Source organism: Alcanivorax xiamenensis (assembly GCF_009846745.1).
Lineage (GTDB): Bacteria > Pseudomonadota > Gammaproteobacteria > Pseudomonadales > Alcanivoracaceae > Alloalcanivorax > Alloalcanivorax xiamenensis.
The window spans coordinates 1-57671 of sequence record NZ_AQPF01000006.1; the positions used below are offsets into that span (position 1 = coordinate 1).

The following is a 57671-nucleotide window of genomic DNA, read 5'->3' on the forward strand; positions in this document are numbered from 1 at the left end:
CCCGTGCCCATGATTGAAGCGCCGTGGCCCGTTAAACCGCGATGAACCTGAAAAAGGCGTTTTAGTGGTTGCCAGGGTGTTGGGTCTGGTTTTGCATTATCGGCGTCCGGCGTCCCTAATATTCCCTGGGCCGGCGGCAGGCGCGGACTCTTAGCGGCCAGCGAACCTTGCGTGTCTTTTCCCCCCACGCCTGCTCCAACTGCGGCAGGAAATCCTGCAACGGGTCCTTGCCGAAGCGGCGTGCTTTCGCCAGAGCCGACCAGGTGTCCAGATAGGCGGCCAGATCACGCCAGTGCCAATGACGTTCGATGCCGAGGTTTTCCGGTACTTTGTGCTCCGGCCAGGGCAGCGTCACATTGCGATAACCACTGACCACGCTCCAGCGTGCCGCCGGCCACCAGGGCGCCAGCACCCGGTCGTGGAAGTCGTCGATCAGATCCGGCAGCCCTTCCACCTGACACAAGCCATAGCTGATGATGGCCAGCAGCGCGTCCTCGCGCAGCACCCGTTCCGCTTCCTTGAAGAACATCGGCAATGGAAACCAGTGCAGTGCCTGGGCCACGGTGATCAGGTCGAAGCTGCCATCGGCGAAGGGCAGGGCGTCGGCACGGGCGGCCAGATAACGGCTGGCACTGGCCGGGGCGCCTTGTAGTTGGGCGAGGCTCAGGTCGGCGCCGATGACGTGTTGGAAATGGCCTTCCAGGGAGCGGCACGCTTGGCCGGTGCCACAGCCCAGGTCCAGCGCCCGCCGGTGCTCGAAACACTGATCGCCGAGCCAGCGAAACAGATTCTCCGGGTAGTCCGGCCGGTGTAGGTGGTACTGCCCGCCCCGTTGAAACAACGAAGGGCGGTCAGACATCGGGATCATCGAACCGGGCCGCCCAGAGGGCGCCGTCGGTTCGCTCCAGGTCGAGGGCAATGCCGGCGGACCAGCGCCGCTCTCCTTCGGCGCACCAGGCAATGGTGCCGAACAGATGCAAGGCTTCGCCCTGGCTGGGAAGCTGCAGCCACAACTCCACGTCGGTATCGGGGCGGATCGAGTAGGGCAGTTCCACGCCAAGGCCGGCGCGGGAGATGTCCCGGCAGATCAGCGTGAGATCGTCATCCCCGGAGGGCGGGTCCTGGCGCAGACGCATGTTGAGGTCGTCCGGAGCCCGGTGGCGCGAATGACGACGTTGTTCCTTCACGTGCTTCATCGGCTTCACCCATAGATGAGGTGGTCCACCACGGCGGCGGCACCAGCGATGCACAGGGTTACGGCGATCAGGAAGAGCAACAAGAATAGGGCGGGACGAACGGTTTTCGGTAGCGGTTCGGTGGGCCGCTGCCGGTAGTGTTCTTCGCGGGTCTTGTCATTCATAAGCCGGACCTGCTTTTTTCATATTGGGGGCCTGATTATCCGCTATCGGCGCGATGAAGCAAGGCCGATAGCGGAAGCGAGTGGTCACATGGCGATCTGGATTTTCTGGAACAACCACTGATGCAGGCTTTCCGACAGCAGCGGCAGGTAACTCACCAGCAGCAGGGCGGTGAACATCGCCGCGATGGGCAGCAGATATTTTTCGTAGCGGCGGAAGAACGAGCCGCCATGAACTCTGGCGCTCTCCACCTCATCGTCGCCCACTACTTGTCGGGTAAGCAGATGGTTCACCGCCACCGGCGGGGTCAGATACCCCAACTCGAAGGCCACCAGGGTGATCATCCAGAAATGCAGCGGATCGATACCGTTGTTGAAGGCGACCTGGGCGACGGTGGCGTTGACCAGCACCACGGCGCCGAAGGGCTCCATGATCATGCCCAGAATCACCATGGTCACCACCAGGATACTGGTGGCGATCCAGATCGAGGAGAAGGACTCCGGCAGCATCTCCACCAGCCCCGAGCGCTCGATCAGTCCGCCGGTACCCACCGACAGCGCCATCAGCATCAGCATGGCGCCGATATGGGTGGTGGTGTCGTTGGTGGCGAAACGGAGCGAGCCTTCCAGTTTTTCAGAGACGCCCTCCTCGGGGGCGTAGTGAGGGTCCATTGCCTCGCTCCTGGTCATGCGTGGCGCGATCAGATAGTGCACCAGCAGAAACCCGGCCAGGAACAGGTTGCGTGAAAACAGTCCCCACAGGTGATTCTCCAGCGTAAGCCGGGTCCAGCCGGTGGGCAGATCGCCGCTTTGAAGGGCCTGGTATCCCTGCCAGAGATCGTTGCAGGAGAGAACGATCATCGGCACCAGAAACAGAGCGAACAGGTGCAGCAGGTGATGGCTCAGTTTCTCGTACAACAATACGACCAGCAGCATCACCGGCAGAATGATAGGGGCTGAGAACTCATCCAGTTGACGGTCCAGCACGTCGCTGAACAGCACCAGTACCGCGCCGACGACAATGGCGTAGGGCAGCAGCGGCACCAGGCGCTTGAGACTGGCCGGCACGGCTTCGGAGAACGGCGCGATGCGGGCCGGAGAGGTGCGCGCGAACTGACTGTAAACGAAGAACAGCAGCAGACTGAGCATGAACACCTTGAGGCCGGAACTGAACAACTCGGTGGTGGTGACGTTCTTATTGAGCGCGGCGATGATCACCACCAGCAGACAGGGGCGCAGCACCACGCCCATGGAACCGGACATGGCGGTGGTGGCGAGAGCCAGTTGCTTGCGCGCGCCGGCCCGGATCATCTCGTTGTACACCGTGGCCCCGGCGGCGATCACGAAGATGCCGGACGCGCCGGTGTAGGCGGTAGGCACGGCGGTCACCGCCAACACCACGAAGGCCATCAGTTCCGGTGACATACGCCAGGGCCGCAGCACGTCGAACACCAGATGGGTCAGCCGGGTCTGCCTCAGCATCATGCCGATCCAGATATACAGCGCCAGATTGAGAAACATGGTGGACATTTCCATCATGATGCCCAGATACACGGCGATGCCGTGGTAGTACCCCTGGCTGATGAACTGAAAGGACGCCGACAGACACATGAAAGTGTAAAGCGGAATGGTGAGCAGGGCCTTGCCCCAGGAACCGCCGGATTCCAGGCCCTTGGGGAATCGGACCAACTGATACAGTGACGCCGCGGTCAACACGGCGAAACCGGCGATCCAGAACTGATGCAAATAGAAGTGGCCGACCCGAACGCCGGTCTCCATCGCCGCCGCCTCTTCAATGCGATAGACCGTGGCGGAGAACAGCAACAGCGCGTTGGCGATCAGCTGAGCGGTGGTGGAGACGAGGTGATCCTTGATCGTGCGTTGCGGGCGCAGGGCAATATGGTGCCGGCCCAGCGTGGTGCGAGTGGCACAGATCATCAGCAGCAGACAAAGTAACAGACGTTTGTAGTCGCCCAGGGAGGACACCACCCAGGCCACGCCACCTTCCACATTGCGGAACATCACCACCGAAGGGGTGACCCTTTCCTGGATGGTCCGGTAGCGGTCCCATTTGCCCCGACAGTTTTCCCGTGATCGCCGCAGTGACTGGCGGATGGCATCTTCGTTGATGCTCGGCGTGCCCAGCACTCCGGCAAGCGGATCATTGGCGGCCTCGACCTGTCGTCGTTGCAGGGTTTCCCGGGTCAGTCGGCTGATGTTCGGATCGGGGTTGCAGGTTGGCTCGGTCATGACGCCGGCGCCGCGCAGCAGGAAGTAACTTTCCCAGGTGTTTTCCCCGATCTTCAGTAGCTGCGAATGGATGATCTCTCCGGATGAGAGGAATAATGCCAGTAGCAGCACGAACAGGGTTGGTAGTGACGAAAACCATTCCGCCGGCGACCGCCGAAGCCAGTGCCCGCTGCTGCCTGTCACGGTTTTCCCCATGGCTCTTTCTTCCATTGCCCCTTCTCCTTTTTTTATGGGTATGGGTTGTTGTTATTGATGTCGCGGTGTGTCCGGTTTGGCGTCGCTGTTCTCCTGTCCGTTCAGCCACTCCGGCGTTGAATACAAAAGGGGCCCGCGAGAGCCCCTTTTTCCGTGATCACGGTGTTGACTTACACCGGGTGCTTACATGGCCACCTGTATCTTATGGAACAGCCACTGGTGTAGCCCTTCGGACATCAGCGGCAGATAGCTCACCGCCAGCAGGGCCGTGAGCATCACCGCTATGGGCAGCAGGAACTTCTCATAGCGGCGGAAGAAGGAGCCGCTGTGAAGTTTGGCGCTCTCCACTTCGTCGTCACCCACCACCTGTCGCGTCAACAAGTGGTTGAGGGCCACCGGCGGTGTCAGGTAACCCAGCTCGAACGCCACCAGTGTGATCATCCAGAAATGAAGCGGATCGATGCCGTTATTGAAAGCCACCTGGGCAATAGTCGCGTTCACCAGGATCACCGCGCCATAGGGGTCCATGATCATGCCGATAACCACCATGGTCACCACCAGAATGGTCATCGCGATCCAGATCGAGGAAAACGCCTCGGGCAGCATTTCCATCAAACCAGAGCGTTCGATGATGCCGCCGGTGCTCACCGACAGCGCCATCAATATCAGTAGAGCACCGATGTGAGTGGTGGTCTCATTGGTGGAGAAGCGCAGCGAGCCTTCCAGTTTTTCCGAGACACCTTCCTCGGGAGCGTAGTGGGGATCCGTGTCGCCATTGCCTTTCATGCGGGGCGCCACGAGGTAGTGAACGACGATAAAGCCGCCAAGAATCACGTTCCGCCAGAACAGGCCCCAAAGATGATTCTGCAGGGTCACGGTGGTCCAGCCGGTGGGGATCTCCCCGCTCTGCAATGCCTGATAGCCATGCCAGGTGTCCATGAAGGACATCGCCAGCATGGGAATCAACGCCAGCGCGAACAGGTGCAAACAGTGGCGACTTAGCTTTTCGTAGAACAGCACGGCCAGCAGCATTACCGGCAGAATGATCGGAGCGGAGAACTCATCCAGGTGGCGGTTCAGAACATCGCTGAAGAACACCAGGACGGTGCCGACCACGATGCCGTAAGGCAGCAGAGGTATCAGTCGTTTCAGACTGTGCGGCAAAGCCTCGGAGAACGGCGCGATGCGAGCTGGTGAGGTACGTGCGAACTGGCTGTAGATGAAGAACAGCACCAGGCTGAGAATAAAAATCTTGATGCCGGAATTGAACAGTTCGGTGGTGGTTACGCTCTTGTTCAACGCGGCGATGATCACCACCAGAAGGCAAGGACGCAGCACCACGCCCATGGAGCCGGACATGGCGGTGGCGGCCAGCGCCAGTTGCTTGCGCGCCCCGGCACGGATCAGTTCGTTATAGATGGTGGCCCCGGCGGCAATCACGAAGATGCCGGACGCGCCGGTGTAAGCGGTGGGGATGGCCGCCACCGCCAGCACCACGAAGGCCATCAGTTCCGGCGACATCTTCCAGGGCCGCAGTACATCGAATACCAGATGAGCCAGCTTGGTCTGTTTCAGCATCATACCGATCCAGATGTACAGCGCCAGGTTCAGGAACAGCGTGGACATCTCCATCATCATGCCCAGATACACGGCGATGCCATGGTAATAACCCTGACTGAGGAACTGTGCCGAAGCGGTCAAAGCCATGAAACTGTAGAGCGGAATAGTGAGCAGAGCCTTGCCCCAGGAACCGCCGGATTCCAGATCCTTGGGACGGCTCATCAACTGGTACAGGGAGGCGGCGGTGAGAATGGCGAAGCCGGCGATCCAGAACTGATGTAAATAGAAATGGCCGACGCGCACGCCGGACTCCATGGCGGCGACTTCCTCCATACGATAAACGAAAGCGGAGGAAAGCAGCAGCGCATTGGCGATCAACTGTGCCGTGGTGGAAACAAGATAATCCTTGACCGTCCTTTGCGGCCGTAGGGCAATATGATGCCGTCCCAGTGTGGCGGTGGCGGCGCAAATCAATACCAGCAGACACAGCAGAAGGCGTTTGTAGTCGCCGAGCGTGGAGACGATTTTCGCCACGCCGCCCTCGACGGTGCGGAAGGCGATAACACCGGGTGTGACCCTTTCCTCTATGGTTTGGTAACGCTCCCAGCGAGTCCGGCAATTTTCTCTGGAGCGTTCCAGGGACTGACGGATCGCACCCTCGTTAACCTCGGAAGTGCCGAGCACGTCCGCCAGGGGATCATCGGCGGCTTCCTGCTGGCGCTTGCGGACGGTTTCCCGGGTGAGCTGATCAATGTTCGGATCCGGATTACAGGTCGGCTCCTGGACCATGCCGGCGCCACGCAGCAGAAAGTAGCTCTCCCAGGTGTTTTCACCGATCTTCAATAACTGGGAGTGAATAATTTCGCCGGAAGAGAGAAAAATTGTCAGCAGGAGGATGATCAGGGTCGGCAGGGAGGATACCCATTCCTTAATGGAACGGTTCGCCACGGTAAAGGTTGGTTTATCCATTTTTCACCCGGTTTTTGTTATGCCAGCAATGAGATCGCCGCGTATGAAAACGACCTTTTCGAGCGAGCATATACTGCACCCCTTCGCGCCGGTATGGCCGAAGCGCCACAAGTGGTGGAGGGAATGGAGAACGGGGCCGGATGCCGGCCCCGCGGTTTCAGATGTTACTCTTGAGGATTGGCGCATTCCGCGCGGGAAGGGTCGTACTTGCAACGCACCTTCAGAAGAAGGTTGGTCAGGTCCTTGCTGTAAATACCGTCCTGGGTCATCTCGATACGAGCCTCACGCAGCATTTCGTCATAGCCACGTTTGTCCTCCTCGGGCAGCTCGATCCACCACTTCTTGTCCACCTCGTTTTCCGCGTTGTTAATGATGGTCATCGCGCGGTCAAACTGACCGAACATGAACTTGCGGGACTGCTTGACGAAATCCTCGGAAAAGCGGTCCTTGCGCAGCACGATCTGATTGGTGAGCTGGCCGAGGGTATAGCGGATGATGCCGCCATCGGGTTGCAGTCCCTTGTACAGCTCGAGCGCGGAATAGGCCACCACCGGAGCGAAGCAGATATCCACGGAATTGTTGTTGAAACGGCCGGCGAAGTTGGTGATGTCCGACAGTACCGGGGACATACCCACCTTGGCGGCCATCTGCGCCTGGGCCGGGTCGTATTCCATCACCGAGATGGATTTGCCGGACAGAGCGTTGACATCGTTGATGCTCTTGTCCTTGACGAACAGATAAGCCGCGCCCATGGGCATCAGGCCGCCAATGGTATAGGGTCCGGAGGTCATCTTTTCGTTGATGGACGGTGTGTCGCTGGACAGCACCTGGATCACGGTACGCAGATGCTCGTAATCGGGAATCGCGCCAATTGCTTCCATGCTGCCGGAGTAGTGGTTGAACTGGCGTACCCGCAAACCGGTCAGTACCGCGCCATCACACTGGCCGGCCTTGAGGGACTCGGCGGCGATTTTCTCGTCGGTGTAGGGCTTGAGGTCGATGTCGGCGCCCCAGCCGGCGGCGGCGGTGCGGTAGTCCTTCATCACGTTGTAGACGTCGCCACTGGCACCGATGATGTCAAAGACACACAAGGTCCGTTTCTCGGCGGCATTGGCACCGGCCGCGGCCAGGCCCAGTACGGTCGCCATCACGGCGGTTAACGCTTTCTTGTAGCGCATGAGGTCGTCTCTCCTGGTTTTTTTGATTATCGGGGGGAGAGCCTTCCGGCGGGGGAAGGCTCTTCGGTCCCGTTACAGCAGATCGTCGATGTCAACTTTGGAGCCGGAAGAGGGCTGGTCATCCCAGAAGGTGCCCAGGCCGCTCACCGGAGTCCGTTTGCCGGTGGCTTCGGTCCACATGCGATCGGACAGGCCCTGTATCAGGACACCGGCGATGGCGTCGATCATGGCGTAGTCCGGGTCCAGGTTTTCGTCGTTGGCGGCGAAGTCGCGGATCGCTGAGCGCAGACGATCATTGTCGCCCTTGCTGTAAGCGCTCAGCGCCAGGAAAGCGCTGCCCAGACGCACGCCTTTTTCGAAGCCCATCTCGGCGGACTGTTCCAGCTTCGGCCAGGGCTGCGCGCCTTCCGGAGCCAGCTGTGGCAGCAGGTTCCAGATCGTGGCACGCAAACCTTCCGGTGCGCCCCACCAGTTCTCGTTGCTCAGGCAGGACGCATTGCGGGCGACCTTACCGACAATATCCCGCGGCACGCCGACCACACCGTCGGCGGCGCCGTCGGCCACCAGTGCCTGGGCGCCGGCAATGTTACCCACCAGCCAGACCAGTTGATCCAGCTTGCGGTTCAGTTTGGGGCATTCGCCTTCGTCCAGTTTGCCGTATTCCACTTCCAGGCGCTGGTAGGCGGTGAGCAGGCGCTCCGCGGCCAGGGCGGACCAGCGTTTTTGCTCGATGCGGGCGTCCTGGGCTTCGGTGACCCGGCCTTCCTTCATGGCACGCAGGTAACGCAGCTCGGATTCCAGGGCGAGTTGTTCGGCGCATACCGCCGAGGTCACGAAGGTCATCACACCCAAGCGTCCCGGATGGGAGCCCACGGTTTCGAAGGACATCAGGAGAGGAGTCTGGGCTTCACCCATGATGCAGCCCATGCGCACATCATCGTAGGCCAGCATATAAGGCATTAATTCCGCTTGGCCGAAGCTGACCAGAATATCCCCGGTGGTCTTATAGATCATGCCACAGCCCTGCAGCGCGAGCAGGGCGCCGCCGGCGATCAGTACACGCGCGGGTCGCAGCATTTTGGTTATTAGAGAACGCATTCCTTTTAGCTCCTTTTTATTGTTCTCGACGTGGAAAATTGACGGTACACAACGCACGCCCGTTGACACAAGCGCCAATTACAAAAATGCATGTAAGCCATTACATATGGACGCCAGCAAGGGGATCATGGATTTGCAAGGGACCAGGGGAAATGACCGTACGTCGGCGCTCTCCTGTCGGAACAGCCAATGAAGTTTACCTAAACGCTGGGCCTTCCGTGATCTTGGTAATAAAATCAGACGGTTATCTTTTAACAATTGGATCTTTGAGTGGACACTCGTGAACCCGGATAAAAAAAGGGGACAGAAAGACCGGCTGGTCATAATTAACCTCGAGGTAAAAACCATCGCGGTTTTTATGGTTACCCTTTTCCGGTAGTTTAGCGGCCCAGGGCGATTCATTTTTAAACAGGGACACAGACGTGATGACACAGCCTTCTTCGGTTACCGGCGCTCGCGCCGATCTGTTGCGTGAGCGCTCCGGCCTGGCGCTGGCAAGGAACACAGCGCGAGGCGCCCTGCGCATCATTGAGACCCTTGGTGTGGTCGGTCGCCAGGGGCTGGGCTGGGCACTTGGTGATCGTGACGCTCTGCCGGAACGGTTGCGTGCTACTTTTGAATCCCTGGGCGCGACGTACATCAAGCTGGGGCAGTTCATCGCCAGCTCGCCATCGCTGTTTCCGGAAGAGTACGTGGAGGCCTTCCAGAAATGTCTGGATCGGACCCCTCCGCTGTCGTTTCACTATATTCGCGGGGTGGTGGAGGAGGAGCTCGGTGGCGGTCTGGAGCAGCACTTCGAATGGGTGGATCCGCGCCCGCTGGCCAGCGCTTCCATCGCCCAGGTGCACGCAGCGCGGCTGCACAATGGGGCCGAAGTGGTGATCAAGGTGCAGCGTCCCGGGGTGCGCAACGTACTGCTCACCGATTTCAATTTTCTCTACTTTTCCGCCCGGGTCATCGAATCCCTGGCACCGGGCCTGAGCCGCTCGGCGCTGTCCGGGGTGATCGAGGAACTGCAGGCGGGAATGATGGAGGAATGCGATTTTCTTCAGGAAGCCCGTAATCTGGAGCAATTCAACGATTTCCTGGCGCGGACCGGTAACCGGGCCGTGGTGGCGCCGCGCCCGATCCGGTCCCATACCACCACCAGGGTGTTGACCATGGAGCGGTTGCACGGCATGCCGATCACGGATCTCGGTGCTCTGCGTGAGTATACCGACGACCCCGCCGGGGTGTTGATCACTGCCTTGAACACCTGGTTTTCCAGCCTGATGTTGTGTGATTTCTTCCACGCCGATCTGCACGCCGGCAACCTGATGGTGCTGGAGGACGGCCGTGTCGGCTTCATCGACTTTGGCATGGTCGGGCGTATTCGCCGGGAGGCCTGGGAGGGCATGTCCAGTTTTCTTGAGGCGATTGGCAATGGCGACGTCCAGACCATGGCCCGGTCCATGGTGATGGTGGGCATGACCCGGGAAGAAGTGGATGTGGATGCGCTGGCGCGGGATATCACCGCTTTGCAGGAGCGCCTCACCCGGGTCGATCCGTCATCGTTGGTGCAGGCCGACCGCAATGATCGTGAGGTCAATCGTTTGCTGATGGATCTGGTGCGCATCGGCGAGGACCACGGTATCCGGTTCCCGCGGGAGTTCGCTCTGCTGCTCAAGCAGTTTCTCTATTTCGACCGCTACGTGCAGGCATTGGCGCCGGAACTGGATCTGTTCAATGATCAGCGCGTGGATATGTTTGGCGCTCTGGAGCAGATACCCACGGAAGATTCCTAGAACCGGTTTACTCCACCGGATTGGCGCACTCGGCGCGGCGTGCGTCCAGCTTGCAACGGATCCGTTGTTGCAGGTTGAGCATGTCGCCGTCGTAGTAGCCCTGCCCGCGCAACTGCAGGCGGGCATCGCGCATCATCACCTCATAGTCCTGTTTGTCCCGGTCCGGAATCGGCACCCACCAATGGTCCTGTACCTGGCGGGATTCCAGATGCACGCGATCCATCATCTTCCGGTACCCCTCGAAGAACAGCTCCCGCGAGATCTGCGCCATATCCGCCGGGAAGCGGTCCTTGTGGCCCACCAGCTGCAGGCTGATCTGCGCCAGCGGATAGTCGATGATACCGCCGTCCGGCGTCATACCCTTGTACAGCTCCATGATCTGATAGGCGGCTAACGGCGCCGCCAGCACATCCACCACGCCGTTGTTGAACTTGTTGGGCGCGCTGACCAGATCCGATGGCACGGGTGACGCGCCCACCTGGGCGACCATCTCCGCCTGCGTCGGGTCGTAATCGAGAACCGCCACTTTCTTGCCGGCGGCCTTGGCCAGGGTATTGATGCGTTTGTCGTTGACGAAAATATAGGCGGCGCCGGCGGGAGCGATGCCGAGGATCACGTAGTCACCTTCCACCATGCGCGGTGCCGATTTCGGATTGGCCAATACCTCCAGCAGGATGCGCATGTGCTCTTCACTGGGCACGCCGCCGATGGAATCGATGGTGCCGGTGTACTTGTTGAAAAGCCGCGCGCGCATGCCGGTCATCAGTGCGGCGTCGCACTGGCGCGCCTTGAGCGCCTCCACCATCACCCGTTCATTGGTGTAGGGCTCAAGATCAATGTCCAATCCGTACTCCAGGAAACGGGCCTTCTGGTCCTGGGCCACGGAGAAAATCGGTCCGTTACGGCCGACCAGATCCCAGATGCAGACGGTCAGATGGCGGCGCTCCTGGAACGCCTTGGTAACCGCGCCGGGGGCGGGTTCGGCCATGGCCGGGACGGCGGGGCCAAACAGCACCAGCAAGAACGCAGTGGCATATCTCCAGCCATGGATCATGGTCAGTGTCTCTCCATCCGTTGCCGGGGGGGCTTTGGAAAACGTCATGCCGGACTCGATCCGGCATCTCTCCTTACCAAATGGTGTACTCTCCAGAAGGAGAACCCGGGTCACGCCCAGGATGACGGAGCGCTTTTCAGAGATGCCCTAGGAACTGGAGCATTCGCCGCGTGACGGCGTGTATTTGCAGCGAATCCGCTTTTGCAGGTCGAGCATGCGGCCGTCATAGTAACCTTGCTTGCGCAACACATTGCGGGCGTCTTGCATCATGCTTTCATAAACGCGGCGTTCCTTATCCGGGATATGGATCCACCAGCGGTCCGGCACCCGATCCTCCTCGATCTTCACCCGCGCGCGGATGCGGTCGTAGGCCTCGAACGACGCTTCGCGCACCAGTTGGGCGATCTCGTTGGGAAATTTGTCCAGCCGGCCCACCAGCTGCATGCTGATCTGCGCCAGCGGAAAATCGACGATACCGCCGTCCGGCGTCATCCCCTTGTACAGCTCCAGAAGCTCGTAGGCGATCAGCGGGGCGGCCAGAATATCCACCACGCCGTTGTTGAATTTGTTCGGGGCGCTGACGATATCCGAGGGCACTGGCGTGGCGCCGATACCGGCGACCATCTCCGCCTGGGTCTTGTCATAGTCCAGCACCACCACTTTCTTGCCGGCGGCCTTGGCCAGGGAGCTGATCTGCTTGTCATTGACGAAGATATGGGCGCCGCCGCCGGGGTACACGCCCATGATCACGTAGTCGCCATGCACCATTTTGTCCGCCTGGCTGGGGTGGGCGAGTACTTCCAGCAGGGTGCGCATGTGGTCATTGTCTGGCACCCCGCCGATGGAATCGATGGTGCCGGTGTAGACATTGAAATCACGGGCACGAAAGCCGGTCATCAGGGCGGCGTCGCAGCGGCCGGCTTTCAATTCATCCACCATGATCGACTCATTGGTGAACGGGATCATCTCCAGATTGATGCCGTATTCCAGTGCCAGGGCCCGCTGTTCCATGGCGGCGTGAAAGATCGGTCCATTGCGACCGGCGATATCCCAGATGCAGATCTTGCGCTTGAGCGCGGTGCCCGGCGGCATCTGGTCGATGCCCACCAACTTGCTGATCGCCTTGAGCCGTACCCGCACCGGCATGTCTCGTGAGTAAAAGACGCTGGCCAGTTCCGATACCAGCGAATCGCTGATGGTGACCCCGGGCAGCAGTTTTTCCATTTTCGCTTTTTGTTCCGGCGACAACCTCAGATCCTCGGCGCTGACGTTAACGGCGCCAGAGAGCAGGACAAGGAGTGTGACGGCCCTCATCAATAAGGCGTTCATAAAGGTCCCTTTTTGTTGTTGGTGTGGGCGCTATGACACGAGGACCGCTTTCTCGGGCCCGTGCAAAAAGTAATAGCACAGTTGTTCCGGTTGCCGGGCACCATGACGACGTTTGGCTTTGTCGCTAAGGCCAAGGGGAAATTGCATAGGGGCGCCGGACGCCGGACGCCGGACGCCAGACGCTAAAGTCAAAACCCGGGGCTGTGGGCGTTGCGGAAGTAAATAAGTATTTTAGTTCTTGCCAGGGTGTTGGGGCTGGTTTTGCATTATCAGCGTCCAGCGTCCAGCGTCCAGCGTCCAGCGTCCAGCGTCCAGCGTCCAGCGTCCAGCGTCCAGCGTCCAGCGTCCAGCGTCCAGCGTCCAGCGTCCAGCGTCCAGCGTCCAGCGTCCAGCGTCCAGCGTCCAGCGTCCAGCGTCCAGCGTCCAGCGTCCAGCGTCCAGCGTCCAGCGTCCAGCGTCCAGCGTCCAGCGTCCAGCGTCCAGCGTCCAGCGTCCAGCGTCCAGCGTCCAGCGTCCAGCGTCCAGCGTCCAGCGTCCAGCGTCCAGCGTCCAGCGTCCAGCGTCCAGCGTCCAGCGTCCAGCGTCCAGCGTCCAGCGTCCAGCGTCCAGCGTCCAGCGTTATTTCGGCTGTGCGTCCAGAGAAACGCCATTTACGTTGCTGCTATCCGGGCCCAGCAGATACAGATAGACCGGCAACAGCTGTTCCGGGGTTTTCAACGTCATCGGGTCTTCGCCGGGGTAGGCATTGGCGCGCATGGCGGTGCGGGTGGCGCCTGGATTCACCGTGTTGACACGGATCCTGGAGGTGTTTTCCAGTTCCTCGGCGAGTACCTGGGCCAGATTTTCGGTGGCTGCCTTGGACACCGAATAGGCTCCCCAGTAGGCGCGGCCGCGCCGGCCGACACTGGATGAAGTGAACAGGATGCGGGCGTCGTCGCTGTCGCGAAGTAACGGCAACAGCGCCTGGGTCAGGTAGAAGGCGGCGTTGACGTTCACCTGCATGACCGAGTCCCAGGTGTCGGCGCTGTAGCCGTCCATGGGAGTGATGTCGCCAAGCAGCGAGGCGTTGTGGAGCACGCCGTCCAGACGACCGAACTCTTTTTCGAACAGGCTGGCCAGCTCCAGATAATCACTGGGACGGGCGACCGTCATGTTGACCGGCGCCAGGGCCGGTTCGGGGCCGCCGGCGGCTTTGATTTCGTCGTACACCGCTTCCAGCTTCGACTGGGTACGGCCCAGCAGGATCACGGTGGCGCCGTGCCGGGCCAGTCCCAGGGACACGGCCCGGCCGATGCCGTCGCCAGCGCCGGTCACCAGGATGATGCGATCCTTGAAGGCTTTATCCGGACATTGATACGTCACCGCCTGGCTATTCAGGGACTGCAGATCGGTCATGTCAGGCTCCCGCTTGTCAGGGTTTTCAGTAAGGGTAACAGGTCTTCGCCCCGCTCCAGCAGGTGGTCCGCCTGCCAGCCGTGGGGGTCGTCGTCGGCGTCGATGTAACCGAACGCGGCCACCGCGGTGGCCATGCCGGCGTTCTTGCCAGCCTGAATGTCGCGCAGGTGATCACCGACGTAAAGACAGGTATCGGGATTCACGCCGTCCCGCTGGGCCGCCATCAGCAGACCCTCCGGGTGCGGTTTACGTTGCCGCACGTGGTCCGGGCAGATCACCGCGCCAACCCGGGTTGCCAGCCCCAGCCCTTCGAGCACCGGCACCGTGAAGCGTTCCGGTTTGTTGGTGACGATACCCCAGGGCAGGCGGTGCCGGTCGAGCCAGTCCAGGGAGTCGGCCATCCCTTCGAACAGCCGGGTGTCCACCGCCAGATGACCGGCGTAGGCGTCGAGCAACTGATTCAGGTAATTGTCGAACGCGTCGTCTTCCGGGCCCAGGCCAAAGCCCAACTCGGTCAGCGCCCGGGCGCCGTTGGATACATTGGCGCGCACCGCCGCATAGCTCACCGCCGGGCGGTCGTGCTCCGCCAACAGGTTATTGAGCACGCTATAAAAGTCCGGCGCGGTGTCGATCAGGGTGCCGTCCAGATCGAAGTAGACGGCCTGCAGAGATGTCATGGAGCCTCGCTAGTGTCAGACCGCTTTAACCGCGTGCATCAGGTAATTGACCGAGACGTCCCGGTTCAATTTGTACACCTGGGTGATCGGGTTGTAGGTCATGCCAGTGGTGTCGCGCACATCCAGGCCGGCATCCCGGGACCAGCCCGCCAGTTCAGACGGGCGGATCAGTTTGGCGTATTCATGGGTGCCGCGCGGCAGCAGGCGCAGCACGTACTCGGCGCCGACAATGGCGAACAGGAATGACTTCGGATTGCGGTTGATGGTGCTGAAGAACACTTGGCCGCCGGGCTTGACCAGCGTGGCGCAGGCGCGGATCACGGAGGACGGGTCCGGGACGTGTTCCAGCATTTCCAGGCAGGTGACCACGTCATACTGGCCGGCCCGCTCGGCGGCGATGTCTTCCGCCGGGGTTTGCAGGTATTCCACTTCCACGCCACTCTGTTCGGCATGGAGCCGTGCCACGGCCAGCGGCGCTTCGCCCATGTCGATGCCGGTGACGGTGGCGCCCCGGCGGGCCATGCCTTCGGAGAGCAGGCCGCCGCCGCAGCCGATGTCGATGACGGTTTTGCCGGGCAAATCCACTCGCTCATCGATGTAGTTCAGGCGCAGCGGGTTGATGTCGTGCAACGGCCGGAATTCGGAGTTCGGGTCCCACCAGCGCTCCGCCAGCGCGTTGAATTTGGCGACTTCGCTGTTGTCCACGTTGCGGCGGGTTACTTCGTTCATTGGCTTTCTCCGGCGATTTTCCGTTGCCATTGTTGAGCATTGTGCACCAGTTGGGCCTCGTTGAGGGTGAGCAGGTTCCGCTCTTTTAACAGGGCGCGGCCGGCGACCCAGACATCGGTGACCTGGTCGCGGCTGGCGGCATAGACCAACTGTGCCACCGGGTCGTAAACCGGCTGGGTCTCCAGGCGGGCCAGATTCACCGCCACCAGATCGGCCTGTTTGCCCGCTTGCAGGGAACCGATGCGGTCATCCAGTCCCAGGGCGCGGGCGCCGCCCAGGGTGGCCATTTCCAGAATCTCGGCGGCGGGCAGGGCGTCCGCGCGCAGGCTGACCCCCTTGGCCAGGAGCGCGGCGGCGCGCATTTCTCCGATCATGTCCAGATCGTTGTTGCTGGCGGCGCCGTCGGTGCCCAGGGCGACGTTGACGCCGGCCTGGCGCAGTTTGTAGAGCGGCGAGAAGCCGCTGGCCAGTTTCAGGTTGGACTCCGGGCAATGCACCACATGAGTGCCGGTCTCGGCCAACCACTGGATTTCCTCGTCCAGTAACTGGGTCATGTGCACGGCCAACAGGCGCGGTGTCAGCAGGCCCAGCCGGCGCAGCCGCGCCAGTGGCCGGTCACCGTTGTGCTCCACCGCCTGCTGAATTTCACCGGCGGTTTCGTGCACGTGCATCATGATTTGCAGGTCCAGTTCCTCGGCCAGGGTCAGGGCCTTTTCCAGCGGACCGTCGGACACCGTGTAGGGCGCGTGCGGGCCGAATCCCAACGACAGCCGCGGCTCGTGGCGCCATTGGTCGACGGCGTCGGTGGCCAGTCGCAAATAGTCCTCCGGGCCGGACCCCATGGGCGTGGGGAAGTCCATCAGCGGGCAGAAAATGGCCGCCCGCAGACCGCTTTCCAGGGTGGCTTTGGCTACCGCGTCGGGAAAGAAATACATGTCGGCGAAGCAGGTGGTGCCGGCGCGGATCATCTCCCCCGCCGCCAGCCGGGTGCCCTCGTACACGAACGGGTCACTGACCCAGCGCCCCTCGGCCGGCCAGATGTGCTTTTCCAGCCAGGTCATCAGGGGCAGGTCGTCGGCCAGGCCGCGAAACAGGTTCATGGCGGCGTGGGTGTGAGCGTTGACCAGCCCCGGAATCAGCAGGTGCTGGTCCAGCCGACGCACCTCCGTGGCCCGCCATTGCTGGTCCGCCAGTGCGCTCGGCAGCAGGTCGACGATGGTGTCGCCGCGCACCACCACGGCGTGCTGTTCCAGTAGCGTGGCGTCCGGCGCCACTGGCGCCACCCAGCGGGCGTGCAGGACCAGGTCGGCCTGATTGTCGCTCATTCAAGGCTCCTTGCTTTACCGGGGCCGCCGGACGGTGGCGGCCAAACTGGCGGCGAGTATAGCCTGTCCGGGGAAACCGCTGCACGCTGACACGCAACACGCTTGCTCGCTGCTGTGCCAGGGACTCGCTTCTGTTGTGACTCCCCAGATAAGCAAGCCTTTCCGGCTGACCTCGGGGCCGGCAAGCATGGCGTGCAAGCGTGTTGCGTGTCAGCGTGCAAGCGCACCAACCCCCCAGCCGGAATACTTATTCAGAGCTTCCCAAGCTGTGCTATCATCGTTGACTTTTCCAGGAGCGTCACCCACGCCACCGAGGATACAAAAGGAACGCCATGACGGACCTCGCAAAAGAAGTCACACCCGTCAATATCGAGGACGAACTGAGACAGTCGTACCTGGATTACGCCATGAGCGTGATCGTCGGACGTGCTTTGCCCGACGTGCGCGACGGCCTGAAACCGGTGCACCGGCGTGTGCTGTTCGCCATGCACGAGCTCAACAACCACTGGAACCGACCGTATCTGAAGTCCGCCCGGGTGGTGGGCGACGTCATCGGTAAGTATCACCCCCACGGTGACTCCGCCGTTTACGACACCATCGTACGGATGGCTCAGCCGTTCTCGCTGCGCTACATGCTGGTGGACGGGCAGGGCAACTTCGGTTCCATCGACGGCGACTCCGCCGCGGCCATGCGTTACACCGAGGTGCGCATGGCCAAGATCGCCCACGAGCTGCAGGCCGATCTGGACAAGGAAACGGTGGATTTCGTCGATAACTACGACGGCTCCGAGAAGATTCCGGAAGTGATGCCGACGCGGGTGCCGAACCTGCTGGTCAATGGCTCCTCCGGTATCGCCGTGGGCATGGCCACCAATATTCCGCCGCACAATCTGGGTGAAGTGATCGACGGTTGCCTGGCGCTGATCGATGACGACAGCCTGACTCCGGACGACCTGATGCAGTACATCCAGGGCCCGGATTTCCCCACCGCCGGCATCATCAATGGCCGCGCCGGCATCGTGCAGGCGTATCGCACCGGCCGCGGCCGCATCTACGTGCGCGCCCGCGCCACCGTGGAGGCGGCGGACAAGAGCGGCAAGGAAGCGATCATCGTCACGGAGTTGCCGTACCAGGTGAACAAGGCGCGGCTGATCGAGAAGATCGCCGAGCTGGTCAAAGAGAAGAAAATCGAAGGTATCACCGAGCTGCGCGACGAATCCGACAAGGACGGCATGCGCATCTACATCGAACTGCGCCGTGGCGAGAACGGTGACGTGGTGCTCAACAACCTCTATCAGCAAACGCAGATGGAGTCGGTGTTCGGCATCAACATGGTGGCGCTGGATGACGGTCAACCCAAGACCCTCAATCTGCGCCAGTTGCTGGAGGCGTTCCTGCGTCACCGCCGTGAAGTGGTCACCCGCCGCACCGTCTATGAATTGCGCAAGGCACGTGAAAAGGCCCATTTGCTGGAAGGTCTGGCGGTGGCTCTGGCCAACATCGATCCAGTGATTGAACTGATCAAGGCGTCGCCAAGCGGCGCGGAAGCCCGTGAAAAACTGCTGGCCAAGGGCTGGGAGCCCGGCGATGTGCTGACCATGCTGGAGCGCGCCGGTGGCGAGGACATTGCCCGCCCGGACGGCCTGGACGAGCAGTTCGGTCTGCGCGACGGGCTTTACTACCTGTCTCCGGAACAGGCCCAGGCGATTCTTGATCTGCGCCTGCAAAAGCTGACCGGTCTGGAACGGGAAAAGCTGGTTACCGACTATCAGGAATTGCTGGAGCAGATTCGCGAACTGAGCCTGATCCTGGCCGACCCGGATCGTCTGCTTGAGGTGATTCGCGAGGAGTTGCAGGCGATTCGCGACGAATACGCCGATGATCGCCGTTCCGAGATTCAGACTTCCCGCTCCGATCTGAGCATGGAAGATCTGATCGCCGAGGAAACCGTGGTGGTCACGCTCAGCCATGGCGGTTACGCCAAGATTCAGCCCATCGATACCTATACCGCGCAACGTCGCGGCGGCCGTGGCAAGGCGGCGACGGCGGTGAAGGACGAGGATTACGTCGAGCAGCTGCTGGTGGCGGGCACCCATGACACCCTGCTGTGTTTCACCAGCATCGGCAAGGTGTACTGGCTGCGAGTATTTGAACTGCCGCAGGGCGGCCGCAATTCCCGTGGCAAGCCGATCATCAACCTGATTCCGGCACTGCAGGCGGAGGAACGGATCACCGCCATTCTGCGTCTGGACGCGGAAGTGGTGCGGCAGCAGGGCAACAGCGACGACGAGGATGAGAGTGAGACCGACGGCGCCGACATCATCGAAGACGCCGAGGGTTCGGAAGAGGTGGACACCACCCCCGGTCCGTTCATCTTCATGGCCATTTCCAACGGTGTTGTGAAGCGGACCGAGCTGGCCAAGTTCGCCCGCCCGCGCAGCAATGGTCTGATCGCGGTGAAACTGCAGGAAGGCGAGCATCTGGTGAACGTGGCCATTACCCAGGGCGCGGAGGATGTGGTGCTGGTGGCCGGCAACGGTAAAGTCGTGCGTTTCCAGGAATCCAAGGTCCGGGTCATGGGACGTACCGCGCGGGGCGTTCGCGGCATGAAAGTCGCCGATGGCGAGGAAGTGATCGCGCTGATCGTGCCGCAGGAGGGCGGGCAACTGCTGACCGCCTCCGAACATGGTTACGGCAAGCGCACCGATCTGAGCGAGTTCCCGACCAAAGGGCGGGGCACCCAGGGTGTGATCGGCATGGTGGTCAATGAGCGTAACGGTTCTCTGGTCGGCGCCGCCCAGGTGTTCGGTGAAGAGGACATCATGCTGATTTCCAACCAGGGCACGCTGGTGCGCACCCGGGTCGACGAGGTCAGCCACCTGAGCCGCAATACCCAGGGCGTGCGTCTGATCCGTCTTGGTGAGGGCGAGGCGCTGTCCGGCCTGGCCACCATTCCCGAGCTGGAAGGCGCGGAGGAGGCCATCGACGGCCCGGAAGATGATGCGGAAGAAGAAGGAACCGGAGAAGACTGAGGTTCCGTTTCCCGCTCCCGACATGACCATCCCGGCCCGGTTTGACCGGGCCGTTTTATCGATACGGAGAGACTGAATGTCCCGCGCGTTCAATTTTTGCGCTGGTCCGGCGGCGTTGCCGGAAGCAGTGTTGCGTCAAGCCCAGGAAGAGTTGCTGGATTTTCGCGGCACCGGCATGTCGGTGATGGAAATGAGTCACCGTGATCAGGTGGTGGTGGAACTGGCCCGGCGCGCGGAGCAGGATCTGCGGGATTTGCTGGGCATCTCCGATGACTACGCCGTGTTGTTCCTGCATGGCGGCGCCAGCACCCAGTTCGCCATGGTGCCGCTGAACCTGCTGGGGGACAACGGCAAAGCGGACTACGTGAACACTGGTCAGTGGTCCAGCAAGGCGATCAAGGAAGCGCGCCGGTACGGCGACATCAACGTGGCGGCCAGCAGCGAGGATCGCAACTTCAGCTATGTGCCGCCGCAGGCGGACTGGACGTTGTCCGCCGATGCCGACTACGTGCATTACTGCCCCAACGAAACCATTGGCGGCCTGGAGTTCGATTTCATTCCCGAGGTGGACAAGCCGCTGGTGGCGGACATGAGTTCCACCATCCTGTCCCGCCCTCTGGACGTGAACCGGTTCGGTCTGATCTACGCCGGCGCGCAGAAGAATATCGGCCCCGCCGGCATCACCCTGGTGATCGTACGCCGTGACTTGCTGGGCCGGGCGGGTGACAGCGTGCCGGCGATGCTGAACTACCAGATTCATGCCGATAATGACTCCATGTACAACACGCCACCTACCTTTGCCTGGTACCTGGCTGGCCTGGTATTCCAGTGGCTCAAGGAGCAGGGTGGGCTGACCGCCATGGCGGCGATCAATGAGCGCAAGGCGAAACGGCTGTATGACTTCATCGATGCCAGCGACTTCTACGGCAACCCGGTGGCAAAAGCCAACCGCAGTTGGATGAACGTGCCGTTCGTGCTGGCCGACAGCAGTCTGGATAAGGACTTCCTGGCCGAGGCCGGCGCCGCCGGTCTGCACAATCTGAAGGGACATCGCAGTGTGGGCGGCATGCGTGCCAGCATCTATAACGCAGTGCCGGAAGCCGCGGTGGAGGCGCTGGTGGCGTTCATGGCGGATTTCGAAAAGAGACACGGATAAGCGCCGGTGCGCGAAACGCTGACACGCTTGCACGCAACACGCCTGCACGCCATGTTGGATGGCGTTGGTAAAAGCGGTGAGCGTGGTGGTGCCCGGCAAGACGACAGGAAACAATAGTGGCACAGTCCCAGCCGTACGCTCCCACGCAGCGTGCCAGCGTGATGCGTGCCTGCGTGTAAGCGAGACAGACAATGACCGATTCGTTGGACAGCCTGCGGGATCAAATCGACGCTCTGGACCAGCAGCTCCAGACGTTGCTCAATCGCCGGGCCGAACTGGCTCACGCGGTGGCGGATGTGAAGCGCCGCGAAGACAGCAACCCGGTGTTTTATCGTCCCGAGCGCGAGGCCCAGGTGCTGCAGCGTATCAAGGAGCGCAACCAGGGGCCCATCGACGGAGAAGCGATGGCCCGGCTGTTCCGTGAGGTGATGAGCATTTGCCTGGCGTTGGAACAACCCATGCGGGTGGCGTTCCTGGGGCCGGAGGGCACCTTCACCCAGCAGGCGGCGATCAAGCACTTCGGCCACGCGGTGGAAAGCGTGCCATTGGGCGCCATCGACGAAGTGTTCCGGGAAGTGGAAGCCGGGGCCGCCCATTACGGCGTGGTGCCGGTGGAGAATTCCACCGAGGGCATGGTCAGCCATACCCTGGACACTTTCATGTCCTCCAGCCTGAAAATCTGCGGTGAGGTGGAGCTGCGCATCCACCATCATTTGCTGGCCGGTCCCCATACCCGCCGTGACAAGGTGACCCGCGTCTATTCGCACCAACAGACGCTGGCTCAGTGTCGTCAGTGGCTGGATGCCCACCTGCCCACGGTGGAGCGTATCCCGGTGAGTTCCAATGCCGAGGCCGCGCGGCGGTTGCGCGACGAATGGAACGCCCTGGCCATCGCCGGCGATATGGCGGCCGAGCTGTACAGCCTGGAGCGGGTGCAGAGCAATATCGAGGACCGCCCGGACAACACCACCCGGTTTCTGGTGATCGGCCGCCAGGACACGCCTCCGTCCGGTCGCGACAAAACCAGCATGCTGGTCACCGGCAAGAACCGTCCGGGGCTGCTCTCGGACATGCTGCTGCCGTTCCGGGAACAGGGCGTCAACCTCACCCGTCTGGAAAGCCGCCCGTCACGCACCGCCAACTGGAGCTATGTGTTTTTCATCGACTGTGAAGGGCACAAGGAAGATCCATTGTTGAAAGACGTGCTGGCAAAGCTGGAAGGGGATGGCAACACCATTCGTATTCTGGGCTCGTACCCCAAAGCGGTACTATGAAACCGGCCGGTACGCCGGCATGCACCGCGCCCGGATGCCACGACGGGGCGGGGTTGGCGTGCCGGCGTGCCGGCGTCAAACGTGAGAGCGTTCTGTTATGACCTGCGATTATATCAAACTGGCCAACGGCGGCGTGCAGCGGCTGCAACCCTATTCCCCCGGTAAACCGATCGAGGAACTGGAGCGAGAGCTGGGCATTCGCGACATCATCAAGCTGGCCAGTAACGAGAATCCCCTGGGGCCCAGCCATCGGGCTCTGGAGGCGGCGAAACGGGCATTGGAGCAGGTTCACCTCTATCCGGATGGCGCCGGGTTCAGCCTGAAGATGGCGCTGGCGGAGAAGCTCGGCGTCAACAGTAATCAGATCACCCTTGGCAATGGCTCCAACGATATTCTGGAACTGGTGGCCAGGGCCTATCTGCAGCCCGGCGAAGAGACCGTCTACGCTGAATATGCGTTCGCCATCTATCCGCTGGTGACCGTGGCCTGTTCCGCCAAACCGGTGATGGTGCCGGCGCACCTCTATGGCCATGACCTGGCCGCCATGGCGGACGCCATCAACCAGAACACCCGCATCGTGTTCCTGGCCAACCCGAATAACCCCACCGGCACCTGGTTCAATGACGTGGCGCTGGATCGTTTCCTCGAGCGGGTGCCTGAAGATGTGCTGGTGGTGTTGGACGAAGCCTATTTCGAGTATGTGGAAGAGGCCCATTACCCCAATGGTCTGGATCGTCTGGCGCGATATCCGAACCTGATCGTCACCCGCACCTTTTCCAAGATCCACGGGCTTGCCGGGCTGCGGGTGGGCTATGCGGTGTCGCATCCGGATATCGCCGACATCCTCAACCGGGTACGCCAGCCGTTCAACGTCAATATTCCCGCCCTGGCCGCCGCCGAGGCGGCGCTGGACGATACCGACCACCTGGAGAACTCCCGTTGCGAGAACACCGCCGGGCTTGGCCAGTTGGTGGAAGGGCTGAATCTGCTCGGGCTGGAGCATATTCCCTCGGTGGCCAACTTCATCACCGTGGATTGCGCCGGTGACGCCGTGCCGGTGTACGAAGCGTTGCTGCGTGAAGGCGTCATCGTGCGCCCGCTGGGCGGCTATGGCCTGCCTAATCACCTGCGCGTCACGGTGGGCACGGCGCGGGAAAACGAACGCTTTCTGCGGGCCCTGGACAAGGTCATGAAAGCGGGGGGGCGCTGATGAGCCGTGATGCCCCGTTGTTTCGACGGGTGGCGATCATCGGGCTTGGCCTGATCGGCGGCTCTTTCGCCGCCGCTTTGCGGGAGCGGGGACTGGCGGGCACGCTGGTGGCCCGGACCCTGGAACAGGGGCTGGCCATGGGGCTGATCGACGAAGGCAGCCAGGACCTGGCACTGGCGGTGCGCGGCGCCGATCTGGTGTTGTTGGCGACGCCGGTGGCGGCGATGGAATCTTCCCTGGCGGCGCTGGCGCCAGGACTTTCCGAGCGTGCCATCGTCACTGACGGTGGCAGCGTCAAGGGCAGCGTCATTGCCGCCGCCCGGCGGGCCCTGGGCGATCATTTCCCCCGTTTCGTACCCGGCCACCCCATCGCGGGCAAGGAAGCCAGCGGCGTGGCCGCCGCTGATGCCGGTCTCTACCAGGATCACCGGGTGATTCTCACGCCGCTGGCGCGGACTGATCCGGCGGCCACCCGGGCGGTGCGCGAGCTGTGGACCGCGTTGGGCAGCGAAGTGCTGGAGATGACACCGGAGCACCATGACCGGGTCCTGGCGGAAACCAGCCATTTGCCCCATCTGCTGGCGTTTTCCCTGGTCGATACCCTGGCGCGCCAGGGCGACTCCACGGAGATCTTCCGTTACGCCGCCGGGGGGTTTCGCGATTTCACCCGCATCGCCAGTTCCGATCCGGTGATGTGGCACGATATCTTTCAGGAGAACCGGCAGGCGGTGCTGGATGCCCTGGCGCTGTTTCGCGAGGGTATCGATGGTTTCCGCGACGCCATCGAGGCCGGCGACTCCGACGCCCTGATGGGTATCATGACCCGTGCCAATACGGCACGGGCCCATTTTCTGGCGCTCAATGCGAGGACCTCCTATACGCAGGCGCGCCATTCGGATAACGAGAGCAGCATGAGCGATCAGCACGATCCCACCTTCGCGGTGCGGCCTGGCGGCAGCCTGCGGGGCCGCGCCCGGGTGCCCGGCGACAAATCCATTTCCCACCGCTCCATCATGCTTGGAGCTCTGGCCGACGGCGTCACCGAGGTGGAGGGCTTTCTCGAAGGGGAAGACGCGCTGGCCACCTTGCAGGCGTTCCGTGACATGGGGGTGGTGATCGAAGGCCCCCATAACGGCAAGGTCACCATCCACGGGGTTGGATTGCATGGTCTGCGGGATCCGGGCAAGCCGCTTTATATGGGCAACTCCGGCACCTCCATGCGTCTGCTCACCGGCCTGCTGGCGGGCCAGGCGTTTGACGTTACCCTCACCGGTGACGCCTCGCTGTCCAAGCGGCCGATGGAGCGGGTGGCCAGGCCACTGCGCGAAATGGGCGCTGGCATCCAGACCGGCGATGGCGGCCGTCCGCCAGTACGGATCCGTGGCGGGCAGACACTCAAAGGCTTCCACTATGACCTGCCGATGGCGTCCGCTCAGGTCAAATCCGCGCTGTTGCTGGCGGGGCTTTACGCCCGGGGCGAGACGTCGGTGACCGAACCGGCGCCGACCCGCGATCACACCGAACGCATGCTCACCGGTTTCGGCTATCCGGTGCGCAGCGAAGGGCCGCTGCGCGCGGTCACTGGTGGCGGTGCTCTGCGTGCCTGTCATCTGGAAATCCCGGCGGACATATCTTCCGCTGCTTTCCTGCTGGTGGGCGCTTCGATCTCGGAGGGCAGTGACGTGTTGCTACCCCATGTTGGCATCAATCCGACCCGTACCGGCGTGATTGATATTCTGCGTCTGATGGGCGCCGACATCACCCTGGAGAATCAGCGTGACAGCGGCGGCGAGCCGGTGGCGGATCTGCGTGTCAGGAGCGCGCCGCTCAAGGGTATCGAGATTCCCGCCGAACTGGTGCCGTTGGCGATTGATGAATTTCCGGCCATTTTTGTTGCCGCGGCCTGTGCCGACGGGGACACCGTGCTGCGCGGCGCCGAGGAACTGAGGGTGAAGGAATCCGACCGTATCCAGGTGATGGCTGATGGGCTGAGTGCCCTGGGCGTGGATCTGGAGGTGTTCGAGGATGGCATCCGCATCACCGGCGGTGTGCTGGGCGGGGCCGAAGTGGAATCCCATGATGATCATCGGATCGCCATGAGCTTCGCCATTGCCGGGCTGCGCGCCACGGCACCGATCACTATTCGACATTGCGCCACTGTGGCCACCAGCTTCCCCGGGTTCGCCGACCTGATGCGGTCGCTGGGGCTGGGCCTGGAGGTTCGATGATTCCAATTATCGCCATTGACGGACCGGTTTCCTCCGGCAAGGGCACCGTGGCGAGGCGGGTGGCGTCCGCGCTCGGCTGGCATCTGCTTGACTCCGGGGCCCTGTATCGGGTCCTGGGGCTTTACGCGCAACGTCTGGGCGTCGCCCTGGACAACAAACTGGCATTGGTGGATCTGGCGGAGAATCTGCCGGTCCGGTTCGTGGAGCAGGGCGGGGACACTCGCGTGGTGCTCGAGGAAACCGACGTCAGCGAAGCAATCCGCCAGGAAAGCGTGGGCGAATTGGCCAGCCAGGTGGCGGTCCTGCAGCCGGTCCGCGATGCCTTGTTCGCGCGTCAGCGGGCGTTCGCCCAGCCCCCCGGGCTGGTGGCGGACGGTCGCGACATGGGCACGGTGGTGTTTCGCGACGCCCCTCTGAAGATCTATTTGACCGCCAGCGCCGAGGAGCGTGCCCGGCGGCGCTATAATCAGTTGAAGGAAAAGGGGTTTGATGCTACCCTCGCGGCCCTTGTGGAGGATATTCGTACTCGTGATGAACGGGATATGAATCGCTCCGTGGCACCGCTGAAACCGGCGGAGGATGCCCTGGAGCTGGACTCCACGGACCTGACTGTGGATCAGGTGGTCGCGCGTATCCTCGATGAGGCGGCGGCCCGCTCACTGATCTGAGGATCAGGCACAATTGGATTCCGGAGCGGCCCCCACCGCGCCCCGAAGAACGGTGGCGCGCTGGGGGCCGTTGCCGCATGAAGATCCCCCCTCGGCCGGCCGCCGTGGCGGCCATCCTGAGAGTAACGAACACCCACCCCTTACAGTAAACCAGCTTGGGGCGGTGGTCGCTTTATTAATAACCCGCGTCTGCTGGCTGGCGCGTGTATTGTGAGACGTTTTTTCATGACTGAATCTTTTGCCGAACTTTTTGAAGAAAGCCTCAAGGACCTGGACGTTGCCCGTGGTTCCATCATCCGCGGCACCGTGGTCGCCATCGACAGCGACTGGGTGGTGGTCAACGCCGGCCTGAAATCCGAAGGCATCATCTCCCGCGACGAGTTCATCAGCGAGAGCGGTGAACTGGAAATCGCCGAAGGCGATGAGGTGGAAGTCGCCGTTGACGCCATCGATGATGGCATGGGCTTCACCCGCCTGTCCCGTGAGAAAGCCAAGCGCGCCGAAGTCTGGGGCGAATTGGAAGTGGCTTTCGACAAAGACGAGATCGTGAAAGGCCAGATCTCCGGCAAGGTGAAAGGTGGTTTCACCGTGGATATCGGTCCGATCCGCGCGTTCCTGCCAGGTTCCCTGGTGGATATCCGCCCGGTTCGCGATGTCACCCACCTGGAAGGCAAGGATCTGGACTTCAAAGTCATCAAACTGGATCCGAAGCGCAACAACGTGGTGGTCTCCCGCCGCGCGGTCATGGAAGCGGAGCACTCCGCCGAGCGCGAAGCCCTGCTGGAATCCCTGCAGGAAGGCATGGTGGTCAAGGGTATCGTGAAGAACCTGACCGACTACGGTGCGTTCGTGGACCTGGGCGGCATCGACGGCCTGCTGCACATCACCGATATGGCCTGGAAGCGCATCAAGCATCCGAGCGAAATCGTCGAAGTGGGCCAGGAAATCGAAGTCAAGGTACTCAAGTTCGACCGCGAGAAAATGCGTGTTTCCCTGGGCCTCAAGCAGCTGGGCGAGGATCCGTGGCACGACATCGTGCAGAAGTACCCGGAAGGTGCCCGTGTCAAGGCGCGCGTTACCAACCTGACCGATTACGGCTGCTTCGCCGAGATCGAGGAAGGTGTGGAAGGTCTGGTTCACGTTTCCGAAATGGACTGGACCAACAAGAATATCCATCCGTCCAAGGTTGTAGAGATCGGCGACGAAGTGGAAGTGATGATCCTGGACATCGACGAAGATCGTCGTCGTATCTCCCTGGGCATCAAGCAGTGCCTGTCCAACCCGTGGGAAGCTTTCGCCACCAACTACCAGAAAGGCGACCGCATCTCCGGCAAGATCAAGTCCATCACTGACTTCGGCATCTTCATCGGCCTGGAAGGCGGTATCGACGGTCTGGTGCACCTTTCCGACATCTCCTGGGAAGAGGCCGGCGAAGACGCGGTACGCAACTTCAACAAGGGCGACGAGCTGGAAACCGTGGTTCTGTCCATCGATGCCGAGCGCGAAAGAATTTCCCTTGGAATCAAGCAGTTGACAGACGATCCGTTTGCTCAGTATGTTGCTGCAAACGAGAAGGGCAGCATCGTTAAGGGTACGGTCAAGGACGTGGACGCCAAAGGCGCCACCGTTGAGCTGGCTGAGAACGTGGAAGGTTACCTGCGCGCCAGCGAGATCAGCCGTGATCGCGTTAACGATGCTTCCCAGGTTCTCAATGTGGGTGACGAGGTGGAAGCCCGTATCACCAACATCGACCGCAAGAACCGTTCCATCAATGTGTCCGTGCGTGCCAAGGATCAGGTTCAGGATCGCGAGGCCATGGACAACCTGCAAGGCCAGGAAGTCAATGCTCCTAAGACCATTGGTGACCTGATCAAGCAGCAAATGGAAAACAGCAACGAGTCATAATGGCTCCTCCCGGGGGCCGGTCATCGAGGCCGGCCCCGCTGGGCAGGGAGCCCAGGGGAGTAGGTTGTAATGGCATCTGCGTTAACCAAATCCAAACTCATCGCTCGGATCGCCAGAACTTACACCAGCAATGATCTCTCCACCAAGGACGTGGAACTCGCCATCAAAGCCCTGATCGACTACATGGCCGATGCCATGGTAGAAGGTGAACGCATCGAGATTCGGGGTTTCGGCAGCTTTTCCCTCCATTTCCGCGCCCCGCGCGTGGGCCGTAATCCAAAGACCGGCGCCAGCGTGGAGTTGCAAGGCAAATACGTTCCCCATTTCAAATGTGGCAAGGACCTGCGCGAACGGGTCAATCGTGCCATGCAGGACGATGACGGGGGCGACAACAACGAGCACCGGAGCGAGCGGCGCCACCATGCCAGCCACAGCGCCAAGGCCATCCGGGGCTGATACCGACGACACCGGGGCCTGATCGACATGCGAACTCTCTACCGTGCTCTGCTGATTCTGGTAATGCTGGCCATTTTCCTGGCCGCCTTTTTCTTTGTTACCGCCAATACTCAAATGGTGACTCTGGATATGTTGATCCAGGGCTGGCGCTGGCAGGTCAGCCTCGGCGTGCTTGCCGTGGGTCTGCTCGCCGTGGGCCTGTTGGCGGGACTGCTCGCCGGGCTGGGCTTTAAAGGGCTGAGCGGGCTGTTTGGAAGCCGTTCATGAGCGAGCCCCTATGGCTGATACCGCTGTTCTTTTTCGCCATCGCCATGGGCTTCTTCCTGGGCCGGCGTGAAGGCAAGCGGCGGCAACGGCGGCGCATGGCGTCGCTGTCCCAGGAGTACGTGGCCGGGCTCAACTTCCTCCTCAACGAGGAACCGGACAAGGCGGTGGAAGCTCTGCTCAGTAGTCTGGAAGTCAGCCCCCAGACCCTGGAAACCCACCTCAGCATGGCGCGCCTGTTTCGTAAAAGAGGCGAGTTCGACCGTGCCACCCTGATTCACTCCCACTTGCTGGAAAGCGGTGATTTGCCGCGGCCTACCCAGGAGCAGATCCAACTGGAACTGGCAGAGGACTATTTCGCCGGCGGGTTGTTCGACCGGGCCGAGGAAGTGCTGCTGGAAATGCTCGACCAGGATTGCGAACAGCGCGAGCAGGTAACGCGTCAGTTGATGAAGCTTTACGAGCAGGAACGCGACTGGCCCAACGCCATCGCCATGGGGGAGCGGCTGATCAAGGGCGACGCCAAGATCGCGCCGATTCTGGCCCAGTATTGCTGCGAGGAAGCCGAGGGGCAGGTGGCCCGCGGTGAGTTGGGCCCGGCCCGCCGCACCTTGCGTCGTGCCCTGGGCTTCGATAAAGAGTGCGTGCGCGCCAGCGTCGATCTGGGGCGTCTGGAAATGCGCGAACAGAGCTGGGAGGCGGCCATCGCCGCCTTTCGCCGGATCTGGGATCAGGACCGCGACTTCTTCGATGAGTACCTGGACGATCTGCGCCAGTGCTACGAGCAACTGGAGCAGGAAGAGGATTTCATTCGCGTCCTCGCCGACTATAGCGCCGAGGACCCCAGTACCGCGCGAGTATTGCTGCTTTCCGGCCAGCTCAAGGAACGCTACGGTGACCGCGAGGCGGCCAAGTTCATTGCCGAGTACATGCAAGCCAACCCTTCCGTTCGCGGCCTCGATCGCCTGATTGACATGAACCTGCAGGTGGCCGATCAAAGCGAAGCCCGCGAACAGCTGGAACTGCTCAAGCAGTTGACACAAAGGCTGATGAGCGACCGCACCATCTATCAATGCCGTCGTTGTGGCTTCACCACGCCACTGCTGCAATGGCGCTGCCCGAGCTGTCGCCGCTGGGGCACCATCAAACCGCGATCCGAAGGAGACGCCAAATCGTGACCTCCAGCAGTCCCATTATCGTTGCTCTGGATTACTCCCGCGCCGAGGATGCTCTGGCCATGGCGGCGAGGCTGGATCCTGCCCGCGTGCGGGTAAAAGTGGGCAAGGAGCTGTTTACCCGGGCCGGTCCCGATGTGGTGAGAGCGTTACAGGATCAGGGCTTTGACGTGTTTCTGGACCTCAAGTATCACGATATTCCCAATACCGTGGCCGGCGCCGTGCGTGCCGCCGCCGAACTGGGGGTGTGGATGGTCAATGTGCACGCCAGCGGCGGCAAGCGCATGATGAGTGCCGCCCGGGAGGTGCTGGAAGGCGCGGCCCGCAGGCCATTGCTTACCGCGGTGACGGTTTTGACCAGCCAGACCAGTGACGACCTGCGTGAAGTGGGCGTTGCCCGTGCGGCCGAGGAGCAGGTGATGGCGCTGGCGCAACTGACCGAGGAAAGCGGCCTGGATGGCGTGGTCTGTTCGGCTCTGGAAGCACCACTACTGCGTCGTGCCCGCGGCGAGGACTTTCTGCTGGTAACGCCGGGTATTCGTCCCGAGGGCAGCGCCAGCGACGACCAGCGCCGTATCATGACCCCTCGCCAGGCTCGTGAGCAGGGCGTATCCTACATGGTGATCGGCCGCCCCATCACCCAGGCCCCGGAGCCGGCGGTGGTGGTGGATGAAATCCTACAGAGTCTGTCCTGAAACGCTGACGACAATTGTCTGAAATGGCGGACAGCCCGCCCCGCGTGTCCCGTTTAGAGTGTCTTCTCCAACAACAAACCTTTAAGGAGAAGGGAATGAAACTCTATCGTGCATTGTGTTTGGTGGCGGCGTTGCTGGGAGCGGCGGTCTGGACCCAGACTGCTCAGGCGGCGGAGGATCCGGCGATGGACAGCGCCACGGCTGCGGCGGTGGTGGAACAAACCATCAACCTGAATCAGGCCACGTCGGCGGAGCTGCAATTGCTCAAGGGCGTCGGTCCGAAGACCGCCGAGGCGATCATTGCCTGGCGGGAACAGGAAGGGCCTTTTCAGGATGTGGAGCAGTTGCTGGCGATCAAGGGCATTGGTGAGAAAACCTTGCAGGCGATCCGCGACCGGCTGACGTTGTAAGTGAAACCAGGCTCCCGGCTTGTCCGGGAGCCATGGTAATAGCAGGTCTTTCGCTGCCAAGGCAGCTTCCCTCAGAGGAGGACCACGGAGCCGCTGTGGGAAGCTGCCTTGGCAGCGAATCAGCGCTGGATGTGCCTACGTATAGGGCGGGCTGGCACCAGGATACGGATGGGCTTACACCGGCCGCTGACTCCGCGGGAATTCGCACAGATCGGCGATGATGCACTCACCGCACTTAGGCTTGCGAGCCACGCAGGTGTAGCGCCCGTGCAGGATCAGCCAGTGGTGACAGTCGCGTTTGAATTCCTCCGGGACCACCCGGAGCAGACGCTGCTCCACCTCGTTGACGTTTTTTCCCGGCGCGATGCGGGTGCGATTGGACACCCGGAAAATATGCGTGTCCACGGCAATGGTGGGTTCACCGAAAGCGGTGTTGAGCACCACGTTGGCGGTTTTGCGGCCGACGCCGGGCAACGCCTCCAGGGCGGCGCGATCACGCGGTACTTCGCCGCCATGAAAGGCGAGCAACTGCTCGCACAGTTTGATGACGTTATTGGCCTTGGAATTAAACAGCCCGATGGTTTTGATGTATTCCTTCAAACCGTCCACGCCCAATGCCAGGATCGCTTCCGGCGTATTGGCCACGGGAAATAAGCGATCAGTGGCCTTGTTAACGCCAACATCGGTGGCCTGGGCGGACAGCACCACCGCCACCAGTAACTCGAAAGGGGTGTCGTAGTTCAGTTCCGTGGTGGGGTGAGGACGTTGAGCCCGCAGACGGCGGAAAATTTCCGTGCGTTTCTCGCGATTCATGCCTGCTCCTGAATCAGATCGCCGCAGTATAGCGAATCAGCGCGCTATCGCCACGTCGGAACGAACCGGGCATTCCCGCGTCAAAATCAGATTGCCCGTACCCGCCGGTTCAGAGGGCGATGGAAAAGGGAGTGAGTATGCAGTTTTCCGCCATGGAAACTCTGATGGTGGCCCTCATCGTATTGGTAGTGGGGCAGTGGCTGGTTCATCGATTCCGGATTCTGTCCGATCTCAATATGCCGGAACCGGTGGTGGGCGGGCTGCTTGCCACGCTGTTGGTGACGGCTCTGCAGTTGTCGGGCGTATCGCTGACCTTTGACGACGCGCTGAAAGGGCCGGCCATGCTGTTTTTCTTTGGAGCCGTGGGCCTGGCCGCGGATTTTCGTTTGCTGCGCCAGGGCGGCTGGCCGATGGTGGTGTTCGCGATTCTGGTGATCATTCTGGTGTTCCTGCAGGATGTGGTCGGTGTTCTGATGGCCAAACTGCTGGGGCTGTCACCGTTTTATGGCCTGCTGGGAGGCTCGATCACCATGACCGGCGGCCATGGCACCGGCATTGCCTGGGGCGAGGTCTTCAGCAATGATTTCGGGATTGGCGGGGCCAGCGAACTGGCCGCGGCATCCGCCACCTTTGGTCTGGTATTCGGTGCCTTGCTGGGTGGGCCCCTGGCGATGATGCTGATTCGGCGCTATCGACTGCAGGTGCCCGCCGGCCGTGAAGATGGCGAATACGATGGCGCGGAGCAGCCCCGTCCGATCGCCGCCGCCAGCGTGGTGCGTATCCTCATGTTGTTGTCCATTGGTGTGGTGGTGGGTACCGTGGCCGAACACCATGCCCAGGACTGGGTGCGTCTGCCGACCTTCGTCTGGGTGCTGTTCGTTTGTATCCTGTTGGGTAATCTGGCCCGGCGCTTATGGCCGGTGAACGACGCCACCATCGAGATGGTGGGCAATACCTCGCTGAGCGTGTTTCTTGCGATTACCTTGATGAGTCTGCAATTGCTGCAGTTGGTGGATCTGGCGCTGCCTATGCTTGCGATGCTGTTGGTTCAGGTGGCGCTGGCGGTCAGTTTCATTGTCTTTGTCACGTTCAGAGTGATGGGCCGCAATTACGATTCCGCGGTGCTGTGTGCCGGTCATTGCGGTTTCGCCATGGGCGCCACTCCCACGGCGGTGGCGAATATTCAGGCGGTGACGCAGCACCACGGTCCTTCGCCGTTGGCCTTCATCATCATCCCGGTGGTGGGTGGTTTCATCGTCGATATCGTCAACGCCACCACTATTCAGGGGTTCGTCTCTGTGCTTGGAGGCTGAGAAGCCGTTGACAGCGAAACCGTGAACCGCTGTGGGAAGCTTGCTTGCAAGCGAATGGGGTTCGCTCCGGTGTTTGCAATATTCGCTTGCAGGCAAGCTTCCCACAGCGGCTAAAGATCAGGCTGTTTTGTGTTTTCTTTGTCTTTTCGCTGTCAACTGTCCACTATCAACCGTCAATTGCAAAAAGGCCGCTGGAATCCTTTCCAGCGGCCTTTTCTATAGCGAGCGCTTTTCGGTTTTGCGTCTTTACTGGGTGATGACGTGGCCGTCTTCAATACGCAGCCGGTCACCCGGCTTGTTGTCCATTTTGATGGTGTCTTCCTTGCCATCGAACAGGTAAGTGACCTCGTAGCCTTCCACCGAACTCTTGTCATCCATGACCGTGTTACAGCGTCGCTCGGTGCTGGTGACGGTGTTGTTCTGCTGCATTTTCTTCTGAGCCTGGTTGCCGGCGATACCGCCGACGATGGCACCGCCCGCGGTGGCCGCGTCCTTGCCGCTGCCGCCGCCGAACTGATGGCCGATCACGCCGCCGACCACGGCGCCAATAGCGCTACCGGTGATACGATGCTGATCCTTCACCGGAGCCTGACGTTGTACCGCCACGTCCTGACAGACCTCACGGGGTTCCTGCCATTTCTTGACGATGGGTTCCACGTTCGTCACCTCGGCATAGCCGGACTGCTTTGGGGCTATTGCCTGGTAGGCGCCATATCCGATCCCGGCCACGGCAACGGTACCCACGACGGTCAAAGCGACAAGGGCTGCACTTTTCATGGGAGGTCTCCTTTTATTAAAGTTTGCCGTTGTATGGCCCTATTATCGTGAATTTTGGCGGGGTCGTTGTTTAACAGTAGTAAAATCGCGACAGGCGGCACACCAAATTTTTGGCTATTAACGTGGGTTTTCAAGCGAAAAAAGGGTGAAACCGGCGTGACTCGCCGGTTTCGATCAACTGACTTTGCCGGTAGTGCGGACGCGACGGCTGCCGGAGGACGAGGGGGACTCGCGACGCAGTTTGGCGGCCTTCATCCGTTTGTCGATGACGTTTTTGCCGGCGATGATCAAGCCCAGTCCCAGAAAAGCACCGGGAGGCAGGACCGCGAGCAGGAAGCCGCCGTAGTCCGGGATGATCTCCATGCGGAGTTGTTCCGCCCAGGGGCCGAGCAGTAATTGCATGTTGGCGAACAGGGTGCCGGCGCCAACCACCTCACGCAGCGCGCCGAGAATCACCAGCACGATCAGAAAACCCAGGCCCATCATGAAACCGTCAGTCACCGCTGGCAGCAGCGCGTGTTTACTGGCGAAAGCGTCGGCGCGTCCGAGCACGGTGCAGTTGGTCACGATCAGTGGGATAAAGATCCCGAGAATCTGGTACAGCTCGAAGGTGAACGCCTGCATCAGCATCTCGATCACCGTCACCATGGCGGCGATGATCATGACAAAGGCGGGCAACCGTACGGCGTCGGTGACGTAGTGACGGATCAGCGACACGGCGGCGTTGGATCCCATCAGAACCACCAGGGTGGCCAGGCCCAGACCAAGGGCGTTGACCACCGAACCGGTCACCGCCAGCAGCGGGCACAGACCGAGAATCTGTACGGTGGCCGGATTGTTATTCCACAATCCATCGCGGGTGATCTTGCCGTAATCCACGTCAGCCATCACAGCTCTCCGTTGTCCGTGCCTGGGCGGGCGCCTCGAACACCTCATCTCGGTGCGCCTGATAGTAACGCAGGGCGCCATGCACGGCGCTGACCACCGCCCGGGGGGTGATGGTGGCACCAGTGAAACTGTCAAATTGGCCGCCGTCCTTTTTCACGGCCCATCCCGAAGCGGACGGCTGCTCCAGGGAAGCGCCGTTGAATCCCAGAATCCAATCGGATTTGCGGATTTCGATATTATCACCCAGCCCCGGTGTTTCATTATGCGGTGGCACCACGCGCACGCCGAGTACAGTGCCGTCGCGGTCGACGCCGACGATCAAACGGATATCACCACCGTAGCCGTCCGGCGCCACCGCTTCCAGTACCGCGCCGCTGGCCTCGCCGCCAAGACGGGCGCGGTAGAGGGGATGCTCACCATGGCCCAGCAAGGGGGCGGTGATGGTAATGCTGTCGTCCAACAACGGATTGTCGTGCCGGGCCGGTGGCATCACCTGGGCCAGCGCGTCCGCCAGTGCGGTTTGCCGGTTGCACTCCACCCGCTGCCGGGTGGCCTGGTTGGTCAGTGCCAGAGTGGCGGCGGTGCCGATGGCGAACAGACCGAGAATCACCGCGTTGCGGGTAATCGCCTGGCCAATCATGAGCCGGCCCCCCGCTTGGCGCGTTGGTGGCCATAAGTGCGTGGCCGGGTGTAGTAGTCAATGAACGGGGCCGCCAGATTCAACAGCAGCACCGAGAACGCCACCGCGTCCGGATAGCCGCCATAGGTGCGGATTACCCAGACCAGTAGGCCGATCAGCGCGCCGTAGATCAGACGCCCGCGTGAGCTGGTGGCGGCACTGACCGGATCGGTGGCGATAAAAAAGGCGCCGAGCATGGTGCCGCCGGAAAACAGATGAAACAGCGGGTCGGCATAACGCAAAGGGTCGATTTGCCAGGCGATCAGCGCCGGTACGGCGAGGCCGGCGAGAAAGGCCAGCGGAATATGCCAGCCGATCACGCGACGGAACAGCAGGTATAGCCCGCCAAGCAGAAACGCCAGATTGACCCATTCCCAGCCGAGCCCGGCCCAGCGACCATGCAGAACAATCATACGATCCAGCGCATCGGCGTTGCCGGCGAAGGTGCGAAAGGTGTCCAGAGGGGTTGCCCCGGAGAGGCCGTCAAGCGCGCCCTGCCCGAGGAACTGGAATACGCTTTCCAGAACATCGGGGGTGCGATAGGGGGCGCCGCCGACCCAGTTGGTCATCGCCACCGGGAAGGAGATCAGCAGCAGCACATAGCCGACCATGGCCGGGTTGAATGGATTCATGCCCAGGCCGCCGTATAACTGCTTGGCGACGATAATCGCGAACGCCACGCCGATAAACGTCAGCCACCAGGGCGCGGTGGGGGGCAATGCCAGAGCCAGCAGCACGGCGGTGACCACGGCGCTGCCATCGCGCAAGTACAAAGCGACGGGGCGGCCGCGAGCACGCAGCATGGCGGCTTCACAGAGGACCGCCACCAGTATCGCCCAGACGACGTTCAGCAAAGTGCCGATGCCGAACAAAAGCGTCAGTATCGCCAGCCCGGGCAGGGTGGCGTAGATCACCTGGCGCATCACCGTGCCGGTGTCGGCGGGACCACGTGTGTGCGGCGAGGAGGCGTTGATCAGCGCCATGTGCGTTGCGCTCCTGGTGTTCCGATAGGGTTCATTCTTCCGCCAGTCCGTGTTCTTCCAGGGCTTGCTTCAGGGCCCGCCGCGCCAGGTGAGCGTCGTGTTCCAGGGTGCCCAGCTCCGAGGCCAGCCGTTTCAGAGTGTTTTCGTCGGCGGTATCGCGCAGGTGTTTCAACTCGTCACTCTTGTCCCGCAGAGCCGTTTCCGCGCGGGCTGCGTCCAGCTTGAGGGTTTTCAGATCCTTGCCGGTGTGGGCCAGCAGCGACGCCTTGGTTTCGTCCATCAGGGCGTCCAGGGCATCGCGGGTATGATCGGCTTTGGCCTTGAGCTTCTCCACCCGGGCTTCCATCGCGGCCAGGTCCACGGCGCCGTCACGGCGGGCCCGGTCGAGGGCGGAATGGGCTTCCTTGTATTGTTTGTGCGCCATCTTGTAGGCGGTCTTCAAGGCATTCAGGCGTTTTTGCCGTTTGGCCGCGTCTTCGTCGCTGTCAGACGCCTGGCCGGCGGTGCTGGCCGGTTCGGCGGTTGTCCGCGCGGTAGCGGTAGCCGGAGGGGGCGCCGTTTTTGGTGTGGCGGGCGCCGTGGCCTTGGCGTCGCGCAGTTGTTGCTTGAGTTGGTCCGCCCTGGCTTTCAGGCGATCGGTTTCGGCGCGCAGCCGGGCCGCGTCATCGGTGTCGTTTTGTTCCGCTTCCTTGGTCGCCTTCACCGCGGTCTTGTAGGCGGAGGAGGCCTCGGCCACGGCCTTTTTCAGTGCCTCCACGGGATCCACGGCGGCCGTTGGGGCGCTGGCGGGCTGCCCGGTACGTGCGTCTCGCAGGGCGGCCTTGAGCCGGTCCGCTTCCGCTTTCAGGGATTCCGCCCGGCTTTGCAGCGCGGCGGCGTCTTCCCGTTCTTCCGCCAGCGCGGCCTTGGCCTCGCGCAGAGCGTTCTTGTAAGCGGCGGAGGCGTCGGCGACCTGCTTCTTGAGGTCCGCCTCGGCCTTGGGGTGGGTGTCGGTGGACGGCGGCGCAGCCTTGCCGGCGTCGCGCACGGCGGCTTTTGCCTGATCCGCGGCGAGTTTCCGCTTTTCCACTTCGGTCTGATAGCGGGTCAGATCCGGATCCCCCCGGTTTTCCGCTTCCTTGGCGGCCTTGACCGCTGCTTTATAGGCCTTGGAGGCGTCCAACGAGGCTTGCTTGAGGGCAGCGGCGTTGTCACCGGCGGCTGCGGGAGCGCGGTTGGCCTGTTGGCGCGCGCGGCGGCGTGCCTCTTTCTCCGCCTGTTCTTTTTCCACCCGGGCCTGGCGGGCCTCGAAACGCTCGCGGGCCCGGTCCGCCTTGGTCCGCTCCGCCGCCTGGGTGCGGATCTCACCTTTGGCGTAGCGGTAATATTGCACCAGCGGAATATGGCTGGGACAGACATAGGCACAGGCGCCGCACTCAATACAGTCCATCAGGTTCTGCTGTTGAGCCCGTTCCAGGTCATCGTTCTTGGCGTACCAGTAGAGCTGTTGGGGTAACAGGCTGGCGGGGCAGACCTCGGCGCAGGCGCCGCAACGAATACAGGCCTGTTCGGGTTCCGGTTCCGGCAGCAGGTCGCCGGAGGCGGCGATCAGGCAATTGCTGGTCTTCACCAGAGGGATGGACGGGTTGTGCAAGGTGAAACCCATCATCGGACCACCGAGCACCAGCCGCTGCAGCCGGGTCTCGTCGACACCGGCGTGCCGCAGTAATTCCGCCACCGGGGTGCCGAGCAGAATCTCATAGTTGCCGGGCCGTGCCACCGCGTCCCCGGTCACCGTGGTGACGCGGCTGATCAGTGGTTCGCCGTCGAACAGGGCGCGTTTCAGAGCGTAGGCGGTGCCCACGTTCTGGCACACCACGCCGACCTGGATCGGCAGACCGCCGCTGCCCACTTCCTTGCCGGTGAGCAGTTGGATCAGCTGTTTTTCGCCGCCGGAGGGGTATTTGGTGGACACCACACGGACGTCGATATCGGCGCCCACGGCGGCGGCGCGCAGGGCGGCGATGGCTTCTGGCTTATTGTCCTCGATGCCGAGCAGGGTCCGGTCCGGGTTCAGCAGGTATTGCAGTACCTGAATGCCCTGGACGATGTCCGCGGCTCTCTCCCGCATCAGACGGTCGTCGGCGGTAATGAAGGGTTCGCATTCGACCCCGTTGATGATCAGTTCGCGCACGCGCTGATGGTCACCCAGTGACACCTTCACGGAGGTAGGAAAACCGGCGCCGCCGAGGCCGATGATGCCGGCGTCGGCGATACGCTCCAGTAACTCAGCGGGACTCAGCGCGAAGGGGTCGTCCAGTGGTGATCGGTCTCCCCAGCGATCCTCGCCGTCCGGTTCCAGTACCAGGCACGGGGCGTCCATGCCGGAAGGGTGCTGGATCGGGCGCGGGCCGATGGCAACGACGGTGCCGGAAGTGGGAGCATGAATCGGGGCGCTGACGGTGCCGTTGCCCTCGGCCAGGCACTGTCCCTTGAGCACCTTGTCGCCGACCTGGACCAGCGGGCGGGCGGGGGCGCCGATGTGCATGTTCAACGGCAATACCAGCCGCGAGGGAAGCGGACCGGGGAGGATCGGCGTGGCGTTGGACTCGCTTTTGTGCTCCGGCGGGTGAATGCCGCCGGGAAAATCATGGACTTCCGCCGGGCGCCGGACGCTGGACGCCAGATGCTTGAAAGCGGCGAAAACCCCCAGCGTCCGGCGTCCGGAGTCCGACATCTGGCGTTTCATAGGTTTACCACGTCGATCCGTTGTTCCGGGCTTTGGCCGGCACCGGCCGGTCGTCGCCAGGTCCAGGTTCCGAGGGTGGGAGCCACCGGCACCATGTCGATGCAATCCACAGGGCAGGGCTCCACACACAGATCGCAGCCGGTGCATTCATCGACGATCACCGTATGCATCAGCTTGGCGGCGCCGACAATGGCGTCCACGGGACAGGCCTGGATGCATTTTGTGCAGCCGATGCACTCGTCCTCGCGGATGTAGGCCACTTTCTTCACCGTGGCATCCTCGCTGCCATCGTCGTCCAGTGGCAGCACCTCGCGGCCAAGCAGTTCGGCCAGTGCTTCCACCGTGACCTCGCCGCCGGGCGGGCAGCGGTTGTGCTCCTCGCCGTTGGCGATGGCTTCGGCATAGGGGCGGCAGCCGGGATGGCCGCATTGGCCACACTGGGTCTGCGGCAGCAGGGCATCGATCTGGTCGACGATGGGGTCTCCCTCGACCTTGAATTTCTCCGAGGCGAAACCCAGCGCGCCGCCGAACACGGCGGCCAGCGCCAGCAGCGCAGCGATGGCAATCAGGATCGTGATCATATCGTCGTCCTGCTGTGTTTCGGCGTGAAAGCGTGCCGCGTGTCAGCGTGCCAGCGTTGCTTCATATCTTCACCAGCCCGGAAAACCCCATGAACGCCAGCGACATCAGACCGGCGGTGATCAGGCCGATACTGGGGCCGCGAAACGCCTCCGGCACGTCGGCGGCGGCGATCCGTTCGCGCATGGCGGCGAACAGTATCAGCACGAGGGAAAAACCGAGGGCGGCGCCGAAGCCGTAAGTCAGAGAGGTCATGAAGGTGGCGTCTTCCTGACGCACATTCAGCAGCGCCACGCCGAGCACCGCGCAGTTGGAGGTGATCAGCGGCAGGAACACGCCCAGCACCCGGTACAGCAGCGGGCTGGCCTTCTTGACGAACATTTCGGTGAACTGCACGGCCACCGCGATCACCAGAATAAAGCTGATGGTGCGCAGGTACTCCAGTGACAACGGCTGGAGGATATAGGCCCAGGTGAGGTAGGCGAGCACCGACGACAGCGTCAACACGAAGGTGGTGGCCAGGGACATGCCAATGGCGGTCTCCACCTTGTTGGAAACACCCATGAACGGGCACAGGCCCAGGAACTGGACCAGCACGAAATTATTCACCAGCACCGCGCTGACAAGAATGAGCAGGTAGTCGGTCATGGCAGAAGCCCGTTTTTTGCTGGACGCCGCGGCGTCGTGGCCTGTTTTTCTCGCCGGTTTCCGGCGGCGGCATAGTATGGGACAGGGAAATATGCCGAACAAGACGGTTTTGTTTATCTCTACGATGGTTTCGTTATAAGAAATTGCCCCTTGGGGTTCAATTATGCCGTGATGGCCCTTTCCTGACTTGTTCTGGATCAAATCCGATTATCCGGCTTGAATTCGGCGTCATGTCCATCGGCGCCCAGGTGTCGGATTCGCGCCGGAGCGCCGTCGGTATCCAGCCAGACCCGGCCGATGCCGGCACGGTTCAGCAGACGCCGGCCGGCCTCATGGGGATCGGGCCGGTAGGGCGTGACCGCCAGCCGACGGCGTTTGGTGAAGGCGTTGAGCGGCGACCAGGGAGCGTAGAGCCATCGGTTGAGACGGTCGAACCATTCCAGCAGCCGTTCCGGAAAACGGTTGCGCAGACCACTGTCGGTGATCTGCCAGATACGCGGGCCGCCGTCACGGTGACGGACCCGAATCCGGTAAACAAACGAGTAATGCACATCTCCGGACAGAATCACATAGTTGGCAGGAGTGCGGGAGTGCCGGAAGATGTTCAGCAGAACCCGGGCAGCCCCCGGGTGCGCCATCCAATTTTCGGCGTCCACCATCAAAGGCTTGCCGATCAGAGTGAACAGCCGCTGCACGGTCTCGATCAATTTAACGCCGAACATCGGTGCCGGTGACACCACCACCACCGCTTCCTCGCCGAGCAAGGTTTGTTGCAGTTCGGAGAGCGCCTCCCAATCCAACAGCCCTGAAGGGCGGGTAGGGCGGCGCTCGCTGCGCCAGCGGCGGGTGCGGGTGTCCAGTACGATCAGTTTGGGCGTGCCCGGCCATTGATAATGCCAGCCTTCAAAACGTAGCAGGCGGGTGATCAGAGCGTCCTGGGACGCCATCACCAGAGTGCCGGTGCCGTCACCGAGCAGCGCGGAGGCGTCATCGATCAGTGGTGTCACGCGGTCCGGCGCGTTACCCCAGCCCTGACAGAGCAGGTAAGCGATCAGCGCGTTGCCGATGATGCGGCGCGAAAAGGGCTGGCCGTAGGCGGTCTGTTCCCAGTCGGCGGTCAGGTTCCAGTCGTCGGTAACATCGTGATCGTCGAAGATCATCAAAGTCGGCAGATGGGCCAGGGCCCTGGCCACCTCGGGCATCTGTTTCCGGAATGTGGCCAGGGCCCGCGCTTCGCGCTGATACTGCTCCTGGTCGGTGCCGTCCAGGAGGGGAGGTCGTGGCTCGGCCAGATTCCAGGGGATGGGTGACCAGGCCAGCAAATACATCGCGATCACCTCGGCGAACGTGACCAGATGGCGGTCGGCGCTGGCGGTGGTGAAGATCGGCTTGCGCACGCCGCCGAAAAAGCGTTTGCGCAGGGCGCGGCCGCTCTCCACCGCCGGCAGCAGGCGTTGCCGGTGGAAGCCGTCCTGATGCCGGTACAGCGCCTGGCTATCGCCAACCCGAGCACCTTCCAGGGTTTCATCGATCAGCCCGAGCCGCTTAATCAGAGCATGGATGGTGGCGAGCATCGGCATGGCCACATCGTCGGCGTAGATCTGGTCGCCAGTAAGCAACAGCAGGTTGGGGCGCTGATCCGGCTTCCCCAGACTGTCCGCCACCACCTGATCAACCCGGGCCAGTCCGTCCGGCCCGGATTGATGGGGTTTGCGGCAGGAACCATGCAACAGGTTGGTAAGGCGCGACCGCCATACCAGGCTGGGGCGGCGCTGGTTCGCATGCAGCAGGTGGGGCGCCCAGTCCGCCACGGCTCCGTGGCCGTCTATGATCAGGTCGTAGCCGATTTCCTGTCCCTCGGGCAACGTGGAGCTCAGTGGCAGGTCGATCAGATGCAATACCGCCTCGGCGCCGACTGGCAGCTTGCGGCAGTTTTCCGTGTCCAGAGGGTATTGCCGGTCTGGCCGGGTGCCCTGCGGGTCCGTTTCGAACAGCTGCAGGCGCAAAGCCAGACCATGGGAGGCCACCAGCCACAATACCAGGCGCCGTGCTTCCAGGCGTCTTAGAATCGGTCCGGCCAGGACCGCTGGCAGTTCCGGGGTACTGGACATCAACCCTCCTTCTCATGCAGGGTAGCGAGGTCGCGAGAATCACGGATAGCGCCCGTCCCGGCGACGGACCGCTGATGTTGAACAAGCGTAAAAAGTGTCGTGTTTTCCATACCACACCGCGTTTTTCCGGGGGGAATGAGATAGGGTACACGGCGTATCGGACCTGAAGATGAATTTCAATGGAGATGTTATGAAACTTTTTCGATTGCTCGGCGTGGCCCTGACCGCTTTGACTCTGAGCTTGCCGCTGGCCGCCCAGGCGCAGCAGGCTGGGCAGCCGGATGAAGTGGCGCAGCTGGCGAGCCTGGTCAATCTGACCGAAGATCAGCAAAAGGAAATCCGTGGTCTGATTCAGTCCACCGATGCGGAGGTCCGCAAACTCCAGACCGAGGCCCGCAGCCTCCAGGAAAAGCTTCAAGGTGAAGTGAAACCCGACTACAGCGAGCGCAACATTACCCGCACGGCGAAAAAGCTGGGTGAAGTGATGGGCGAGATCACCGGCAAAACGGTACTGCTGCAAGCGCAGGTGGAATCGGTGATGACCGAAGAGCAACGCGCCGAGCTGCAAAAGAAAATGCAGGAACAGCAGCGTCAGATGCAACAACGTATGCAGCAGATGCAGCAACAACAGCAGCAACAACGCTAAACGCGAGGTTGTCTGGCGAAAAAAGCGGGCCTTTTGGCCCGTTTTTTTTGGTTCATCGCGGTTTGTCGGGAACTGGAATTGCCCTCCATCATGGACAGCGGAGCCGCGTTACGTCTTTGCGGGAACGCCGTGAAGCAGGGTCCCGCAAAGGCGTAACGCGGCTCCGCTTCGAGGTGACCGGAAAGCATGGTGCTCTTCTGGCCTTGGAGACACAAATTCGGCGGCCACTACAGCGCCCCTGTGGGAGCTTGCTTGCAAGCGAATGGGCTTTCGGGCCCCCAATTCGCTTGCAAGCAAGCTCCCACAGCGGCTTCGTAGCCCCTTCTGTGCCGGCGGCCGCCGTTGTGGAGCCCGCCTCCCCGATGGAGGCCCACATTCCCGTCATTTCGCGATGAACCTTTTTTAGCCACCGTCCATGACCGTTTTGTTCAGCCCACTTCCATACCGGGTTCGGCGCCGCTGTCCGGGGACAGCAGGAAAATATCCTCACCACCGGGGCCGGCGGCCAGAATCATGCCTTCGGAAACACCGAATTTCATCTTGCGTGGCGCCAGGTTGGCCACCAGCACCAGCAAACGGCCGTTCAATTGCTCCGGGCTGTATTTGGCCTTGATGCCGGAAAACACGGTACGTTCGCCGAGCGCGCCAACGTCCAGCCGCAGACACAGCAGTTTATCGGCACCTTCCACATGGCATGCTTCGATGACCCTGGCGACGCGCAGCTCCACCTTGCCGAAGTCCTTGATGTCAATGTGATCGTTACCCCGGTCCTCCGCTCCGGCCGCTTTGCTGTCTTCCTTTTTGGCTGCCGGCGTCGGTGTGGAGTCCTTGGAATCTTCCAGCATGGCTTCGATGTGGGCCATGTCCACCCGCGCCATCAGAGGGGTGAACTTGTTGATCGGATGCTCCTGGAGCAACTTGTCGGTGTCCGCCCAGGTCATCGGGTCGATCGCCAGAAACTGTTCCGCCCGTTCCGCCAGGCCAGGCAGTACCGGTTTCAGATACAGTGTCAGCAGACGGAATACGTTCAGAGCGGTGGTGCACACGGCCAGCACTTCCTGCTCCCGGCCTTCTTCCTTGGCCAGGGTCCAGGGGGCCTTGTCGGCGATGTAGCCGTTGGCGTGATCGGCCAGCGCCATGATTTCCCGCATTGCCTTGCCGAATTCCCGTTGTTCATAGAATTCGGCGATGCGGGGCGCCGCCTCCTGGGCTTCGCGCACCAGCAAAGGATTATCCAACTGGGCACTCAGTGTACCGCCGAATTTCTTGACGAAGTTACCGGTGCGACTGGCGATGTTCACCACCTTGCCGACCAGATCGGTATTCACGCGCTGGGCGAAGTCGGTCAGGTTGAGATCGAAGTCGTCCACCCGGCTGTTGAGTTTGGCGGCGAAGTAATAGCGCAGATACTCCGGATCCAGATGTTCCAGATAGGTGCGGGCCTTGATGAAGGTGCCGCGGGACTTGGACATCTTGGCGCCGTTCACGGTGACGAAGCCATGGCTGTAGATGGCGGAGGGCTTGCGCAGCCCGGCACCTTCCAGCATCGCCGGCCAGAACAGACCGTGGAAGTTGATGATGTCCTTGCCAATGAAATGATACAGCTCGGTCTTGGAATCCGGCTGCCAGTACTCGTCGAAATCCAGCCCCTCGCGCTCGCACAGATTCTGGAAGCTGGCCATGTAACCGATCGGCGCGTCCAGCCAGACATAAAAATACTTGCCCGGGTAGCCGGGAATCTCGAAGCCAAAATAGGGGGCTTCCCGGGAGATGTCCCAGGGCTGCAGGTCTTCCATCCACTCCTGGAGCTTGTTGGCCACCCCTTCCTGGAGAGAACCGGAACGGGTCCACTCGCGCAGCAACGGCTCGAACTGGGGCAGATCGAAGAACAGCTGAGTAACTTCCTTTTCCACCGGAGTGGCGCCGCTGATGGCGGAATAGGGCTCGATCAACTCCGCCGGTGAGTAGGTGGCGCCGCATACCTCGCAGTTGTCGCCGTACTGATCCGGGGATTTGCATTTCGGGCAGATGCCACGAACGAAACGATCCGCCAGGAACATGCCCTTTTCCGGATCGTAAAGCTGGGTGATGGTCTTTTCGACAATATAGCCGGCGTCCTTGTTGCGCTGGAACACCATCTCGGAGAGTGCTTTGTTCTCCGGGCTGTGGGTGCTGTAGTAATTGTCGAAACGGATCATAAAGTCGGCGAAATCCCGTTCATGATCGGCCTTCACCTGGGCGATCTGCTGCTCCGGCGTGATGCCGTTTTCCTGCGCCTTGAGCATGATGGCGGTGCCGTGAGCGTCGTCGGCGCAGACATAAAGGCAGTTGACGTCACGCAATTTCTGGAAGCGCACCCATATGTCGGTCTGAATGTATTCCAGCAGGTGGCCCAGATGAATCGGGCCATTGGCGTAGGGCAGGGCGCTGGTAACCAGGATCTTACGGGTTTGGTCGCTCATGGAAGACTACATCGTGGACGGAATCGGACCGGCTATGATACTGGCCATGGCGGTTATTTTCACGCCTGATTCGGGCGGGGCATCCGGCGGATCGCGGTCCGTGCCCCGGCGTTGACCGATCTTACAGGTTGGCGATGGCGCGGTTGCGCTGCAGCGCTTCCATCACCTGATCCCGCGAAACCGGTTTGCTGAGATAGTCATCCACGCCGGCTTCCCGCGCTTTCTGGACATAGTCATTGGTGGCGTGAGCGGAGAGCGCGATGATCCAGCTCGGATCCACTTCCCGGTCCGCCTCGAACTGGCGGATCTCGCGGGTGGCCTGATAGCCGTCCATGACCGGCATCTCACAGTCCATGAAGATCACGTCCCAGCCTCCCGGGGTTTGCATTACCTGCTCCAGCGCCTGCCCGCCGTGATTGAGCAAAGTGGCGTGGATGCCCAGGGAGCGCAGAATGGAGTCGATCACCAACTGGTTCACGGCATTGTCTTCCACCACCATGACATTCAATCGGGACAGGGGCGAGCCGCTGGTCGGACGCGGGCCGGATTCGGGAACGGCTGGCTGCTGCTGCCGCAGCAGCTGGCCCAGGGTGTTTTTCAGGCCCCGGGAGGACACCGGTGTTTCCAGCAGCAGCATGTCTTCCGGCAGTTCACCTTCCAATTGGGCGCCAATGGTTTGCAGGATCATCAAGGGCGGGTTGCCAAAGGCGCGTCGCGCGGCCAACAGGTCATCGCACGGCCGCAGGTTGTCTTCCGCGGCGATCAGAAGATCCACTTCCAGGTCCGCCGGGCGGGTGTTCAGGGCTTCCCGGGCATCGTTGTTCTCGTACACCTGCAGCCCCCAGCGGGTGAGCAACTGGGACAGGCTCAATGACAGAGCCGCGTCCTGGTTGAGCAGCATGACCTTGCGGCCGGCCAGAGGCCGGTCTTGTCGTGGACCACGTTGAACCCGGGTGGGCAGGGTCAGCCAGAAGGTGGCGCCGCGTCCCAGGGAACTGGATACGCCGATCTCGCCGCCCATCAACTGTACCAGGCGCTTGCAGATGGTCAGGCCGAGCCCGGCTCCCTGGGCCTTGTGGCGAGCCCCGTGGGGGCTCTGGTTGAACACCTGGAACAGATTGCGCTGTTGCGCCTCGTCCAGGCCGATGCCGGTGTCCACCACTTCCATCATCAGCACGCAGTAGCCCTGGTCGTCCGGCGACTGGCGCACCGTCAGGTGCAGCGCCACCTGGCCGCGATCGGTGAATTTGAAGGCGTTGCTGAGCAGGTTGGTGAGAATCTGTTTGAGACGGATCGGGTCGGCCTGGATGTACTGCGGCACCCGCGAATCAATGTAGGTGTACAGCGGCAGCCGTTTTTCGTTGGCCCGGGCGGTGAATAGCCGCACGCAATCGTCCACCAGGGCCTCCAGGTCCACCTCCTGAAGCTCCAGTTCCAGCTTGCCGGACTCGATGCGCGAATAATCGAGGATGTCGTTGATCACCGTGACCAGTGATTGGGTGGACTGGTAGATGGTGTCCACATATTGGCCCTGCTGGTGCGTCAGATCGGTACGCCGCAGCAGGTCGGTCATGCCGATGATGCCGTTCATCGGGGTGCGGATTTCGTGGCTCATGGTGGCCAGGAATTCGCTCTTGGCCTGGTTGCGGGCCCCGGCCTTGAACGCTTCCATCTCCGCCACCGCCTTGTCGCGCACGGAATGGGCGTGGGCTTCCTTGAGCCGGGTGATGCGCCGGGCCAGTGCCAGGGACAGCAACACCACGTCCAGAAAGACGCCGATTTGCGCCAGATTCTCGGTAAGCGTGGTCCGCGGCAGTACGCCGTATTTGTTCAGCGCCATGGTGGCGGCGCCGACCATGAAGCAGGTCCAGGCCAGGGTGAAAATACGGGCATCGGGATCCCCGGCCAGAGCTCGCGCCACCGCCACCGCCATGATGGTGATATCCATGGCCAGAATAGCCAGCACGCAGATCGGGATGAGCGTATCGCGGCCGATGAAGGGGGCCGCCAACAGCAGTACCACTCCCACCGTCACCAACCCCCTGAGCAGCTGGGCCAGCGGCGGAGCTCGCTCGGCCAGACCGAGGAAGTTGAGGCTGAACAACGACGGCATGATGACGATCAGCGGCAACAGGTAATGCACCGAGTACTGGCTGATCAAAGCGGAACCCGGCCACAGATACTGCTGGCTGAACCCGTGTAACGTCGCCATGAACAGCGTCACCACCAGGGACCAGCAGACGTACAGCAGATAAACGCGCTCGCGGATGGTGAAGAACAGCACCAGATTGTAGAGAATCATCACCAGCATGCCGCCGAAGAACAGGCCTTGCAGCAGGGTCCTGTGCTGCAACTGCTGATGGAAATGCTCGGAACTGAGCAATCGCACGGGCAACTGGATGCTGTGGGCGGAGTCCACCTGCATCAGCACGGTGCGCGGCTCGCCGGCGGGCAGGTTGAGCGGGAATGCCGGCAGGGCATGGGGATCCGGGCGTGCCCCAAAGGGCAGGTCGATGCCGGCCCGATACTCCGAGAGCAGCGCATTTTGCTCGTCCAGCACGTACACTTGGACCCGACCCAGCAGGCCGTAGGGGATTTCCAGATGCCAGTCGGTGCGTGACGGATCCTGGTTCTCCATCGCCATCCGGAACCAGCAATGGTCCCGGGTGAAGCCCAGATTGGGGGCGTGATCACCGGCTGGCTGCCATGGCCAGCGTTGTGGATCACGGGTCAGGGTGTCACGGTCGGGCACTCGATTGGGCGGTGCGCAGAAGTAGTCCAGATGAGAATAAGGGGCGAGGTCATCGTCGCCGTCGTTGATGACCACCTTTTCCACGGCATGCGCGCTTACCGACAACAGTAAGATCAGCAAGCCCGAAAGTGCGAGCCGGATTGAGCGGTTCGGTGCGTCCTTGATCAAAATCGTTGTAACCCGATGAGACGATCCATTGGGATAGTATTAATTAAGTATGGCGGCCTTGCCAGCTCGGAATAGAGAGGAAAAAATCGCCGGGAGCGATTTTTGACGTCGCCTTGGCGACGGCCCACAGGTGACCGCCATGGACGGTGGTCACAAAAAAACGCCGGGAGCGATGGCTGTCCCACCGTTGTGGAACGGGCCGCTAACACGCAACACGCCAACGCGCTTTGAAAACGCCCGGGCCTCGCGGGGTGGAGCGTTCCATGGCTTAAGACCATTGAACTCCCCCTTCGGGGCGCCCCGCGGGGGGGCAAACGGTGCTTTAAGCACCGTTGTGTGGCCCGGGTCCGCAGGGCGCATGGTTTCGTGGAAGGAGATGCCGGATCAAGTCCGGCATGACGGGGTTGCTTTGAATTGGTGTCCCCAAGGCCGGTAAGTGGGCCTTGGGTTTGGCGTGCCGGCGTGTTGCGTGTCAGCGTGCCAGCGGATTGTGGGACACTAATGGCCGGGAGCATTTTTTGACGCCGCCTTGGCGACGGCCCGGAGGGTGACCGCCATGGACCGTGGCCAAACAAAACAGGGGGAAATGTGAAAATCCACTCATTTTCGGTGGGCCCCGTGGTGGGAGCGGTAGCGCCACGGCGGGTACGTATTTTGGGCGTGATGCCGACCGCATCGCTGGTGGCCGGGGAAAAAAAGGCGCTGGGGCGGATTCGCTGGCGTCGTGAAGGGGAAAGCCACTGGCGCGGGCCGAAGCATTTTCGCATCAACGGTAATTTCGACAGCAGCGGCGTGGTGGTGCTCTCGGAGCTGGAGCCGGGAAGCCGTTACCAGTTCCAGGCCGGCTGGGTCAGTGACAGTGCCGTGGCCGATGCGGCACTGCAATGGGACGGGGCCGACAACGGTGCCTTCCGTACCTCGCCGCTGGATGAAAGCGCCCCGGCGCGGTTCCTGTTCGGTTCCTGTTGTTACCGCTTCGTCGGCAGTGACCGGGAAGTGGAGGACGCCCGGGCCGACCGGGTGTTCGCCACCATGGCCGGCATCGCCGAGCATGAGCCCACCGATTTCGTCATGTTTGGCGGTGATCAGGTCTATGCCGACGCCACCTGGCGGCTGGCGGCGGCGTCCACCCAGCAACATTATTTCGACCTGTACCGGCAGAGCTTTGGTCAGCCCAACATCAAGCGGCTGATGTCCCGTTACAACCAGCACATGATCCTTGATGACCACGAGATCGAGAATAACTGGCCGGCACGGGCGGACGCCGATCTCTGGACCAGCAAGTATCCGGCGGCGATCAAGGCCTATCAGATCTATCAGGCCTCGCATTCGCCGGCGGTACCGCTGAACGATGCCGGCACCCGGCTGGATCGTGACCCGGATGCGCTCTGGTACCGTTTCCGCTGGGGCTGCGCGGACTTCTTCATGATGGACCTGCGTACCGAGCGGGTGCTGAGCCGCTGGCCCTGGCAAAAGCGCATCACCTCCAAGGTGCAGGAACGGGCGGTGCTGGAGTGGCTCAATACCGAGCCGGACAGGATTAAATGTCTGGTGTCCTCGGTGCCGTTGTTCCCGGAACAGCGCTGGCCGTTCCGTGGCGATGATGCCTGGGAAGGGTTCCGGGCCCAGCGACAGCGGCTGCTGGACGGTATCCGCGATGCCGGCTGCCGGCGGGTGCTGGTGCTCAGCGGCGATGTGCATGCCTCGCTCTACGCGCGCCTGGATGCCCGCGGCCGGGCGCCGGTACATGCCTGGATTTGTTCCGGCCTGTTCTGGCCCACCGCGCTGATGGCGTTCCGCTGGTACCGCCCGATGATTCGGGATCAGCACCACCTGCGCGGTTTGAGCCGGTTGTCGGTGGGCAAGGTCTCGGTACCCGGTGAAGTGCATAGCCGTGATGCGTTCTCGCGGATTGTGCTCGATGACAATGGCGCCTCGCTGACCGCCTATGATCGACACGGTGAGCCCCTGCCTCAGGTCGGGCGGGAAATTCAATGGTGATGGCGGTTTTTCCCCAACCCTCACCTGGGCCATAATGGCGCCCCTTCTTTTGTCCGGAGCCGTCATGACCGAGCCTTCCCCTGGCCAGGTATTGCGAGAAAAACTGAACCAGGAAACCGCTCCGATGCGTTGGTCCGAACTGCAGCCTTTTTTTGCCCGGGGGCTGGTGGTGGCGGTGGCGGGGCATCTGGATCTGATCGATGTGGCGGCGGCGTTCGCCGAGGATCAGGCGGCACGGATTTCCGTCTGGCGCAAGGACGGCGAGGTGGACCTGGTTCAGGACCAGCAGGCGCAGGGCTGGTTCGAGACCGATCAGGAGCTGTGGACCCTGGTGGTGAAGCCCTGGGTGCTGGTCCAGCCGATTCCGTTGCACTGATCTTCCAGTGCGCCCAAAGCGCTTGCGTTGACTCTGGTCTCCCTCAATAATACTGTTCAAATGATCAGTATTATTGAGGGTGGATCATGGCCAATCAAGCCGGTAACCGGGGTACCCTGAGCGAATGTGAGGGACGTTTCGCGGTGACCCGGATAGAGCGGGACGAGCCCCCGGAGGCGCGACCCACCCGTTATCACCGGGAAATCGCCCGCTCCGTTATTACTCATAATCGCAGCCCGGATCTGCACTTCGACAGCAGCGTCAATCCCTATCGGGGCTGCGAGCATGGCTGCATTTATTGTTTCGCCCGCCCCAACCACGCCTATGTGGACCTGTCGCCGGGGCAGGATTTTGAAAGCGAGATCTTCTGCAAGGACAACGCCGCCGAAGTGTTGCGTGAAACGCTGCGCAAACCAGGCTACCGCTGCCGTCCTTTGGTGGTCGGCACCGCCACCGATCCCTATCAGCCGGTGGAACGGGAGCGACGCATTACCCGGGAGATCCTGCAGGTGTTGTCCGATTGTGCCCACCCGTTCAGCCTGATTACCAAAAGCGCCCTGGTACTGAGGGATCTGGATCTGATCGCGCCGATGGCGCGCAACGGGCGAGCCAGCGTGGCGGTGTCCGTGACCACCCTGGACAACACGCTGAAGAATCAACTGGAACCACGGGCCACCGCCGGCCGTGAGCGGGTACGGGTGGTGAGGGAACTGGCCCGGGCCGGTGTGCCGGTGACGGTGCTGGTGGCGCCGCTGATTCCGTTCATCAACGATCATGAACTGGAGGACATCGTCGAGCAGGTGGCCGCCGCGGGCGCCCGCAGTGCAGGTTATGTGGTGCTGCGTTTGCCTCATGAGCTGGGCGCGCTGTGGGAGCAATGGCTGCGGGAGCATTATCCGGATCGCGCCGGGCGGGTGATGTCGACACTGCGGGAACTGCACGGCGGGGCCGCCTATGACAGCCGCTGGTTTCATCGACATCAGGGCAAGGGGCCCTGGGCGTCGCTGTTGTCCCAGCGTTTTCGCAACGCCTGCCAGCGTCATGGTCTGGCGCCCCGGGAAGGTTTCAAACTGGATATTTCCGGTTTTCGACCGCCGGGCCAGGAAGGCCAGATGAGTTTGTGGGGGGATTAGATGTGGGCCGGATGTCAGACGCTAGACGCTAAAGTCAAAACCCGGGGCCGCGGGTGTTGCGGAAGCAAATAGGTGTTTTGGTTCTTGCCAGGGTGTTGGGGCTGGTTTTGCATTACCAGCGTCCAGCGCTTTTGCCATCATTGAACAGCCTTTTACGAATCAACACTTAAATATGCAGTGAAAAAAGAGTTAACTGACTGGAACTGAACCATCGACGGAGCGGGGTATGGAAGCGGTACTGATCACTGGCGCCAGCGCCGGTATTGGCGATGCTTTCGCCCGGCAATTGGCGGCGGAAGGGTACAATCTGGTGCTGGCGGCGCGGCGCTTGCCGGCCCTGCGGCAATTGGGTGAGGAACTGGCCGCTTCGTTCAATATCGAAGTGGTGGCGCTGGAATGCGATCTGTCCAGGGTGGACGCGGTATCGCGCCTGATACACGAGCTGGATACCCGCGCGATTCGTCTGGTGGGGTTGGTCAATAACGCCGGTTTTGGTGACCGGGGGCTGTTCAAGGATCTGCCGCTGTCACGGCAGATGAACATGATCCAGGTAAACGTCAACGCTTTGGTGGCATTGACCTGGCAGGTGTTGCCGCAACTGAGCAATGCCCGCGATGCGTTCATCATCAACGTGGCTTCCACCGCGGCCTTCCAGGCCGGGCCGAACATGGCTGTCTACTACGCCACCAAGGCGTTCGTGCTGTCCTTCAGCGAAGCGTTGCATGAGGAATTGCGCGGCCAGGGCATCAAGGTCAGCGCGCTTTGTCCCGGCGCCACGCGCACTGAATTCGCCGAGCAGGCCAACATGGGCGGGACCAGGCTGTTCAAGGCCGGTACCATGCAGCCCCGAGACGTGGTGCGCCAGTCTCTGGAGCACCGGCGGCGCGCCATCGTGGTGACGGGCTGGCGTAACCGGTTGCTGGTCTGGCTTGGCAAATTCTCCCCACGCCTGGCGACCCGCCGCATTGCCGCCTGGCTGCAGGCCTGACACCGAAACCCGAAGGGCCAGGCTCACTTTCCTTAGTTGGATGGATCGCAAACAGGCTCTGAGGAGACCGATCATTGTCGTTGTTGTGGAATCGGCCGGAGCGGCCAAAAGTCACCCTGGTGTTGGCCCATGGCGCCGGGGCGCCGATGGACAGCCCTTTCATGACAAGCATGGCGGAATTGCTGGCGGATCGGGGTATTCAGGTGGCCCGCTTTGAATTTGAGTATATGGACCGGCGCCGTCGCGAAGGCGTCAAGGCGCCGCCGGATCGGGCCGAGAAGTTGCTGGCGCGATTCGATGCCGTTGTGGGCGAGGTGCTCAAGGAAAAAGACAGTGGATTGCCACTATGGATTGGTGGCAAATCCATGGGGGGACGCATGGCGACGCTGCTGGCGGCGGACACCGGAGCGGACAATCAGCCCTGGGCCGGCGTGGTGGCCCTGGGCTATCCGTTTCATCCCCCGGGCAAACCGGAGCGTACCCGCACCGGCCACCTGCCGTCGTTGTCACGGCCGACCCTGATCTGTCAGGGAGAGCGCGACCCGTTCGGCAGGCCACCGGAAGTGGCTGGCTATGCATTGGGCGGCCAGGTGACGGTGACCTGGCTGCCCGATGGGGACCACGACCTGAAGCCGCGAAAATCAGCGCCGGTAAGCCACCAGGATAACCTGCGTCAGGCGGCGGATCGCATCGTCGAATTCATCGACGCCTGCTAGCGGATGTCAGGCGTCCCGGGCCGGTTTCTCGGTGACCCAGAGGTAGATGGTCCCGGCCACCACCACGGTGCCATCGTCGCGTCGGGCGGTGACGGTGACCGGCAGGTCCGGACCATTTTCCCAGGCATCGGCGTCCACCTCGGCGGTGGCGACGATATCGCTGTTGGCCTTGGCGGTGTAGCGTACGTCCATGCCCTTGGGAATCCAGCGCAGGTGTTTGGGAATGGAGGCTTCGGCCATGGCGCCCATGGCGGCTTCCAAGGCATTACAGATGGCAATGACATGAACGGTGCCGATGTGGTTCTCCACTGCTTTGCGCTTTTTGATGTGAACTTCGCAGTAGTTGGGGCGCAGTTCGGCGATCAACGGTCGGACGGTGCCGAAATAGGGCGCCTTGCGGCTGAAAATCAGGGAAAACAATTCCCGCCCCTTGGGAATCCGGCGGGTTTTGCGGTACAGATTAAGCAGATAGTTGTCGCTCATGGGGGCTCTCCGAAAAGGAAGGCCCCGATTGTGCCGGCACTGATTCCCGGCACAATGGCCGTGGAAACCGCGGCGGCGGTCTCGCCGTCGATATTGAGGGCAGGGCCTCGGCAAGTGGTGTTGGCAAGGGCTGTCTCGGAACAGCGGCTATCTCGGGCGGTAAGACTCTCACGGACGCAAGGAACAGGAGACTGACATGGACACCCCATTACAGTGGTGGCGCCGCCAGGGCTGGGGCCGGCGTACGGTGGTGATCTGCCTTTTCCTCTATGTGCTGTATCTGGTGGTGGTGGGGCTGATCCTGCCCGGCTGGCTGCGCGGCAAGGCGGAACAGGAATTGTCCTCATTGTTGGGCCGGACGGTCACGGTGGAGAAGGTCAGCCTCAATCCCTTCGTTTTATCGGCCACCGTGGAAGGGTTCGATATCGCCGACGACCGCACCGAGACCCTGCTCGGGTTTCAGCGTCTGTTCGTCAATGCCCAGTTCTGGTCTTCGTTGTTTCATTGGCGTCCCTGGGTCAGGGAAATCAGTCTGGATGGACTGGACGCGGGCTTGTGGCGAGGCCAGGGCGGCGAACTGAGTATCGACGATATTCTGGCGCGGCTCTCACAACCGGCCGCCGGCACGGATGACGCCGGCGCCGATGGCGCCGATACGGATAGCCCGGATACGGATAGCCCGGATACGGATAGCCCAGATACCGTCGCGACTGACGAGCCGGAGCCGCCGGAACAGGAGCAACCGGAGCAGCAGCAGGAACCGTTGGTGGCGGAGACAACGCCCGCCAGCGAGACCGAAGCGGCGTCACAACAGGAATCACAGGTGCCGGCGCTGACCGTGGACGTGCTGCAATTGACCGCCGGGAGAGTGCGCTTCATCGACGCCACGGGTGAGGAGCCGGTGACCCTGACACTGCCGGTGGAGTTCAAGGTCGAGGACCTCACCACCCGCGCGCCTGAGCAGGAAGACAATCGCTATGCCCTGAACATCGAGGGGCCGGATGGCGGTACGCTGGAATGGAGCGGCCGCTTTAACTTGCAACCATTGAGCACCGATGGTCGGCTGAGTATGGCCCAGGTGGATCTGGTGTCCTTTGCCCAACTGTTGCGCTCCCAGTTTGATTTCCGCATTCCGTCCGGCCATCTGGCGTTGAGCGCGGATTACCGCTTCTCGGCGGAACAGGGGCAGGGCCTGACGGTGCGCAACGGTACGCTGGAACTGGACAATCTGGTGATTCGTCGTGCCGGCCAGGAGGACGCCAACCTGACGCTACCGCGCATCGCCGTCAATGGCGTAAGTCTGGACACCGTATCCAGGGAAGTGACGGTGCCGGAGGTGCGGATCAGCGAGGCGGTGGTGAACGCGGAGCTGGATCAGGAAGGGCTTGATCTGGCCACCCTGTTTCTGCCGCGCAATCCGGCCGAAGAGGAACAGGAAAATGCGGAAGACAGTGCCGTCGAGCCCTGGCGGGTGGCACTTCAAACCCTGGTCTTGGAACAGGCGCAACTGACGTTGCTGGACAAAACCGTGAGTCCGGCCACGCCGGTGGCGTTCACCAACACCAATCTGACCGTCACCGACGTCACCGTGGGCGACCAGATCAGTTGGCATTGGCAGGGCGACGCGGTGCTGGCGGAGAGTGGCCGGCTCAATCACAGCGGCGAAGGCAGCTTGTCGCCGCTGAACATTTCGGCGGCGATCAAGGCGGACGCCGTCCCGTTGCCGACGTTCGCGCCCTGGGTGAAGCAGGCCGTGCCGATCACCATACGCCGTGGCCAGGCCAGTGCTGACCTAAAAGTGGACGTCGCCGGCGAGGAACCGGTGGTGACCGTATCCGGCGGTGCTGGACTGAACAACCTGGATCTGCTTGAAGGAAATGGCCAGAGCTTCGCCAAACTGGCGTCGTTGCAGGCCAGCGGTGTGTCGGTCAACACCGCCGAGCATCGCGCCACGGTGGCCAATATTGATGTCAGTGGCCTGGATCTGATCAATCGGGTGGACGCCCAGGGCCGGGACCTGGTGTCGCGGCTGAACACTGGCGGTGGTGGCGGTGATGCCGGAGGGCCGGCCTGGCGGGTCGGCCTCAAACAGGTCCGGGTGAAGAACTCCAAGCTGGCGCATAACGATGCGTCGTTGTCGAAACCGTTTGCCATTTCCCTGGAGCAATGGAACAGCACGGTGCGCAATTTCGATACCGGCGGCGGCCGTGCCGCGATTACCCTGAATGGCAAGGTGAATGGCAATGCGCCCTTGAAGGCGGAAGGCTCGGTGTCACCGGATCCGTTATTCCTGGATCTGAAAATGGATTTCCAGAGCTACGGCATGGAAGGGCTGACGCCTTACACCGGCCGCTTCCTCGGCTATGCGGTGCGCCGTGGTCTGTTGAGCGTCAATTCCACCTTGAAGATCGAAAACAATCAGCTGCGGAGCCGCTCCACGGTGGCCGCCGACCGCTTTTTCCTGGGTGACCGGATACAGAGCGACGAGGCGGTGAACGCACCGGTGCGGCTGGGTTTATCGGTGCTGAGAGATTCCTCCGGCATGATCAATTTGCCGTTGAATGTCTCCGGTGACATGAACGATCCCAGTTTCAGCGTCACGGGGCTGATCTTCACCGTGATCAAGAACGTATTGGTGAAGGCTGCCACCGCGCCATTTTCACTGTTGTCCAGCCTGGCCGGCGGCAAGGATCTGGAGCAGATCGCATTTCCCGCCGGTGACGCCCTGCCCGGTGCGGAGACCCGGCAGAATCTGGCGACCTTGAATGATGTGCTCAGCAAACGACCGGGCCTGTCGGTGGTGCTCAGCGGACAAACCAATGACGAGGATCGGGCCGCCTTTGCCCGCCAGGCCCTGGGTGAACAGTTGAGCGAAGGCATGTTCCGTGGTGACTGGCCGGGAGAGCAGGCGGCGTTGGCCGACCATCGCTGGGGCAAACGCATCGTCAAGGAATTCGAGAAAAGATTCGATGCCGACAGCGCCGAATTGGGCGTGGAAGGTCGCGATGACGCCGCCGACGCCCGCCGTGCCCGGCTGGCCTGGGAGCGGCTGGT

47 protein-coding genes (1 of these 47 running past the window's edge) are annotated in these 57671 nt (G+C 61.9%); 21 read left to right on the top strand and 26 right to left on the bottom strand.

The genetic code is table 11. The annotated features are described in order from the left end of the window. Nucleotides 1-115 precede the first annotated feature (115 nt). The 7 genes from A6D6_RS05890 to A6D6_RS05920 form a co-directional block, all read right to left on the bottom strand. Nucleotides 116-859 (bottom strand): class I SAM-dependent methyltransferase, encoded by a 744-nt coding sequence (locus A6D6_RS05890; protein ID WP_159660201.1) that lies wholly within the window; start codon nt 857-859, stop codon nt 116-118. Beyond that, complete coding sequence (locus tag A6D6_RS05895; protein ID WP_159660202.1) at nt 852-1196, bottom strand: PilZ domain-containing protein; 345 nt, start codon at nt 1194-1196, stop codon at nt 852-854. The genes A6D6_RS05890 and A6D6_RS05895 overlap by 8 nt, the downstream gene beginning before the upstream one ends. Before the next feature lie 5 nt (nt 1197-1201). Beyond that, a complete protein-coding gene (locus tag A6D6_RS05900; protein WP_159660203.1) occupies nt 1202-1360 on the bottom strand; it encodes a hypothetical protein in 159 nt (52 codons plus the stop codon). 84 nt (nt 1361-1444) lie between these two features. Then, a complete protein-coding gene (locus A6D6_RS05905; RefSeq protein WP_159660204.1) occupies nt 1445-3817 on the bottom strand; it encodes a TRAP transporter large permease subunit in 2373 nt (790 codons plus the stop codon). Nucleotides 3818-3985: 168 nt separating this feature from the next. Continuing rightward, the gene (locus tag A6D6_RS05910; protein ID WP_159660205.1) at nt 3986-6331 is read right to left on the bottom strand and encodes a TRAP transporter large permease subunit; all 2346 of its coding nucleotides are present in this window, start codon (nt 6329-6331) and stop codon (nt 3986-3988) included. A gap of 164 nt (nt 6332-6495) precedes the next feature. Next, complete coding sequence (locus tag A6D6_RS05915; RefSeq protein WP_133492119.1) at nt 6496-7509, bottom strand: putative solute-binding protein; 1014 nt, start codon at nt 7507-7509, stop codon at nt 6496-6498. A gap of 72 nt (nt 7510-7581) precedes the next feature. After that, the gene (locus A6D6_RS05920; protein WP_159660206.1) at nt 7582-8607 is read right to left on the bottom strand and encodes a hypothetical protein; all 1026 of its coding nucleotides are present in this window, start codon (nt 8605-8607) and stop codon (nt 7582-7584) included. A gap of 425 nt (nt 8608-9032) precedes the next feature. On the opposite strand from A6D6_RS05920, the gene A6D6_RS05925 reads away from it, so the two are divergent. Continuing rightward, complete coding sequence (locus A6D6_RS05925) at nt 9033-10391, top strand: ABC1 kinase family protein (protein WP_201303708.1); 1359 nt, start codon at nt 9033-9035, stop codon at nt 10389-10391. Between the two features lie 7 nt (nt 10392-10398). Here A6D6_RS05925 and A6D6_RS05930 read toward each other — a convergent pair whose 3' ends face one another. The 7 genes from A6D6_RS05930 to A6D6_RS05960 all read right to left on the bottom strand — a co-directional run bounded on the left by A6D6_RS05930 (nt 10399) and on the right by A6D6_RS05960 (nt 16900). Further along, nucleotides 10399-11493: a putative solute-binding protein gene (locus A6D6_RS05930; RefSeq protein WP_236564004.1), complete on the bottom strand. Its 1095-nt coding sequence runs from the start codon at nt 11491-11493 to the stop codon at nt 10399-10401. Nucleotides 11494-11592: 99 nt separating this feature from the next. Then, nucleotides 11593-12774, bottom strand: a complete 1182-nt coding sequence (locus A6D6_RS05935) for a putative solute-binding protein (RefSeq protein WP_159660207.1) — start codon at nt 12772-12774, stop codon at nt 11593-11595. 269 nt (nt 12775-13043) lie between these two features. Further along, entirely contained in the window at nt 13044-13424 is a 381-nt protein-coding gene (locus A6D6_RS05940) for a hypothetical protein (RefSeq protein WP_159660208.1), read from the bottom strand. Next, the gene (locus A6D6_RS05945) at nt 13393-14169 is read right to left on the bottom strand and encodes a YciK family oxidoreductase (RefSeq protein ID WP_159660209.1); all 777 of its coding nucleotides are present in this window, start codon (nt 14167-14169) and stop codon (nt 13393-13395) included. The genes A6D6_RS05940 and A6D6_RS05945 overlap by 32 nt, the downstream gene beginning before the upstream one ends. Beyond that, the gene (locus A6D6_RS05950) at nt 14166-14846 is read right to left on the bottom strand and encodes an HAD-IA family hydrolase (RefSeq protein ID WP_159660210.1); all 681 of its coding nucleotides are present in this window, start codon (nt 14844-14846) and stop codon (nt 14166-14168) included. The genes A6D6_RS05945 and A6D6_RS05950 overlap by 4 nt, the downstream gene beginning before the upstream one ends. 15 nt (nt 14847-14861) lie before the next feature. Then, on the bottom strand, nt 14862-15575 hold the full coding sequence (gene ubiG / locus A6D6_RS05955; RefSeq protein ID WP_133492125.1) for a bifunctional 2-polyprenyl-6-hydroxyphenol methylase/3-demethylubiquinol 3-O-methyltransferase UbiG: 714 nt from the start codon (nt 15573-15575) through the stop codon (nt 14862-14864). Beyond that, the gene (locus tag A6D6_RS05960) at nt 15572-16900 is read right to left on the bottom strand and encodes a TRZ/ATZ family hydrolase (RefSeq protein WP_159660211.1); all 1329 of its coding nucleotides are present in this window, start codon (nt 16898-16900) and stop codon (nt 15572-15574) included. The genes ubiG and A6D6_RS05960 overlap by 4 nt, the downstream gene beginning before the upstream one ends. 332 nt (nt 16901-17232) lie before the next feature. Here A6D6_RS05960 and gyrA point away from each other — a divergent pair, with 332 nt between their 5' ends. The 12 genes from gyrA to A6D6_RS06020 all read left to right on the top strand — a co-directional run bounded on the left by gyrA (nt 17233) and on the right by A6D6_RS06020 (nt 31373). Continuing rightward, on the top strand, nt 17233-19932 hold the full coding sequence (gene gyrA / locus A6D6_RS05965; protein WP_133492127.1) for a DNA gyrase subunit A: 2700 nt from the start codon (nt 17233-17235) through the stop codon (nt 19930-19932). A gap of 76 nt (nt 19933-20008) precedes the next feature. After that, nucleotides 20009-21088, top strand: coding sequence for a 3-phosphoserine/phosphohydroxythreonine transaminase (gene serC / locus A6D6_RS05970; protein ID WP_159660212.1), 1080 nt, complete (start codon nt 20009-20011; stop codon nt 21086-21088). Nucleotides 21089-21279: 191 nt separating this feature from the next. Continuing rightward, a complete protein-coding gene (gene pheA / locus A6D6_RS05975) occupies nt 21280-22362 on the top strand; it encodes a prephenate dehydratase (RefSeq protein WP_133492129.1) in 1083 nt (360 codons plus the stop codon). A gap of 97 nt (nt 22363-22459) precedes the next feature. After that, nucleotides 22460-23572: a histidinol-phosphate transaminase gene (gene hisC / locus A6D6_RS05980; protein WP_159660213.1), complete on the top strand. Its 1113-nt coding sequence runs from the start codon at nt 22460-22462 to the stop codon at nt 23570-23572. Next, nucleotides 23572-25800 (top strand): bifunctional prephenate dehydrogenase/3-phosphoshikimate 1-carboxyvinyltransferase, encoded by a 2229-nt coding sequence (locus tag A6D6_RS05985; protein WP_159660214.1) that lies wholly within the window; start codon nt 23572-23574, stop codon nt 25798-25800. Before hisC ends, A6D6_RS05985 begins: the two co-directional genes overlap by 1 nt. Beyond that, the gene (gene cmk / locus A6D6_RS05990; protein WP_159660215.1) at nt 25797-26468 is read left to right on the top strand and encodes a (d)CMP kinase; all 672 of its coding nucleotides are present in this window, start codon (nt 25797-25799) and stop codon (nt 26466-26468) included. The genes A6D6_RS05985 and cmk overlap by 4 nt, the downstream gene beginning before the upstream one ends. A gap of 225 nt (nt 26469-26693) precedes the next feature. Next, on the top strand, nt 26694-28373 hold the full coding sequence (gene rpsA / locus A6D6_RS05995) for a 30S ribosomal protein S1 (protein WP_159660216.1): 1680 nt from the start codon (nt 26694-26696) through the stop codon (nt 28371-28373). Between the two features lie 69 nt (nt 28374-28442). Continuing rightward, nucleotides 28443-28829, top strand: a complete 387-nt coding sequence (ihfB, locus tag A6D6_RS06000) for an integration host factor subunit beta (RefSeq protein WP_133492134.1) — start codon at nt 28443-28445, stop codon at nt 28827-28829. Between the two features lie 27 nt (nt 28830-28856). Then, the gene (locus A6D6_RS06005; RefSeq protein ID WP_133492135.1) at nt 28857-29096 is read left to right on the top strand and encodes a lipopolysaccharide assembly protein LapA domain-containing protein; all 240 of its coding nucleotides are present in this window, start codon (nt 28857-28859) and stop codon (nt 29094-29096) included. Continuing rightward, nucleotides 29093-30271, top strand: coding sequence for a lipopolysaccharide assembly protein LapB (gene lapB, locus A6D6_RS06010; RefSeq protein WP_133492136.1), 1179 nt, complete (start codon nt 29093-29095; stop codon nt 30269-30271). The genes A6D6_RS06005 and lapB overlap by 4 nt, the downstream gene beginning before the upstream one ends. Next, the gene (gene pyrF, locus A6D6_RS06015) at nt 30268-30963 is read left to right on the top strand and encodes an orotidine-5'-phosphate decarboxylase (RefSeq protein ID WP_133492137.1); all 696 of its coding nucleotides are present in this window, start codon (nt 30268-30270) and stop codon (nt 30961-30963) included. Before lapB ends, pyrF begins: the two co-directional genes overlap by 4 nt. 95 nt (nt 30964-31058) lie before the next feature. Next, on the top strand, nt 31059-31373 hold the full coding sequence (locus A6D6_RS06020) for a ComEA family DNA-binding protein (protein ID WP_133492138.1): 315 nt from the start codon (nt 31059-31061) through the stop codon (nt 31371-31373). A 174-nt stretch (nt 31374-31547) separates the two neighbouring features. Here A6D6_RS06020 and nth read toward each other — a convergent pair whose 3' ends face one another. After that, nucleotides 31548-32186, bottom strand: coding sequence for an endonuclease III (nth, locus tag A6D6_RS06025; RefSeq protein WP_159660217.1), 639 nt, complete (start codon nt 32184-32186; stop codon nt 31548-31550). A 137-nt stretch (nt 32187-32323) separates the two neighbouring features. Here nth and gltS point away from each other — a divergent pair, with 137 nt between their 5' ends. Then, nucleotides 32324-33499, top strand: coding sequence for a sodium/glutamate symporter (gene gltS, locus A6D6_RS06030; RefSeq protein WP_159660277.1), 1176 nt, complete (start codon nt 32324-32326; stop codon nt 33497-33499). 246 nt (nt 33500-33745) lie between these two features. Here the strand turns inward: gltS and A6D6_RS06035 are convergent, their stop codons facing one another. From A6D6_RS06035 to A6D6_RS06070, 8 genes are all read right to left on the bottom strand, one after another. Beyond that, nucleotides 33746-34276, bottom strand: a complete 531-nt coding sequence (locus A6D6_RS06035; protein ID WP_133492140.1) for a glycine zipper 2TM domain-containing protein — start codon at nt 34274-34276, stop codon at nt 33746-33748. Nucleotides 34277-34450: 174 nt separating this feature from the next. Next, complete coding sequence (locus tag A6D6_RS06040; RefSeq protein ID WP_133492141.1) at nt 34451-35164, bottom strand: electron transport complex subunit E; 714 nt, start codon at nt 35162-35164, stop codon at nt 34451-34453. After that, nucleotides 35157-35804 carry an electron transport complex subunit RsxG gene (gene rsxG / locus A6D6_RS06045; RefSeq protein WP_133492142.1) on the bottom strand — a complete coding sequence of 216 codons (648 nt, stop codon included), beginning with the start codon at nt 35802-35804 and terminating at the stop codon, nt 35157-35159. The genes A6D6_RS06040 and rsxG overlap by 8 nt, the downstream gene beginning before the upstream one ends. Next, nucleotides 35801-36826, bottom strand: coding sequence for an electron transport complex subunit RsxD (rsxD, locus tag A6D6_RS06050; RefSeq protein ID WP_133492143.1), 1026 nt, complete (start codon nt 36824-36826; stop codon nt 35801-35803). The genes rsxG and rsxD overlap by 4 nt, the downstream gene beginning before the upstream one ends. A gap of 31 nt (nt 36827-36857) precedes the next feature. Continuing rightward, a complete protein-coding gene (gene rsxC, locus A6D6_RS06055) occupies nt 36858-39542 on the bottom strand; it encodes an electron transport complex subunit RsxC (protein WP_236564005.1) in 2685 nt (894 codons plus the stop codon). Between the two features lie 8 nt (nt 39543-39550). After that, nucleotides 39551-40135, bottom strand: coding sequence for an electron transport complex subunit RsxB (rsxB, locus tag A6D6_RS06060; protein WP_133492144.1), 585 nt, complete (start codon nt 40133-40135; stop codon nt 39551-39553). Nucleotides 40136-40196: 61 nt separating this feature from the next. Then, nucleotides 40197-40781, bottom strand: coding sequence for an electron transport complex subunit RsxA (rsxA, locus tag A6D6_RS06065; protein ID WP_022996454.1), 585 nt, complete (start codon nt 40779-40781; stop codon nt 40197-40199). 197 nt (nt 40782-40978) lie between these two features. Beyond that, a complete protein-coding gene (locus tag A6D6_RS06070; RefSeq protein WP_159660218.1) occupies nt 40979-42892 on the bottom strand; it encodes a metallophosphoesterase family protein in 1914 nt (637 codons plus the stop codon). Nucleotides 42893-43082: 190 nt separating this feature from the next. On the opposite strand from A6D6_RS06070, the gene A6D6_RS06075 reads away from it, so the two are divergent. After that, nucleotides 43083-43538, top strand: coding sequence for a Spy/CpxP family protein refolding chaperone (locus A6D6_RS06075; RefSeq protein WP_133492146.1), 456 nt, complete (start codon nt 43083-43085; stop codon nt 43536-43538). A 428-nt stretch (nt 43539-43966) separates the two neighbouring features. Here A6D6_RS06075 and metG read toward each other — a convergent pair whose 3' ends face one another. Together metG and A6D6_RS06085 are read right to left on the bottom strand one after the other, a co-directional pair. Continuing rightward, nucleotides 43967-46000, bottom strand: a complete 2034-nt coding sequence (metG, locus tag A6D6_RS06080; RefSeq protein ID WP_159660219.1) for a methionine--tRNA ligase — start codon at nt 45998-46000, stop codon at nt 43967-43969. Nucleotides 46001-46121: 121 nt separating this feature from the next. Beyond that, the gene (locus A6D6_RS06085; RefSeq protein ID WP_236564006.1) at nt 46122-48872 is read right to left on the bottom strand and encodes a hybrid sensor histidine kinase/response regulator family protein; all 2751 of its coding nucleotides are present in this window, start codon (nt 48870-48872) and stop codon (nt 46122-46124) included. A 636-nt stretch (nt 48873-49508) separates the two neighbouring features. Here A6D6_RS06085 and A6D6_RS06090 point away from each other — a divergent pair. The 5 genes from A6D6_RS06090 to A6D6_RS06110 all read left to right on the top strand — a co-directional run bounded on the left by A6D6_RS06090 (nt 49509) and on the right by A6D6_RS06110 (nt 54134). Next, entirely contained in the window at nt 49509-50921 is a 1413-nt protein-coding gene (locus A6D6_RS06090) for an alkaline phosphatase D family protein (protein WP_236564007.1), read from the top strand. Nucleotides 50922-50985: 64 nt separating this feature from the next. Further along, nucleotides 50986-51297 carry a DUF2288 domain-containing protein gene (locus A6D6_RS06095; protein ID WP_133493285.1) on the top strand — a complete coding sequence of 104 codons (312 nt, stop codon included), beginning with the start codon at nt 50986-50988 and terminating at the stop codon, nt 51295-51297. 86 nt (nt 51298-51383) lie between these two features. Next, complete coding sequence (locus A6D6_RS06100; protein ID WP_133493286.1) at nt 51384-52430, top strand: PA0069 family radical SAM protein; 1047 nt, start codon at nt 51384-51386, stop codon at nt 52428-52430. 226 nt (nt 52431-52656) lie between these two features. Beyond that, on the top strand, nt 52657-53418 hold the full coding sequence (locus A6D6_RS06105) for an SDR family NAD(P)-dependent oxidoreductase (RefSeq protein WP_159660220.1): 762 nt from the start codon (nt 52657-52659) through the stop codon (nt 53416-53418). A gap of 74 nt (nt 53419-53492) precedes the next feature. After that, a complete protein-coding gene (locus A6D6_RS06110; protein ID WP_236564008.1) occupies nt 53493-54134 on the top strand; it encodes an alpha/beta family hydrolase in 642 nt (213 codons plus the stop codon). Nucleotides 54135-54140: 6 nt separating this feature from the next. On the opposite strand, the gene A6D6_RS06115 is transcribed toward A6D6_RS06110, so the two are convergent. Next, entirely contained in the window at nt 54141-54617 is a 477-nt protein-coding gene (locus A6D6_RS06115) for a hotdog fold domain-containing protein (RefSeq protein WP_133493288.1), read from the bottom strand. A 196-nt stretch (nt 54618-54813) separates the two neighbouring features. On the opposite strand from A6D6_RS06115, the gene A6D6_RS06120 reads away from it, so the two are divergent. Then, nucleotides 54814-57671: the 5' portion of a DUF748 domain-containing protein gene (locus A6D6_RS06120; protein ID WP_159660221.1), read on the top strand. It continues 181 nt past the right edge of the window; the window shows 2858 of its 3039 coding nt (coding positions 1-2858); its start codon is at nt 54814-54816; the stop codon falls past the right edge of the window.

What these genes read in the sequence shown, in the direction of transcription:
- A6D6_RS05890 (WP_159660201.1), bottom strand. Translation starts at nt 859, where the DNA reads ATGTCTGACCGCCCTTCGTTGTTTCAACGGGGCGGGCAGTACCACCTA.
- A6D6_RS05895 (WP_159660202.1), bottom strand. Translation starts at nt 1,196, where the DNA reads ATGAAGCACGTGAAGGAACAACGTCGTCATTCGCGCCACCGGGCTCCG.
- A6D6_RS05900 (WP_159660203.1), bottom strand. Translation starts at nt 1,360, where the DNA reads ATGAATGACAAGACCCGCGAAGAACACTACCGGCAGCGGCCCACCGAA.
- A6D6_RS05905 (WP_159660204.1), bottom strand. Translation starts at nt 3,817, where the DNA reads ATGGAAGAAAGAGCCATGGGGAAAACCGTGACAGGCAGCAGCGGGCAC.
- A6D6_RS05910 (WP_159660205.1), bottom strand. Translation starts at nt 6,331, where the DNA reads ATGGATAAACCAACCTTTACCGTGGCGAACCGTTCCATTAAGGAATGG.
- A6D6_RS05915 (WP_133492119.1), bottom strand. Translation starts at nt 7,509, where the DNA reads ATGCGCTACAAGAAAGCGTTAACCGCCGTGATGGCGACCGTACTGGGC.
- A6D6_RS05920 (WP_159660206.1), bottom strand. Translation starts at nt 8,607, where the DNA reads ATGCGTTCTCTAATAACCAAAATGCTGCGACCCGCGCGTGTACTGATC.
- A6D6_RS05925 (WP_201303708.1), top strand. Translation starts at nt 9,033, where the DNA reads ATGACACAGCCTTCTTCGGTTACCGGCGCTCGCGCCGATCTGTTGCGT.
- A6D6_RS05930 (WP_236564004.1), bottom strand. Translation starts at nt 11,493, where the DNA reads ATGACGTTTTCCAAAGCCCCCCCGGCAACGGATGGAGAGACACTGACC.
- A6D6_RS05935 (WP_159660207.1), bottom strand. Translation starts at nt 12,774, where the DNA reads ATGAACGCCTTATTGATGAGGGCCGTCACACTCCTTGTCCTGCTCTCT.
- A6D6_RS05940 (WP_159660208.1), bottom strand. Translation starts at nt 13,424, where the DNA reads ATGGCGTTTCTCTGGACGCACAGCCGAAATAACGCTGGACGCTGGACG.
- A6D6_RS05945 (WP_159660209.1), bottom strand. Translation starts at nt 14,169, where the DNA reads ATGACCGATCTGCAGTCCCTGAATAGCCAGGCGGTGACGTATCAATGT.
- A6D6_RS05950 (WP_159660210.1), bottom strand. Translation starts at nt 14,846, where the DNA reads ATGACATCTCTGCAGGCCGTCTACTTCGATCTGGACGGCACCCTGATC.
- ubiG (WP_133492125.1), bottom strand. Translation starts at nt 15,575, where the DNA reads ATGAACGAAGTAACCCGCCGCAACGTGGACAACAGCGAAGTCGCCAAA.
- A6D6_RS05960 (WP_159660211.1), bottom strand. Translation starts at nt 16,900, where the DNA reads ATGAGCGACAATCAGGCCGACCTGGTCCTGCACGCCCGCTGGGTGGCG.
- gyrA (WP_133492127.1), top strand. Translation starts at nt 17,233, where the DNA reads ATGACGGACCTCGCAAAAGAAGTCACACCCGTCAATATCGAGGACGAA.
- serC (WP_159660212.1), top strand. Translation starts at nt 20,009, where the DNA reads ATGTCCCGCGCGTTCAATTTTTGCGCTGGTCCGGCGGCGTTGCCGGAA.
- pheA (WP_133492129.1), top strand. Translation starts at nt 21,280, where the DNA reads ATGACCGATTCGTTGGACAGCCTGCGGGATCAAATCGACGCTCTGGAC.
- hisC (WP_159660213.1), top strand. Translation starts at nt 22,460, where the DNA reads ATGACCTGCGATTATATCAAACTGGCCAACGGCGGCGTGCAGCGGCTG.
- A6D6_RS05985 (WP_159660214.1), top strand. Translation starts at nt 23,572, where the DNA reads ATGAGCCGTGATGCCCCGTTGTTTCGACGGGTGGCGATCATCGGGCTT.
- cmk (WP_159660215.1), top strand. Translation starts at nt 25,797, where the DNA reads ATGATTCCAATTATCGCCATTGACGGACCGGTTTCCTCCGGCAAGGGC.
- rpsA (WP_159660216.1), top strand. Translation starts at nt 26,694, where the DNA reads ATGACTGAATCTTTTGCCGAACTTTTTGAAGAAAGCCTCAAGGACCTG.
- ihfB (WP_133492134.1), top strand. Translation starts at nt 28,443, where the DNA reads ATGGCATCTGCGTTAACCAAATCCAAACTCATCGCTCGGATCGCCAGA.
- A6D6_RS06005 (WP_133492135.1), top strand. Translation starts at nt 28,857, where the DNA reads ATGCGAACTCTCTACCGTGCTCTGCTGATTCTGGTAATGCTGGCCATT.
- lapB (WP_133492136.1), top strand. Translation starts at nt 29,093, where the DNA reads ATGAGCGAGCCCCTATGGCTGATACCGCTGTTCTTTTTCGCCATCGCC.
- A6D6_RS06020 (WP_133492138.1), top strand. Translation starts at nt 31,059, where the DNA reads ATGAAACTCTATCGTGCATTGTGTTTGGTGGCGGCGTTGCTGGGAGCG.
- nth (WP_159660217.1), bottom strand. Translation starts at nt 32,186, where the DNA reads ATGAATCGCGAGAAACGCACGGAAATTTTCCGCCGTCTGCGGGCTCAA.
- gltS (WP_159660277.1), top strand. Translation starts at nt 32,324, where the DNA reads ATGCAGTTTTCCGCCATGGAAACTCTGATGGTGGCCCTCATCGTATTG.
- A6D6_RS06035 (WP_133492140.1), bottom strand. Translation starts at nt 34,276, where the DNA reads ATGAAAAGTGCAGCCCTTGTCGCTTTGACCGTCGTGGGTACCGTTGCC.
- A6D6_RS06040 (WP_133492141.1), bottom strand. Translation starts at nt 35,164, where the DNA reads ATGGCTGACGTGGATTACGGCAAGATCACCCGCGATGGATTGTGGAAT.
- rsxG (WP_133492142.1), bottom strand. Translation starts at nt 35,804, where the DNA reads ATGATTGGCCAGGCGATTACCCGCAACGCGGTGATTCTCGGTCTGTTC.
- rsxD (WP_133492143.1), bottom strand. Translation starts at nt 36,826, where the DNA reads ATGGCGCTGATCAACGCCTCCTCGCCGCACACACGTGGTCCCGCCGAC.
- rsxC (WP_236564005.1), bottom strand. Translation starts at nt 39,542, where the DNA reads ATGTCGGACTCCGGACGCCGGACGCTGGGGGTTTTCGCCGCTTTCAAG.
- rsxB (WP_133492144.1), bottom strand. Translation starts at nt 40,135, where the DNA reads ATGATCACGATCCTGATTGCCATCGCTGCGCTGCTGGCGCTGGCCGCC.
- rsxA (WP_022996454.1), bottom strand. Translation starts at nt 40,781, where the DNA reads ATGACCGACTACCTGCTCATTCTTGTCAGCGCGGTGCTGGTGAATAAT.
- A6D6_RS06070 (WP_159660218.1), bottom strand. Translation starts at nt 42,892, where the DNA reads ATGTCCAGTACCCCGGAACTGCCAGCGGTCCTGGCCGGACCGATTCTA.
- A6D6_RS06075 (WP_133492146.1), top strand. Translation starts at nt 43,083, where the DNA reads ATGAAACTTTTTCGATTGCTCGGCGTGGCCCTGACCGCTTTGACTCTG.
- metG (WP_159660219.1), bottom strand. Translation starts at nt 46,000, where the DNA reads ATGAGCGACCAAACCCGTAAGATCCTGGTTACCAGCGCCCTGCCCTAC.
- A6D6_RS06095 (WP_133493285.1), top strand. Translation starts at nt 50,986, where the DNA reads ATGACCGAGCCTTCCCCTGGCCAGGTATTGCGAGAAAAACTGAACCAG.
- A6D6_RS06100 (WP_133493286.1), top strand. Translation starts at nt 51,384, where the DNA reads ATGGCCAATCAAGCCGGTAACCGGGGTACCCTGAGCGAATGTGAGGGA.
- A6D6_RS06105 (WP_159660220.1), top strand. Translation starts at nt 52,657, where the DNA reads ATGGAAGCGGTACTGATCACTGGCGCCAGCGCCGGTATTGGCGATGCT.
- A6D6_RS06115 (WP_133493288.1), bottom strand. Translation starts at nt 54,617, where the DNA reads ATGAGCGACAACTATCTGCTTAATCTGTACCGCAAAACCCGCCGGATT.